Raw genomic sequence first — 57,671 nt, 5'->3', positions numbered from 1 at the left:
GTCGGCCTGGGCGCCGCGGTGTAGTGCGCCTGAAGGTATTTCTGCGCGTTGGAACTCGGCAGCACCGCCTTGAGATCGATCGCGTTACCGGTGATCCGTTTGATCGGTTTGATCATGTCGTTTTCGTAGTAATTGACCAGGGTCTGTTCTTCGGCCGGCGTGATGTTCGCGTTGGCCAGTTGGGCGAAGGCGGTGCTGAGGTTCGCCGTCGCTTCGTTGATGCCGAAACCGCCACTTTGCACGATCAGCGAACTCGTCAGCTCCCTGAACAACGCCTGCACTGCCCGCTTCTGGGACTCGCGCATCTCGATGAGCCGTTCGGATTCGACTTCCCGCAATGCGGTGCGGCCGGACACGGCTCCGATGAGACCGATCACCGCGACGCCCAAAATGCTCGAGAGCAGCATGGTGATCAGGATTTTGGATTGGATGCCGAACCGGAAACGGCTGCGCGGCTGGCGCGTACGCGTGACGGGCTGGTGAGCCGGGCCGGGTTCGATGCGGGGTGCGGCATCGGTTAGCTCGCTGGTCGTCAATTGCCTGCCCCTTTTCTCGGGATCCAGCTCCTCACGCAGCAGACTAGCGCGCGCACGCGGAGATATTGATGCGTTTGCCGTGATGCGATTGGGCGTCCAAAGCGCCGGTGCCCCACGTGTGCATCGCCATCGCGACGCGACTAACGTCGGGCCCCATGGCAGGGGTATGCGTAGTGGGCAGCGTGAACATCGATCTGTCGCTGGGCGTAGGCGCCCTCCCGCGGCCCGGCGAAACGGTGTTGGCGTCGTCGATGACACAAGCCCCCGGCGGCAAGGGCGGCAACCAGGCGGTGGCAGCCGCGCGTGCGGGCGCGCGCGTGCAGTTCGTCGGGGCCGTCGGCGACGACCCGGCCGCCGAGCAGTTGCGCGCCCACCTGCGGGCCAACGGTGTCGGGCTCGACGGGGCCGTGGAAATCCCCGGGCCCAGCGGCACCGCCGTCGTCGTCGTCGATGCCAACGCCGAGAACACAATCGTCGTGGCGCCGGGAGCCAACGGGCGGTTCACGCTGACCGATGACCGCGCGCGCGGCGTGGTCGCAGACTGCGATGTGATGTTGACCCAGCTGGAGATTCCGGTCGACACGGCGATCGCGGCGGCGCAACACGCCCGGTCGGCCGGAGCGGTCGTCGTCGTGAACGCCTCACCGGCCGGCCAGGATCCCGCTTCGCTGGGCGAGCTGGCGGCCGCCGCCGACGTGGTCATCACCAACGAAGAGGAGGCCAACGAATGGCCTTGGCGCCCAGCACACCTGGTGGTCACCCTGGGTTCGCGCGGCGCGCGCTACGCCGGCGCCGACGGCGAGTACTCGGTGCCCTCCCCCGCGGTGGACGCGGTGGACACCACCGGCGCCGGCGACGTGTTCGCCGGTGTGCTGGCCGCGAACTGGCCGCCCAATCCCGGCTCGGCGGATGAGCGGCGACTCGCGCTACGCCGCGCCTGCGCCGCCGGCGCGCTGGCGACGCTGGTTCCCGGCGCCGGTGATTGCGCACCGGACGCCGAGGCGATCGACAAGGCGCTTCAGAACGCGTCCTAGCCGCTTTGCCCGCGGCGGCCGCGCCCTAGTCCTCGGGGATTTCGCGTTCGATCTCGTCGAGCCAGATGCGTGCGGACATGTCCGAGGGGGCGCGCCAGTCACCCCGCGGCGACAGCGCGCCGCCGTGCGACACCTTGGGCCCGTTGGGCAATGCCGAACGCTTGAACTGGCTGAACGAGTAGAACCGCTGCACGAATACCTGCAGCCAGTGCCGAATTTCCTTGAGCGAGTACGACGGACGCTTGTCTTCGGGAAATCCCGGCGGCCAGTTGCCCTGCTCGGGATCGCTCCACGCATGCCAGGCCAGAAACGCGATCTTCGATGGCCGGAAGCCATACCGCAGCACGTGGAACAGTGAAAAGTCTTGCAGCGCAAACGGGCCGACTTTCGCCTCGCTGCTTTGCAGCTCTTCCTCTTCGCCGCTGGGAACCAGCTCAGGCGTGATCTCGGTGTCGAGCACGGACTGCAGCACCTCGCTGACCTTCGACTCGAACTGCTGCGAGGAAATCACCCAGCGGATCAGGTGCTGGATCAGCGTCTTGGGCACGCCGCCGTTCACGTTGTAATGCGACATCTGGTCGCCGACACCGTAAGTCGACCAGCCCAGGCCCAGCTCGGACAGGTCGCCGGTGCCCAGCACGATGCCACCGCGCTGGTTGGCCAGCCGGAACAGGTAGTCGGTGCGCAAGCCGGCCTGGACGTTCTCGAAGGTGACGTCGTAGACCTTCTCACCGCGCGAGAAGGGGTGATCGATCTCCTTGAGCATCAGCTGCGCGGTCTCGCGAATGTCGATCTCGGCGAACGTCACACCCAGGGCGCGGCACAGCTCGATCGCGTTGCGCTTGGTGCGGTCCCCGGTGGCGAAGCCCGGCAGGGTGAACGCCAGAATGTCGCTGCGCGGGCGTTGTTCGCGGTCCATCGCCCGCGCGGCGACGATCAACGCGTGCGTCGAGTCCAGCCCACCGGATATCCCGATGACGACCTTCGGGAAATTCAGGGCGCGCAAACGCTGTTCGAGGCCGGCGACCTGGATGTTGTAGCCCTCGAAGCAATCCTGTTCCAGCCGTTGCGGGTCGGCGGGCACGAAGGGGAACCGCTCGATCTCACGCCACAGCCCGATGTCGCCGCCAGGCGGGTCAAGCCGGAACTCGATGCGCCGGAACGACTCCGCCGTCGTCCGGTGGTGGCGCCGGTTGTCGTCGAACGTGCCCATCCGGAGCCGTTCCGAGCGAAGCAATTCGAGGTCGACGTCGGCGACGCTGCGCCGCTCCCCCATCGGAAAGCGCTCGGACATGGCCAGCAGGACACCGTTTTCGAACACCATGGTCTGCCCGTCCCAGGCCAGATCGGTCGTCGATTCGCCCGCGCCCGCAGCCGAATACACGTAGGCGGCCAGGCAACGAGAGGAGGCCGAACGGGCCAGCAGGCAGCGGTCCTCGGCGCGGCCGATGGTGATCGGGCTACCGGAAAGGTTGGCCAGCACCGTCGCACCCGCGAGCGCGGCCTCGGCGCTGGGCGGAATCGGCACGAACATGTCCTCGCAGATCTCCACGTGCAGCACGAGGCCGGGCAGGTCGGAGGCGGCGAACAGCAGATCGGGACCGAACGGCGCCTCGACCCCCGCGAGCCGGATGGTGCCGCGCTCGTCGTCGCCGGGCGCGATCTGGCGGCGCTCGTAGAACTCCCGATAGGTGGGCAGGTACGACTTCGGCGCCACGCCGAGCACCTCGCCGCGGTGGATGACCACGGCGGCGTTGTAGATGCGGTGCCGGTGGCGGACGGGCGCGCCGACCACCAGGACCGGCAACAACTCGGCGGAGGCCGCGACGATGTCCGCGACGGCCCTGTCGACGTCGTCGAGCAACAGGTCCTGCAGGACGATGTCTTCAATGGAGTAACCGGACAGCGTCAGCTCCGGGAAAACGGCCAGCGCTACGCCGTCGTCGTGGCACTCCCGGGCCATCCGCAGGACCGCCTCGGCGTTCGCCGCGGGGTCACCGATGACGGTGTGATGCGTGCACGCGGCGACGCGGGCAAAGCCCTGGCTGTAAGCGTTGTAAAAGTCCATCGCCCTTCCATTGTCGCCTCGGGGGTGTCAACTCCTCGCCGCCGGGTATCCCCAACGCCATGAGCGACACTGCGGTCCTGGTCGTCGACATGATGAATACCTATCAACATCCCGACGCTGACGATCTAATACCCAATGTCGAGAAGATCATCGAGCCTTTGACCGATTTGGTCCGGCGGGCACGCACGTCCGACGAGGTCGACCTGATCTATGTCAACGACAACTACGGCGACTTCACCGCCGAGTTCTCCGGGATCGTCCGCTCGGCGCTCGACGGCGCGCGGCCCGATCTGGTGAAGCCGATCGCGCCCGCCGAAGGCAGCCGGCTGATGACCAAGGTCCGCCACAGCGCCTTTTATTCGACCGCGCTGGCGTACCTGCTGAGCCGGCTGGACACCAAGCGGTTGATCATCACCGGCCAGGTCACCGAGCAATGCATCCTGTACACGGCCCTGGACGCGTACGTGCGGCACTTCCCCGTCGTGATCCCGACCGATGCGGTCGCCCACATCGACGCCGACCTGGGCGCGGCGGCCTGCAAGATGATGGAGCAGAACATGTCCGCCGAGCTCACGACCGCGGCGGACTGCCTGGACCCGGCCTGATCCGTACCCTGGGCAGGTGACCGTCTCCCGCGCAGAATCCCCCGAGTTGGTCACGCTGCTGGCCGGGCGCCGGATCGCGGTGCTGACGGGCGCGGGCGTATCGACCGATTCCGGCATCCCCGACTACCGCGGGCCCGATTCACCGCCCAGCAACCCCATGACCATCCAGCAGTTCACCGGCGACGCGGCGTTTCGGCAGCGGTACTGGGCGCGCAACCACGTCGGTTGGCGGCACATGGCCGACACGCTGCCCAACGCGGGCCATCGGGCGCTGGCGGCGCTCGAGGACGCGTCGGTGGTCACCGGCGTCATCACCCAGAACGTCGACCTGCTGCACACCAAGGCCGGCAGCCGCAACGTCATCGACCTGCACGGCACCTACGCGCGGGTGATCTGCCTGAGCTGCGGCCACACCGTGAGCCGCGCGGCGCTGGCCGAACAGCTGGAGGCGCTCAACCCCGGATTCATCGAGCGCGCCGAGGCGATCGGCGGGCTGGCGGTGGCTCCCGACGCCGACGCCGTCGTCGCCGATACCGCGTCGTTCCGCTACCTCGACTGCGTGCGCTGCGCCGGCATGCTCAAACCCGACATCGTCTATTTCGGCGACAGCGTTCCCAAAGACGTTGTGGCAGCAGCCTATAGGATGGTCGACGAGGCCGACGCGCTGCTGGTCGCGGGGTCGTCGCTGACGGTGTTCTCCGGTTATCGATTCGTGCGGCACGCGGCCGCCCTGGGCATCCCGGTCGCCATCATCAACCGCGGCAGCACCCGCGGCGACGACCTGGCCACGGTGAAGGTCGACGGCGGCTGCTCCGAACTGCTCGCGCTGCTCGCCGACGAGTTATCGCCGCTGACAACGCATTAGAAGGTGCACGGCATGCTGCGCACGGCGTGCACGAAGTTGCCCGCCAGGTACGTCGGCTCGCCCGCCTGGATGCCGGGCAGCTGACGAAACAGCTCGTGAAAGATGGCGCGCAGCTGCGCGCGGGCGACGTGCGCGCCGAGGCAGAAGTGCAGCCCGCCACCGCCGAAACCGACGTGCGGATTGGGGTCGCGCGCCAGGTTCAGGCGTTCGGGATGGTCGAACGCGTCGGTGTCCCAGTTGCCGGACGGGTAGAACATCACCACCTTCTCCCCCGCCAGAATGGTCTGACCGCCCAGCTCGATATCCGTTGCCGCCGTGCGGCGGAAGGTCATGACCGGGGTCGCCCACCGGATGAACTCCTCGACGGCGGTACCGATCCGGTTGTCGAAATCATGGAGAAGCCAAGCCTTTTCGTCGGGAAAATCGGTGAGCGCCTTCAGGGTGTGGCTGATGGTCTGGCGGGTGGTGTCGTTGCCCGCCACCGAGAGCAGCACGAAGAACGCGGCCACCTCCGCGTCTTCCAGGCGGTCCCCATCGACTTCGGCGGTGACCAGGCTGCTGATGAGGTCGTCGCCCGGGCGCTCGCGGCGTTCCGTGGCCAGGGTGCCGACGACCTGGTGAAGGTACAGCTGGTTCTCGACCAGGACTTCCATCGCCGGACGTCCGTTGAGGAATTCCGGGTCGGCCCAGGAGACCAGGGCGTCGGTGGCGTGCGCCATGCGCTCGCGCTCGGATTCCGGGATTCCCATCATGTCCGAGAGGGTCCGGATGGGCAGCTCCTTGGCGCAGTGGTCGACGAAATCCGCACCGCTGCCGGCGGTCCGCAGTTCTTCGACGATGGTCTTGGCGTTGGCCTTGATCGAGTCTTCGATGCGGCGCACCTGCCGCGGGCTCAGCGCGGCGTGGGCGAGCTTGCGCAACTTGGTGTGCCGCGGCGGATCCATCGCCAAGAACGACTGCGACGCCTCGAGCAGCTCGACGGGAATGCTCTCGAACATCACCCCCTGGCCGGACAGGAAGGCGTCGTTGTTGCGGCTGACCGCGACGATGTCGGCGCGCCGGGTGACCGCCCAAAAGCCGGGATCGGTGGGATCGGGCATCAGCGAGTCTTCGACCGGAGGATGCCAACTGACCGGGCGCTCGGCGCGCAGCACGGCGAAGGAGCGTTCGCGATCCGCCGCGGTCGTGGACCAAAACGCCCGCGAGGACAGGTCGATCTCGTCGTAGGCGCGGCCGGACTTCTCGGCCCCGGGTGTACCCGTCATCACGGCCATGACGCTGTCCTCTCCTGTATGACGCCGGTCACAAACTCCACGCGACGATATGCCTAGACAGTGTGTCTAGTCAAGATGTCGAAAGCTCGGCTATGCTCGGCGCATGTCGTCGCTCACCCGCAAGCCGCAAGGCCATCGAAGCGTGGGGCGCGAGCAGCGGCGCGAGCAAATGGAGCGCCGGCTGCTCGACGCCACCGAACGGCTGATGCGCGACGGCGCGAGCTTCACCGAGCTCAGCGTGGATCGGCTCTCCGGCGAGGCGGGCATCTCCCGCGCCAGCTTCTACATCTACTTCGAGGACAAGGGCCATCTGCTTCGCCGGCTCGCGGGCCAGGTGTTCGGCGACCTGGCCGACGGCGCGCGGCGCTGGTGGACGGTGGCCGGGCGGCACGACCCCGACGACGTGCGCGCGGCGATGAGCAGCATCATCGCCATCTATCGGCGGCACCAAGCGGTGCTGGTCGCGCTCAACGAGATGGCCGCCTATGACCCACTGACCGGGGAGGCGTATCGCGAACTGCTGACCGGCATCTCCGAACAGCTCACCCGGGTCATCGGAGAGGGCCAGGCCGACGGCTCGATCCGCCCCGAGCTGGCGCCGCTGACCACGGCCAGCGCGCTGACCTGGATGGTCGAGCGCGCCTGCCAGCAGAACCTGCCGGCGCAGCCGCCCGACTACGACGCCGAGCTGGCCACCACCCTGGCCGAGATCGTCTGGGGCGCACTGTATCTCAAGCCCACCTCGGAGCATTGATCGCGTCGGTCCGGACCGCGCCGGGCTCTGCTACACCGCCACCAAATCGTCGGCGTGCACCGCGGGCCGGCGCAGCTCGCCGGGCAGCTCGCTGGTAGAGCGGCCCATCATGGTGAGCAGTTCCGTCGCGTCGTAGGCGACCACGCCACGGGCCACCATCGCCGCGTCCGGCCCGCGCAATTCGACGACGTCGCCGCCGAAGAACCGGCCGGACACCGCGGTGATCCCCGCGGGCAGCAGCGAGCGGCGCTGCCCGACGACCGCGCGCACCGCCCCCTCGTCGAGGGTCAGCGCGCCGGCGGCCTCGGCGGCGTAACGCACCCAGAACCGCCGCGCCGACATCCGGGCCGGCCGCGCGGCGAACACAGTGCCGACCGACGCGTCGGTGAGCGCGGTCGAGGCATCGGACGCCGCAGCCAGCAGCACCGGCACGCCGGCGTCGGCGGCCAGCAGCGCCGACGACAGCTTCGAGGTCATGCCGCCGGTGCCCAAATCACTGCCGGGTCCGGCGATCACACCGACCAGATCCGCCGAACCCGATACCTCCGGGATGAACCGGGCGCCTTCGGTTTTGCGTGGATCGGAGTCGTACAGCCCGTCGATGTCGGACAACAACACCAGCGCCTCGGCGCCGACCAGGTGCGCCACCAGCGCCGAAAGCCGGTCGTTGTCGCCGAACCGGATCTCGTTGGTGGCCACCGTGTCGTTTTCGTTGACGATGGCCACCGCATGCAGGGCCCGCAGCCGATCCAGGGTGCGCTGAGCGTTGGTGTGCTGGGCGCGCATCGAGATGTCGTGCGCGCTCAGCAGCACCTGCCCGACCGTGCGGCCGTAGCGGGCAAACGCGGCGCTCCACGAATTCACCAGCGCGACCTGACCGACGCTGGCCGCGGCCTGCTTCGTCGCCAAATCCCGTGGGCGACGGGACAATCCGAGAGGTTCGATGCCGGCGGCGATGGCACCCGAGGACACGATGACGACGTCGGTGCCCGCCTTCATCCGCGTCTCGATCGCGTCGGCGAGACCGGCGAGCCGGCCGGCGTCGAATACGCCGGCTTCGGTGGTCAACGCGTTGGTGCCCACCTTGACCACCAGGCTGCGCGCGTTCCGGATGGCGTCGCGCTGCGGGGTCATGACTCCTCACCGCCGCCTCTGGTCCTGCGCCGCTCCTCCGCATCGCTGCGCTCTGCATCGTCGCCGGTGCGGCGCTGCCGCCGGGCGGCCTTGCGCTCCGCGGCCCCGACCCGCTCGCTGCGCTCGAGCCGCGCGTCGGTTCCCCTGCCCGACAACGTAACCTGCTGTCCCGCAGGCGTTTGCGGCTCCCAATCGAACGTCATGTCGCCGATGGTCACTTCGCACCCCGCGCGCGCACCCAGCCGCAGCAGTTCCTCCTCGACTCCGAGGCGCGCCAGGCGGTCGCCGAGATACCCCACGGCCTCGTCGTTGTCGAAGTTGGTCTGACGCACCCAGCGTTCGGGCCGCGCGCCGCTGACCACGAAGGCGCCCGGCTGCTGCGGATCCGGCTCGACGCGAAAGCCGCTGTCGTCGACGGGGATCGGACGGATCACCGGGCGGCGCGGCACGATCTCGGGTTGGGCGGCCTTGTATTCCGAGATCATCGTCCACAGCCCAAAGATCAATGGCTGCAGACCTTCTCGCGCGACGGTCGACACCAAGAACACCGGCCATCCGCGCTCGGCGATCTCGTCGTAAACGAATTCGGCGAGCTCGCGCGCCTCGGGGACGTCGATCTTGTTGAGCACCACCGCGCGGGGCCGGTCGGCGAGATCGCCCAGCGTCGCGTCCCCCCGCAGGGTGGGCGTATACGCGGCGAGTTCGGCCTCGAGCGCGTCGATATCGGAGATCGGGTCGCGGCCGGGCTCGGCGGTGGCGCAGTCGACGACGTGCACCAGCACGGCGCATCGCTCGATGTGCCGGAGGAAGTCCAGGCCCAGGCCGCGGCCCTGCGAGGCGCCGGGGATCAGGCCGGGAACGTCGGCGACGGTGAAGGTGTGCTCGCCGGCCGACACGACGCCGAGGTTGGGGACCAGCGTGGTGAAGGGGTAGTCGGCGATCTTGGGTTTGGCCGCCGAGATGGTGGACACCAGCGACGACTTGCCGGCCGACGGGAAGCCGATCAGGCCGGCGTCGGCGACGGTCTTGAGTTCCAGCGTCAGGTCGCGGGTCTCGCCCTGCTCACCCAGCAGCGCAAAACCGGGAGCCTTGCGCGCGCGGGAGGCGAGCGCGGCGTTGCCCAGGCCGCCGCGACCACCGGCGGCGGCTTCGAAGCGGGTGCCCGCGCCCACCAGGTCGGCCAGCAGCCGGCCGTTGTCGTCGAGGACGATGGTTCCGTCGGGGACTTTGACTTCCAGGTCGGCGCCGGCGGCGCCGTCGCGGTTGCTGCCCATCCCCTGCTTGCCCGACGGCGCGGTGACGTGGGGATGGAAATGGAAGTCGAGCAGGGTGTGGACCTGGGGATCGACGACGAAGACGATGCTGCCGCCGCGGCCGCCGTTGCCGCCGTCGGGGCCGCCGAGTGGCTTGAACTTCTCGCGATGGACCGAGGCGCAGCCGTTGCCCCCGGAACCGGCGCGCGCATGGATGACGACGCGGTCGACGAACCGAGGCATCGTGGGTCCTCTCACCCGTCTCGCTCGCCGAACGTGCGGCTACTGCGAGAATTGCCTCGAATTATCGCAGTGGGTGCACGCTCGCGGCGCTCAGTCGGTGGCTTGTCCGGCCGCGACGATGTTGACGGTCTTGCGGCCGCGCTTGATTCCGAATTCGACGGCGCCGGCTTCCTTGGCGAACAACGTGTCGTCGCCGCCGCGCCCGACACCAACGCCCGGGTGGAACTTGGTGCCGCGCTGACGAACGATGATCTCGCCGGCCTTGACGACCTGGCCGCCGAATCGCTTCACGCCCAGCCGCTGTGCGGCGGAATCGCGACCGTTGCGCGAGCTGGAAGCGCCCTTCTTGTGTGCCATGTCTTCGCCTTTACTACTTGATGCCGGTGACCTTCAGGACCGTCAGCTGCTGACGGTGGCCCTGACGCTTGTGGTAGCCGGTCTTGTTCCGGAACTTGTGGATGCGGATCTTGGGGCCCTTGGTGTGCTCGAGCACTTCGCCGGTGACCGCGACCTTGGCCAGCGCCGCCGCGTCGGTGGTCACCTTGGCGCCGTCCACCACCAGTGCGACCGGCAGCGACACATTCGAACCCGGCTCAGAGTCGAGCTTCTCGACCTTGACCACGTCCCCGACGGCGACCTTGTACTGCTTGCCGCCCGTCTTGACGATTGCGTAGGTCGCCATCGTTGCTCTGCTCCTTCTTCTAGCCGCTGCTCGGCGCGTCGCGCGCGAACCAGCCGCGGTGCACGTGGTGGGTCTGGGTTGCGGGCCTGCTCCGATTCCCCGGGAGTCCCGCTGCCGCCGGCCAAAGCTTAGTCGCCCGGCCTGACGACAACTGTCCAAGGGTACGTGACCAGCGGCTACAGGGTCAAACCGGACACGACCTGGCTGTCGGGGCTCAGTCCGCGTGGATCGGCGGCCCGGCGGGCCTGCCCGCCGCGCGTCGGCGCCGGGGGCGGCCCTGGGTTGGGCCGCCCTGGTCCGCCGTGGCCGAACCGCCGTCGGCATCGTCGGAGTCGTCGGAATCGTCGGAGTCCTCGGTGTCCAGGTCGTCGTCGTCGAGTTCGAGGTCCTCGTCGTCGTCGCCCAGGTCTTCCTCGTCATCGAGGTCGTCGTCATCCGAGTCGTCGTCCGAGTCGTCGTCGGAATCGTCGTCCGAGTCGTCGTCGGTGTCGTCGTCCGAGTCGTCGTCGGTGTCGTCGAAGTCCTCTTGGTCGGCGTCGGAGACGTCCTCGTCGCGCCGCGCCTTCTCGTCGAACTCGTCGCTGGTTTCCTCGGTGGCCTCGTCGGATTCGTCGTCCTCGGATGCCGCCTGCGTGGACGAGCCGGCCGCCATCGCTTTGAACATCGGGTGCTCGCCGGGCGAATGGACGGGCACCTTGGCCACGACCGGCTCCTCGGCCTTGTTCTTCTTGCGCCGGCCGCGCCGGCCCCCGGACTCGGACTTGCGGCCGTTCGACGGGGCCGAATCCACCGGGTCGGTGTGCAGCAGGATGCCGCGGCCGCCACAGTTCGGGCACGACGTCGAGAAGGCCTCGACCAGTCCGGTGCCCAACCGCTTGCGGGTCAGCTGCACCAAACCGAGCGACGTCACCTCGGACACCTGATGGCGGGTGCGGTCACGGGCCAGCGCCTCGGTGAGCCGGCGCAGCACCAGATCGCGGTTGGATTCCAGCACCATGTCGATGAAGTCGATGACGACGATGCCGCCGATGTCGCGCAGCCGCAGTTGGCGCACGATCTCCTCGGCCGCCTCGAGGTTGTTCTTGGTGACCGTCTGCTCGAGGTTCCCCCCGGAGCCAGTGAACTTGCCGGTGTTGACGTCGACCACCGTCATCGCCTCGGTCCGGTCGATCACCAGGGTGCCGCCCGAGGGCAGCCAGACCTTGCGGTCCATCGCCTTGGCCAGCTGCTCGTCGATGCGGTGCACGGCGAACACGTCCGGCCCGCTCGACCCGTCCGGCCCGGCGGGCGGCTCGTATTTGCTCAGCTTCGAAACAAGGTCGGGCGCAACGGAATTCACGTATTCGTTGATGGTGTTCCAGGCCTCGTCCCCGGAGACGACCAAGCCCGCGAAGTCTTCGTTGAACAGGTCGCGGATGACCTTGACCAGCACGTCGGGCTCTTCGTAGAGCGCCACGGCGGCCCCGGCGGCCTTCTCCTTGATCTCGATGGCCTTGGCCTCGATTTGCTTCCAGCGCTCCTGCAGGCGGGTGACGTCGTTGCGGATGTCGTCTTCCTTGACGCCCTCGGACGCGGTCCGGATGATCACCCCCGCGTCGGACGGCACCACCTCGCGCAGGATCTCCTTGAGGCGCTGGCGTTCGGTGTCGGGCAACTTGCGGCTGATCCCGGTCGACGACGCCCCCGGCACGTAGACCAGGTAGCGGCCCGCGAGCGACACCTGCGTGGTGAGCCGCGCCCCCTTGTGCCCGACCGGGTCCTTGCTGACCTGGACGACGACATAGTCGCCGGGCTTGAGCGCCTGTTCGATCTTGCGGTCGGACCCGCCGAGTCCGGCGGCCTCCCAGTTGACCTCGCCGGCGTAGAGCACGCCGTTGCGGCCGCGGCCGATGTCGACGAAGGCCGCCTCCATCGAGGGCAGCACGTTCTGCACGATGCCGAGGTAGATGTTGCCGACCAGGGACGCCGACGCGGCCGAGGTCACGAAGTGCTCAACGACGATGCCGTCCTCGAGGACGGCGATCTGGGTATACCGCGAACCCTGGTGTGGCGGCTCGCTGCGGACCCGGTCCCGGACGACCATGACGCGTTCGACGGCCTCGCGGCGGGCCAGGAATTCGGCCTCGGTCAGCACCGGGGGGCGGCGCCGCCCGGCGTCGCGGCCGTCGCGGCGTCGTTGGCGCTTGGCCTCCAGCCGAGTCGAGCCGTCGATGCCCTTGATCTCGTTGCTCGCGCTGCCGCCGTCGCCGCCGTTCTTGCCATTGCGGGGCGGCCGCTCGTGCACGACCGTGTTGGGCGGGTCGTCGGGTGAAGGCCCTTCGTCGTTGTCGTCGCCCGATCCGGATTTGCGGCGCCGGCGCCGGCGGCGGCGACGGCTGCCACCATCCGCCGAACCGTCGTCACCGCCCTCGGAGTCGTCGCCGTCGTCGGAGTCCTCGTCGTCGGCGTCGTCGGAATCGCCGGAGTCGGACTGGGCGCCCTTCTTGCCCCGGCCCTGCGGCTCGTCGTCGTCGCCGTCGTTCTGGCCCTCGGGTCCGCCCTGCTCGCCGCGCCCGCGGCCGCGGCCCCGGCGGCCGCGACGGCGCCGCCGGTTCGACGGGCGGTCGGCCTGCTCGTCGTCGTCGCCGTCGGAATCGTCGGAGTCGGCGCTCTCGTCGGTGTCGGTGTCGGTGTCGCTGTCATCGTCGCTGTCCAGTGGCTGCGGCGCGACGAAGAGCGGCATGTAATGCGGCCGCTCGGCGGCGTTGTCGGGGGTTTCCAGCATCAGCCGGGATTCGGGTTCGCCGGCATCCACGACGGGTTCGGTGGCGGCGTCCGGGGATTCCTGGGGCTGGGCGGCCAGCAGGTCACGCACCCGCACCGCGTCGGCGCGGTCCACGGTGGAGTGTGCGCTGCGAATCCGCCCGTCCAGCTCGCTGAGCGCGTCCAGGACCCGTTTGCTGGTGGTTCCCAGCGTCCGGGCCAACGAATGGACCCTCAACCGGTCGGGCAGCTCCCCGGACCGGGCCGATTCTTCTGATGGGTCTGCAGTTGGTGCACCGTCTACCACGTATTCTCCTCAAGCCCCCGGGCGCGTCGTTGCGACGCGGCCACGCGAGGGCTTCGCTATGGGCCCGGGTCACTTCTCCCGGGCTTGTGATGGTCTCGCCCCGAGCGGCTCAGGTTAGAACCCACTCGGCGCCGTGCTGAATGACGGCCTGACATGCAGCGAACCAAGGCGACGGGGCTATGGTCGCGCTTGTCTAAGTCTTCATTCGGGTGTCTGACGCCGGTCCGGCGACGTTCACCCGACATCAGTATCCCACATCACGTCGGCGCCCAAGCCACACCTGATGCAGCCCGGTCGGACGAACCCCGGTCCGCAACGCGCCGCGGGGACGATCGTCGCAGCTCTAGGCGTCGGGAAACCAGAGCCCGATTTCTCGCTTGGCCGACTCGATCGAATCCGAGCCGTGCACCAGATTGAACTGCGTCTCGAGCCCGAAATCGCCCCGGATCGTGCCGGGGATCGCCTTCTCGACCGGGTCGGTACCGCCCGCGAGCTGCCGAAACGCCGCGATCGCGCGCGGTCCCTCCACGATGGCCGCGACCACCGGCCCCGAGGTGATGAATGCCAGCAACGACTCGAAGAAAGGCTTGCCCTCGTGTTCCGCGTAGTGCTGGGCGGCGAGGTCTTGGCTGACGTGCCGGAGTTTCAGCGCGGCGAGGGTGAGGCCTTTTCGCTCGATCCGGCCGATGATCTCCCCCACCAGCTGTCGCTGGACGCCGTCCGGCTTGATCAGTACCAATGTCCGTTCGGTCACGGCGGACAGCGTACCGCCGGGCTACCCCTGCCTGCGCCGGACCTCGGCCCGGAAGTAGGCGATCAAGCCCCACAACCCGGTGAACAACACGCCGATGAACCCCACGCCGGGATACACGGCGAAGCCGGCGAGCAGGATCACCTGCACTCCGAGGTTGGCCCAGATGGCCCAGGGTTTGCGCTGCACCCCGCCCATCAGGATCAGCAGTACGGCCAGGCCGATCAGGTAGGCCAGCGACGCCGTCGTGAGGCCTCCGCCGACCGCGCCCACCACCGGGATCGCGAGCAGCACCACGATCGCTTCCAGAAACAGCGTGAGGGCCATCACCGCGCCGAAGCTGCGCCAGGGGTCGGGCCGGTTCTGGTCGGTCACTGCGGATCACGCCCGAACAGGGTGCGCGCCGCGCCGGCGGTGACGACCGAGCCGGTGATGACGATCCCGGTCCCGGAGAAGTCCTCGGCGTGGCCGTCGAGCGCGGCCCCCTCCACCTCGGAGTCGACCAGCGCGGTCGCGACGTCGATGGCGTCGCGCAGGTTCTCGGCGGTGCTCACCCGGTCGGGCCCGAACGTCTCGCGCGCCGCCAGGGCCAGCGATTCGACATCGACCGCCCGCGGGGACCCGTTGTGGGTGACCACGACGGCGTCGAACACCGGTTGCAGGGCGGCGAGGATGCCGTCGACGTCCTTGTCGGCCAGCACGCTGAGCACCCCTACCAGATAGCGGAAGTCGAATTCGCCCGCCAGCGTCTGCGCCAGCGCGGCGGCACCGGCGGGGTTGTGCGCGGCGTCGATGAACACAGTGGGCGCGCTGCGCATCCGCTCCAGCCGGCCCGGGCTGACGACGGCGGCGAAACCCGCGCGAACCGCCTCGACGTCGAGCTGACGCTGCGCGCCGGCGCCGAAGAAGGCCTCGACGGCGGCCAGCGCCAGGGCCGCATTGTGCGCCTGGTGTTCTCCGTGCAGCGGCAGGTAGACGTCGGAATACACCCCGCCCAGCCCCTGCAGCTGCAGCACCTGCCCGCCGATGGCGACCTGGCGGCCCAGCACGGCGAACTCCGAATCCTCGCGGGCCACCGCGGCGTCGGCTTGAACGGTTTGGGCCAACAACACTTCCATCGCCTCGGGCGCCTGACGCGCGATGACCGCCACGGTGTCGGGTGCGCCCTCGGGCGCCCGGGTGATGATGCCGGCCTTCTCCCCCGCGATGCCGGCGAGGTCGTCGCCCAGGTAGTCGACGTGGTCGAGGGCGATCGGGGTGATGGCCGCCACCGGGGCGTTGATCACGTTGGTGGCGTCCCAGCGCCCACCCATCCCCACCTCGACCACGGCGACGTCGACGGGGGCGTCGGCGAACGCGGCGAACGCCATCGCGGTCAGCACCTCGAACTTGCTCATCGCGGGCCCGCCGGCGGCCTGCGATTGCGCGTCGACCATCTGCACGAACGGCTCGATCTCGCGGTAGGTCGCCACGTACTGCGCGGGGCTGATCGGCTTGGCATCGATCGAGATGCGTTCCACCGCCGATTGCAGGTGCGGGCTGGTGGTGCGCCCGGTGCGCCGGTGCAGCGCGGTGATCAGCGCGTCGATCATCCGGGCCACCGAGGTCTTGCCGTTGGTGCCCGCGACGTGGATCGACGGGTAGGCCAATTGCGGTGAACCCAGCAGGTCCATCAGCGCGCTGATCCGGGTCAGGCTCGGCTCGATCTTGGTTTCGGGCCAGCGCTGGTCCAGCAGGTGCTCGACCTGCAACAGGGCAGCGATCTCGTCCGGGGTGGGGTCCGGGGTGGGAACCGCGCCGGGAACTTCGGGGTCCTCAGCCCACTCGGGCGGCTCGGTCATTGCAGCCCGGCTAGCCGCGCGTTGATCCGCTCGGTTTCCTCCTGGGCCAGGCGTTGACGGTCCCGGATCTTGTCGACGACGTTTTGGGGGGCCTTGCCCAGGAAGTCCTCGTTGGCCAATTTGGCGGTGGTCGACGCCAGTTCCTTGTGCGCCGCGGCCAGATCCTTTTCCAGCCGGCGACGCTCGGCGGCGACGTCGATGGTGCCCGAGGTGTCCAGTTCGACGACGACGGTGCCGCCGCTCAGCCTGACTTCCACCGACGCCGACGGGCGGAATCCCGGCCCGGCGGCCGTCAGCCACGCCAGCGACGTCACCGCGCTCACCTGGGTGCCCAGATCGGCTCCCTCGACGCCCGTCATCCGGGCCGGCACCTTCTGGCGGTCCGCCAGCCCCTGATCGCTGCGGAACCGGCGCACCTCGGTCACCAGCTTCTGCATGTCGGTAACCCGTTGCGCGGCAACCTGATCCAGGGCTATCCCGGACGGCTGCGGCCAGTCGGCGATCACCAGAGTCTCGTTGTGGGTCAGCGCCTGCCAGAGGGCCTCGGTGATGAACGGGATCACCGGGTGCAGCAGCCGCAGCAGGGTGTCCAGCGTCGCCGCCAGCACCGCCGTCGTGTGCGCGACCCCCTCGGCCAGTTGCGTCTTGGCCAATTCCACGTACCAGTCGCAGAATTCGTCCCAGGCGAAGTGGTAGAGCGCTTCGCAGGCGCGGCTGAACTCGTAGTTGTCGAACGCCGAATCGACTTCCGCGCGAACCTCTTCCAGTCGCCCGAGGATCCATCGGTCGGCGTCGGTGAGTTCGGCCGGCGGGGGCAGGGACGCCAGCTGCGCGCCGTTGAGCAGCGCGTAGCGGGTGGCGTTGAACAGCTTGGTGCAGAAATTGCGCGACGCCCGGACGTGGTCCTCGCCGATCGCCAGGTCACCGCCCGGGCTGGCGCCGCGGGCCAGCGTGAACCGCAGGGCGTCGGCGCCGAAGAGTTCCACCCAGTCCAGCGGGTCGATGACGTTGCCCTTGGACTTGCTCATCTTGCGCCCGGATTCGTCGCGGATCAGCCCGTGCAGGAAGACATCGGTGAACGGCACCTGCGGGCCGCGGCGACCGTCCAGGGTGATGGCGTCGTCGTCGCCGACGAACGTGCCGAACATCATCATCCGGGCCACCCAGAAGAACAAGATGTCGTAGCCGGTAACCAGAACGCTTGTCGGGTAGAACTTTTCGAGCTCGGGGGTCTTGTCCGGCCAGCCCAGGGTGGAAAACGGCCACAGCGCCGAGGAGAACCAGGTGTCCAGCACGTCGGGGTCCTGTTCCCAGCCTTCCGGCGGCGTCTCGTCGGGACCCACGCACACCTGCTCCCCGTTGGGCCCGTACCAGATCGGGATGCGGTGGCCCCACCACAGCTGCCGCGAGATCGTCCAATCGCGCATGTCGTCGACCCAGGCGAACCAACGCGGCTCCAGGCTTGCGGGGTGAATCACGGTGTCGCCGTTGCGCACCGCGTCGCCGGCCGCCTTGGCCAGCGACTCGACGCGGACAAACCACTGCAGCGACAGCCGCGGCTCGATCGGTTCACCGCTACGCTCGGAGTGCCCGACGCTGTGCAGGTATGGTCGCTTCTCCTCGACGACGCGGCCCTCGGCGGCCAGCGCCTCGCGGACCGCGACGCGGGCCTCGAAGCGGTCCATCCCGTCGAATTGCGTTCCGGTATCGACGATTCGGCCCTTGGTGTCCAGGATCGAGATCATCGGCAACCCGTGCCGCAGCCCGATCTCGAAGTCGTTCGGGTCGTGTGCGGGCGTGACTTTGACTGCGCCGGTACCGAATTCGGGGTCCACGTGCTCGTCGGCGACGACGACCAGCTCACGGTCGACGAAGGGATGCGCCAGTGTGGTGCCGACCAGGTGGCGGTATCGCGCGTCGTCCGGATGCACGGCGATCGCGGTGTCGCCGAGCATCGTCTCGACCCGGGTGGTCGCGACCACGATGTGCGGCTGCGAGTCGTCGAGCGAGCCGTAGCGGAACGACACCAGCTCGCCCTCGACGTCGAGGTAGTCGACCTCGATGTCGGAAATCGCGGTCTGAAGCACCGGCGACCAGTTGACCAGCCGCTCCGCCCGATAGATCAGCCCGGCGTCGTAGAGCCGCTTGAAGATGGTGCGGACCGCCCGCGACAGGCCCTCGTCCATGGTGAACCGGTCGCGGCTCCAGTCGACCCCGTCGCCGAGCCGGCGCATCTGGCCGCCGATGGCGCCGCCGGACTCGCGCTTCCAGTCCCAGACCTTCTCGACGAACAGCTCCCGGCCGAAGTCCTCTTTGGTCTTGCCGTCGACCGCGAGCTGCTTTTCCACCACGCTCTGGGTGGCGATGCCGGCGTGGTCCATGCCCGGCTGCCACAACACCTCATATCCCTGCATCCGCTTGCGGCGGGTCAGGGCGTCCATCATGGTGTGTTCGAGCGCGTGACCCATGTGCAGGCTGCCGGTCACGTTCGGCGGCGGCAACACGATCGAGTAGCCGGGCTTGGCGCTGGCCGGGTCCGCCGCGAAGTATCCGGCGTCGACCCACTTCTGGTAGATCGCGCCCTCGGCCGCAGCGGGATCCCACGACTTGGGCAGGTCGGTGGCGGGGCTGGGGCTGGCGGTCACCCGTCAATTCTAGGGAGCGCCGTTTACCCTCGTGTAAGTGCCCGAACCGTGAGCCGGGTCACCCCGCGAGCCGCTCAACCTGCAAGGACACACCCGCGGCGGGGAACCGGTCCAGCAGCGCGTCGCCCATCGCGGCCGCGGGCGTGAGGACGCCGTGCAGGTCCGGGAGCTTGTCACGGTCGAATGCCAGCGCCATGCCGCACTCCCCCAGCAGCACCGACGTCGCCTTGTAGCCCGGGTCGCCGCGCTGTTCCATGCGCGCCACGTAGCGGGCCCCGGTGCTGGTGGTGGTGTAGGTCTCGATGCGGTAGTAGCCGCGCTCGCGGGCGGACTCGCTCGGGCCGGTGCCCGGTTTGGGCACGATTCGCTCCACCAGCCGGCGCGGCAGCAGCCGGAAATAGCGGCTGCCCAGCCCGAAGGTCGCGGCGCCCACCCCGCCGACCACGGCGGAGGCCACCGGCGCGATCGGCGACGAGCCCAGGCTCAGGCTTTCGCTGTAGCGCAGCTGGCGGCCGTAGGCCCAGTCCAGCAATGCGTTGCTGCGCCGCACGATCCGGGTGTTGTAGGGCGCCATGACGAAGCCCGCGGTCCACAGCCCGCTCAGTTCCGGCGCGATCCGACGACCGCGACGCCAGGGCAGGTCGGGCTGCGGACCGATGTCGGGTTCGGCGCCGCGGTCGCTGCTGAGCGTGTACGGGTCGGCGAGTTGGCGGCGGGCCTCGGGATCGCGCGAGGCGGTGTCGAGCACCTCCAGCATCGACGCGACGGTGCCGCCGGACACCCCGCCCGAGAAGGAACGGACCACCAGGTCGGTGTCGGCGAGCTCGCCGGCGCCGTCGTCGCGCGCCGCGCGGTACAGCGCATACACACTGAGGTCCGAAGGCACGGAATCGAATCCGCACGCGTGCACGATGCGGGCGCCGGTATCCGCGGCCTGCTTGTGGAATTGGTCGATGCTGTCGCGGACGAACATCGCCTCCCCGGTCAGGTCGGCGTAGTCGGTGCCCGCCGCGGCGCAGGCGGCCACCAGCGGCAGCCCGTAGCGCGTGTAGGGCCCGACCGTGGTGATGACGACCTGGGTGCGCGCCGCCATCTCGTTCAGCGTCGAGGGCGATGAGGCGTCCGCGTTCAGGACGGGCCACGACCGCGCGGTTTCGCTCAGCGTGTCGCGGACGGCGCGCAGCCGGTCGGGCGACCGGCCGGCCAGGGCGATCCGTTTGTCCGGTGCCGAGCGGGCCAGGTAGTCGGCGGTGAGCTTCCCGACGAAGCCGGTCGCCCCGTACAGCACAATGTCGAATTCACGCGGCGTTGCGGTCACGGGCCCGACGCTACCCGACTACGGGGGTGGCGACCGCTGGAGACAAGGAGTGCCGGGCACGGGGCCCGGCACTCCTTATATGTGCGGCTTATATGTATGCCAGAAGCCGTCGGTCAGCCGCGGCGTCCGCACACCGGCCAGGCGCCGATGCCCTGAGAATGCAGCACGTTCTCGGCGACGCGGATCTGCTCCTCGCGGCTCGCGCCGGACGGGGAACCGCTACCGCCGTTCGCGCGCCAGGTGCTGGGCGTGAACTGCAGGCCGCCCGCGTAGCCGTTGCCGGTGCTGATGCTCCAGTTACCGCCCGACTCGCACTGCGCGATGGCGTCCCAGTTGACGCTGTACGCCCTGACGGGCGGGGGCGGCGGGACGTCCGGGCCAGGAGGCGGCGGAACGTTCGGGTCGAAGCCCACGGGCGCCGGCGGGGCATCCGGAGCCGGAGGGGCGTCCGGGGCCGGGGGCGGAGGCGCGTCCGGGGCCGGGGGCAGGGCTTCCGGGGCCGGAGGCGCGTCCGGCGCCGGGGCGTCCGGCGCGGGGGCGTCCGGGGCGGCAGCAGGAATGTTCGGGTCGAAGCTCACCGCTTCGTCTGCGTGGGCGGTGGCCGACGGGATGGTCACGAGCGTGCCCGTGACCGCGGCAAGCATGAGCGTCTTACGGACGTTCTGCAATATCTTTCCTTTCGCTGCGCGCGCGCCAAAGCAAGCCCACGCAGGTGGGCTGAAGGTGTTGGCTTGAATGCCTGCTTTGGAACGTGCCGTCTGGGTCAGGCACGACAGCGGCGGGCCAGGTATGCCCGGCGGGTTGTCACCCACCGACCACGGTTGGGCTCTCGCCGTCCGTGGCGCCGCTCACACGCGGGTCCGTGGATTCAGTTTTGTTGATTACTTTTCCGTAACCCGTTGCGGGCTAACAGGGACCGTAGAGAACGCCGGCGCGTTCGTCATCTTCGGAAATCGCAGATCTCGTTTCGGTAACGACGCGATCACGCGGTGATAGCAGGCCCATTCACGCAGGTCACGGTCGAATTTTCCGCGCGGGCGCGTCGGCCGGATCCGCAAACAAATGGTGAGCCTAATCACGCGTATTTTGTGAGCTGGCGCACGATTATTCGGGTCGATATTGCCGATTCGCCGCAGTGACAACGCATCTGCCTTCTCCGTCGGAAGGGGGCGCAGCGTACCGCATGCCGGCACCGCTTCTCACGTCGCCACGCGGGAAAGGCAAGGAAAAGTCGAGAGCCGCCGAATTGCGGTGTCTTACAGAGATATTCGTCCGTCACAGTCCCACCCAGCCGAGTCGGTCGATGAGACCTCGTGGATTGCGCCTTCTGGCAATAACTTTCGCTAAACGTGTTCAGCGACAAAATTTTTCAGGAATGGAGGCGACGTTGCCGCAGGCCGGGATCGCCTGGGGCGGATCCACCGGACGGCGCCAAGACGGCCGCGGGCATTTCCGCGAGGAATCCTTAAATCGACACTGCCCCAACGGATCACGACGGCTTACAGACCGGCGCAGCGGACGGCGTCAGGCCTGCAGCTGCGCCAGAGCGCGCAGGTCACTCTCCGAGTTGACGTTGGCCAGGAAACGCGATTCCGGCAGCACGATCTGCTGGGCGTCGGAGGCGTCGATCAAGGCACGCATCGAGCGGGCACCGGCGGCGACCAGGCCGTCGATCCGCTCGGCCAGATCGGTGCGATACACCGCGGCGAGGTAGTGACTGCGGCCGTCCCACGGCAGCACGATTTCGGCGTTGGTCTCGGTGGCCAGCCCGATCAGGTCGTCGATCAAACTCGCTGACAGCAGCGGCATGTCGACGGCGCAGACGAAGGCGAAGCGTGCGCCCGTTTCCGCCGCGGCGCGCAGGCCGCCCCCGGTCGCCGGCAGTGGCCCCTGGCCGCGCACCTCGTCGCGAAGCACGCGCGCCGGCACCTCGGGCAGCGGTTGCCCCGGCGCGGCCATCACGAAGATCGGCTCGCAGCGCTGAGAGACCACCCCGACCACGTGCTCGAGCAGCGTGGCGGCCCCGCCGGGACCCGGCAGGGTCGCCTTGTCGCGGCCCATTCGCCGCGATTCGCCGCCGGCCAGCACTATTCCAGCCAGGGACACTGTGGTGTCCGGCACCCGCTCGGCCACGTCAGTCGACGGTCCAGGTGTCGCGGCCCCGCAGCAGCGACTGCAGTGCCGCGGAGTCGAACGGCTTCGCCGACTGGGCCGCCTGAATCTGCGAGCGGGCCGCGTCGTCGTAGGTGGGCCGGTTGATGTTGCGGAAGATGCCCAGCACCGTGTGCTCGAGGTTCTGATCCGACAGCCGCGACAGGGCGAACGCGTAGGCCGAGTTGTCGCTGTGCGCGTCGTGCACCACGATCTCGTCGACGGAGACGTCGGCGGTCTTGGCCACCTCCAGGCCGAAGCCGGACTTCACCACGCAGTATTCGCCGTTGGCGCCGAACACAATTGGCTCGCCGTGACGGACGTTGATGACCCGCTCCTCGGCGCCTTCCTTGCGCAGCGCGTCGAACGAGCCGTCGTTGAAGATCGGGCAGTCCTGCAGGATCTCGACGACGGCGGCGCCCCGGTGCCCGGCGGCGGCGCGCAGCACCTCGGTCAGGCCGTTGCGGTCGGAGTCCAGCGCGCGGCCGACGAAGGTCGCCTCGGCGCCCAGGGCCAGCGACACCGGGTTGAACGGGTGGTCCAGCGACCCCATCGGGGTCGACTTCGTGACCTTGCCGACCTCCGAGGTGGGCGAGTACTGCCCCTTGGTCAGCCCGTAGATCCGGTTGTTGAACAGCAGGATGGTGATGTTGACGTTGCGGCGCAGCGCGTGGATCAGGTGGTTACCGCCGATCGACAGGGCGTCGCCGTCGCCCGTGACCACCCACACCGACAGGTCCTCGCGGGCCAGCGCCAGGCCGGTGGCGATGGCGGGCGCACGGCCGTGGATCGAGTGGAATCCGTAGGTCTCGAGGTAGTAGGGGAAGCGGCTCGAGCAGCCGATGCCGCTGATGAACACGATGTTCTCGCGGCGCAACCCGAGGTCCGGCAGGAAGTTGCGGATGGTGTTGAGGATGACGTAGTCCCCGCAGCCCGGGCACCAACGCACCTCCTGGTCGCTGGTGAAGTCCTTGGACTTCTGGGGCTGGTCCTCGGCGGACAAGGTGGGGACCCCGTCGTTCTTGGTCAACTTCGGGGTCACACCGAGGTCTTTGCCCGCCAGATTGCCGATCAGGTCAGTCACGAGCGCCGCTCCTCCTCATCGCTTCGCTCTGCGTCGGCGCCGGCACGAATCATGCGCCCGCCCCAACCGTTGCCGCCGCCATTCTGGCGACCATCGTCTTGTCGTTCTCGACTTCGGCCAACGTCCCGCCGAGCGCGGCGCGGATGACGCGGCCGATCTCGTCGGCCAGGAACGCGACACCCTGCACCTTGCTGACCGACTGCACGTCGACCAGGTACTTGCCGCGCAGCACCAACGCCAGTTGGCCCAGGTTCATTTCGGGCGCCACCACCTGCGGGTAGCGCCGCAGCACCTCGCCCAGGTTGGCCGGGAAGGGGTTGAGGTAGCGCAGGTGCGCGTGCGCCACCTTGATGCCCTTGCGCCGGGCGCGCCGGCAGGCCTCGCCGATCGGGCCGTAGGAGCTGCCCCATCCGATCAGCAGCAGCTCGGCGTCGCCGGTCGGATCGTCGACCTCGAGATCGGGAACGGAGATGCCGTCGATCTTGGCCTGCCGCAACCGGACCATGAGGTCGTGGTTGACCGGCTCGTAGGAGATGTTGCCCGAGCCGTTCGCCGCTTCCAGACCGCCGATGCGGTGCTCGAGCCCCGGCGTGCCGGGAACGGCGAACTGCCGGGCCAGCGTCTCCGGGTCACGGGCGTAGGGCTGGAACGGTTCGTCGGGCTTGGCGAAGGCGTGCGTAATGCGCGGCAGCGTGCTGACGTCCGGAATGCGCCAGGGCTCCGAGCCGTTGGCGATCGCGCCGTCGGACAACACGATCACCGGGGTGTGGTACGAGACCGCGATGCGCGCGGCCTCGAGCGCGGTTTCAAAGCAGTCCGACGGCGACCGGGGCGCGAGGATCGCCACCGGCGACTCGCCGTTGCGGCCGTACAGCGCCTGCAGCAGGTCGGCCTGTTCGGTCTTGGTGGGCAGCCCGGTCGAGGGCCCGCCGCGCTGCACGTCGACGACGAGCAACGGGAGTTCGGTCATCACGGCCAGCCCGAGCGCCTCGGACTTGAGCGAAATGCCCGGCCCCGACGTGGTGGTTACGCCCAGCGCGCCGCCGTAGGAGGCGCCGATCGCCGCGCAGATGCCGCCGATTTCGTCCTCCGCCTGGAAGGTCAGCACGTTGAAGTTCTTGTGCTTGGACAGCTCGTGCAGGATGTCGGAGGCCGGCGTGATCGGGTAGCTGCCGAGCAGGACCGGGATGTCCGCGAGCTGGCCGGCCGCGACGATGCCGTACGCCAGTGCGGTGTTTCCCGAGATCTGGCGGTATTCGCCCGACGGGAGGGTCGCCCGGGACACCTCGTAGGTGGTGCCGAACGCCTCGGTCGTCTCGCCGTAGTTCCAGCCGGCCTTCAGCGCCAGCACGTTGGTCTCCGCGACCTCGGGCTTGCGGGCGAACTTCTCCCGGATGAACTTCTCGCTGGTTTCGATCGGCCGCCCGTACATCCACGACAGCAGGCCCAGCGCGAACATGTTCTTGGCGCGCTGGCCATCCTTCTTCGTCGCGCCGATGGCCTCGACCGCGCCGAGCGTCAGCGTCGTCATCGCGACGGAATGCACGACGTAGTCGGACAACTCGTCGGTCTCGAGCGGGTTGGTGACGTAACCCACCTTGGTCAGGTTGCGCTTGGTGAACTCGTCGGAGTTCGCGATCACCATGCCGCCGCGGGGCAGGTCGCCGATATTGGCCTTGAGCGCAGCCGGATTCATCGCGACGAGCACGTCCGGCCGGTCGCCGGCGGTCAAGATGTCGTAGTCGGCGATCTGAATCTGGAAGGACGAGACACCGGGCAGGGTGCCTGCGGGGGCGCGGATCTCGGCGGGATAGTTCGGCTGGGTCGCCAGGTCGTTGCCGAAAAGCGCTGCCTCCGAAGTGAACCGGTCGCCGGTGAGCTGCATGCCGTCTCCGGAGTCACCGGCGAAGCGAATGACGACCTGTTCGAGGCGCTGACGGGCAGATCCGTTCGGGGAAGCCCCGTTCTGTGAGTCTGATCCGGCTCCGCTGCCGTTCGGATCCACGTCTTTGCCCTCCATTTGTTCACCGGACAGACAGTTCGCGCAGCTTCAGGTTACGCGTCGGCGAAGGGAGTCTCCGGCCATCACGGTTTTATGTCACTGGCGGTACCAATTATGGCACTGATTTTCGATCGCCATGGCCGACTCCGCCGCGTCATCTCGGCCGCGTTCTCGGGCAAAAGGCGACGTCAGCGCCGTCTACTGACGAGTAGCCCAGCAAACTGTGGTGTTGGTCACGTCTTGCGCGTTACCCAACCGTCGTTCATACCGTGTCTGCTTCCGGATGCCGCGCCTCCGCCGCCGCTTTTGGCCGCCGCCGTTTCCGGCATCGCAACCAGATACAACACGAACCCGGCGCCGCCAGAGCACCCAAGAACGCGAAGGCGACGTTGTAGCCGGCCGCGACCACGATCGAGCCCGCGACGAGGTTCGACACCGCGGCGCCGACGCCCGTCGCGGCGGTCACCGCCCCCAGGCTGACGTTGAAGCGACCGGTCCCGTGCGTCACGTCCTGCACGACGAGGGGAAACAGCGCGCCGAACACGCCGGCCCCGACGCCGTCCAGCAGCTGCACGCTCACCAGCCAATAGGGGTTGTCCGAGAGCGTGTAGAGAAAGCCACGGGCGGCCAGGACGGCGAACCCGGCCAAAAAGATCGGCTTGCGGCCCCAGGAATCGGCCTTGGCGGGGCGTGCTGGGGAGGTCCAGGAGCTAGTTAGGCGCTCTTGTCGCGACGCTCGGTGCGCGACGGCTTGCGCGGCACGATCGTCGGCAACACGTTGTCCTGCACGGTCTCCTTGGTCACCACGACCTTGGCGACGTCGTCGCGGCTCGGGATGTCGTACATCACCGGCAGCAGGACTTCTTCCATGATGGCGCGCAGGCCGCGCGCGCCGGTGCCGCGGTGGATCGCCTGATCCGCGATCGCCTCCAGGGCGTCGTCGGTGAACTCGAGCTCCACGCCGTCCATCTCGAAGAGCCGCAGGTACTGCTTGACCAACGCGTTCTTCGGCTCGGACAGGATCTTGACCAGCGATTCGCGGTCCAGGTTGGTGACTGAGGCGACCACCGGCAGCCGGCCGATGAACTCCGGGATCAGGCCGAACTTGATCAAGTCCTCGGGCATGACCTCGGCGAAGTGGTCGGTGGTGTCGATCTCGGCCTTCGAGCGGACCTCGGCGCCGAAGCCCAGGCCCCGCTTGCCGACGCGCTCGTAGATGATCTTCTCCAGGCCGGCGAACGCCCCCGCGACGATGAACAGCACGTTGGTGGTGTCGATCTGGATGAACTCTTGGTGCGGGTGCTTGCGGCCGCCCTGCGGGGGAACCGACGCCTGGGTGCCCTCCAAAATCTTCAGCAGGGCCTGCTGCACGCCCTCCCCGGAGACGTCGCGGGTGATCGACGGGTTCTCGCTCTTGCGGGCGATCTTGTCGACCTCGTCGATGTAGATGATGCCCGTCTCGGCGCGCTTCACGTCGTAGTCGGCGGCCTGGATGAGCTTGAGCAGGATGTTCTCGACGTCCTCACCGACGTAGCCGGCCTCGGTCAGGGCGGTCGCGTCGGCGATGGCGAACGGGACGTTGAGCATCTTGGCGAGCGTCTGGGCCAGGTACGTCTTGCCGCAGCCGGTGGGACCGAGCATCAAGATGTTGGACTTGGTCAACTCGACCGGCTCGTGGCGCGAGTCCCGGCCCTTTTCCCCGGCCTGGATCCGCTTGTAGTGGTTGTAGACCGCGACCGCCAGCGTCCGCTTGGCGGTGTCCTGCCCGATGACGTAGCCCTCGAGGAACTCCCGGATCTCGATCGGTTTGGGGAGCTCATCGAGCTTCACGTCGTCGGCGTCGGCAAGCTCCTCTTCGATGATCTCGTTGCAGAGATCGATGCACTCATCGCAGATGTACACACCGGGGCCAGCAATGAGTTTCTTGACCTGCTTCTGGCTCTTCCCGCAGAACGAGCACTTCAGCAGGTCCCCGCCGTCTCCGATGCGTGCCATGGTGCGTCAGTGCCTACTTCCTCTTCGCCGTTGGACTTCCCTGTCCCGCATGTATTCACCGACGCTACCCGCTTGATCGGGCCCGCCGCGACCATAAACGCCGAATCGCGCCCATGGTATTTGCGGGAGTTCATGCCGCTTCCGTATGGAGGAAAGATATAGCCAGACGGTGCCCGTCGCTCGCGAAAGACGCGCTTTGCGTGTCTTTGGCGTGTCGCGGTTGTAATGCGACCGAGTCCGGCGGCCGCCCGATCCCGCCTCCGACGGAGGTGCCGACCCGACCCCGAGACGATCACACGAGGCGTGGGTGAACCCCCAAGAAATCACCCTACAGTGGCCACGTGGGTTTGGCCGTGGGCTTGCGGTGGCCCAGCGGAACCGTGGTGCTCGATGGCGGCTTGGCCACCGAGCTGGAAGCGCGCGGCCATGACCTGTCCGACCGGTTGTGGTCGGCCAGGCTGCTCGCGGACGCCCCACGCGAGATCGTCGCCGTCCACGCCGCCTACTTTCGCGCGGGGGCCACGATCGCGACGACGGCCAGCTACCAGGCGTCGTTCGAGGGTTTCGCGGCGCGCGGACTGGATCGTCGGGAAACCGACCTGCTGTTGCGCCGCAGCGTCGAGCTCGCGAAGGCCGCGCGGGACGAGGCCGGCGCGGCGGGCCTGCTCGTCGCGGCCTCGGTCGGACCGTACGGCGCGGCGCTGGCCGACGGCTCGGAATACCGCGGACGCTACGGCCTGTCGGTCGGGGCCTTGGCGCGCTGGCATCGGCCCCGGCTGGAGACCCTGGCGGACGCCGGGGCCGACGTCCTCGCCTGCGAGACCGTTCCCGACGTCGACGAGGCGGAAGCGTTGGTCGACGTGGTGCGCTCGGTCGGGATGCCGGCGTGGCTGAGCTACACCATCGACGGGGCCCGTACCCGCGCCGGGCAACCGCTGACCGAGGCCTTCGCGGTGGCCGCGGGCGTCGACGAGATCGTGGCCGTCGGGGTCAACTGCTGCGCGCCCGACGACGTGTTGCCCGCGATCGCGAGCGCATCGGAGATCGGCAAGCCCGTCATCGTCTATCCGAACAGCGGCGAACGCTGGGACGGTCGCGCGTGGGTCGGCCCGCGCACGTTCGCGACGGGGCTTGCGGCGCAGTGGGTTTCGGCGGGCGCCCGCATTGTCGGCGGCTGCTGCCGGGTCGGCCCGGTGGACATCGCCGAGCTGGCCCCCTTGCGCCGAGCGTGCAACCAGGGCGAAAAATCAGCCTTGGGCTCAAGGGGTGATTGCAACACTTCGTAGTTAGGGGTGTTGATGACGGGTGAGCCTCAGCTGTTGGCGGTGCAGCGTCGGTATTGGGAATTGATCGCGGCGGGGTTGTCGTCGGAGGATGCCGGGGGTGCGGTCGGCGTGTCGGCGACGTGCGGGAGCAAGTGGTTTCGCAGATTTGGTGGCGTGAATCCACGATGGGTTGTCCCTGAGGGGCAGAAACGGCCGCGGCTGTCTGCGGATGAGCGCGAACAGATCATGATCGGCGCGGCTCAAGGCGAGTCGATCCGCTCGATGGCACGTCGGTTGGGCCGGGCCCCTTCGACGATCATGCGCGAGATCGCCCACAACGGCGTGATGCGAGGGTATGTGGGCCGGTATCGCGCCCGGTATCGCTTCGGAGCCCGCCGGGCCGGCTGGGACGCGAAATCAGGCTATTCGGCGCGGATTGCTCAGCTGCGCAGTGAGCAGCGAGCGCGCCGGCCTAAGACCGGCAAGCTGGGTCGCTGCCCGGTCTTGCGCACCGAGGTGCAAGCGTGGTTAGCCAAGAAGTACAGCCCCGAGCAGATCGCTTCGGTGTTGGCCAAGACTTATCCCGATCGCCCGGAGATGCAGGTGTCCCACGAAACCATCTACAAGGCGCTCTACGTGCAAGGACGCGGGGAACTGCGCCGCGAGTTGACCAAGTGTTTGCGGACCGGGCGGGCCTTACGCAAGCCACGTGCCAGGGTCGGCGCCCGCACTGGCTGTGGCCGCATCCCGGGCATGGTCAACATCAGCGAGCGGCCCGCCGAGGCTGCTGACCGCGCGGTGCCCGGGCACTGGGAGGGCGATCTGATCCTGGGCAAAAACCAGCATTCCCAGATCGGCACCCTGGTGGAACGCTCCACCGGATTCGTGCAACTGCTGCACCTGCCCGCCCGGCGCGATCCCGACACGGTGGCTGAGGCGATGATCACCACCATCAAAACCCTGCCTGAAGCGCTGCGCCGCTCGCTGACCTGGGATCAAGGCCACGAGATGCTGCGCCATGCCCGCATCAGTATCGACGCCGGCATCGACATCTACTTCTGCGATCCGCACTCACCCTGGCAGCGTGGCAGCAACGAGAACACCAATGGCCTTCTGCGCCAATACTTCCCGAAAGGCACCGACTTATCCGTGCACTCGGTGGACTACCTCGCCGAGGTTGCCGCCGAACTCAACGAACGCCCACGTAAACGCTTCGGTTGGGACAGCCCCGCCCAGGTCCTCAACCGGCTACTGTCAACTCCGACAGGAACCACTGTTGCAACCAAACCTTGAAACCGCCGCCGAAAACTCGCCGTGAGTGCACGCTCGGCGAAAAGAGGCTACGCGCTCTGGGCGGAAAGCTTCCGGTACTCCAGCACGGTGTCGATGATCCCGTAGTCCTTGGCCTCTTCGGCGGTCAGGATCTTGTCCCGGTCGGTGTCCTTGCGGACCGTCGCGGCGTCCTTGCCGGTGTGGCGGGCCAGCGTGGTCTCCATCAGGGTGCGCATCCGCTCGATCTCGGCGGCCTGAATTTCCAGGTCGGAGAACTGCCCCTGGATGACGCCCTGCAGCGAAGGCTGGTGGATCAGCACCCGGGCGTTGGGCAGCGCCATCCGCTTGCCCGGGGTCCCGGCGGCCAGCAGCACCGCGGCCGCCGAGGCGGCCTGCCCCAGGCACACCGTCTGGATGTCGGCGCGCACGTACTGCATGGTGTCGTAAATCGCCATCAGCGAGGTGAATCCGCCGCCGGGCGAGTTGATGTACATGGTGATGTCGCGGTCGGGGTCCAGCGACTCGAGCACCAGCAACTGCGCCATGATGTCGTTCGCCGACGCGTCGTCCACCTGGACGCCGAGAAAGATGATGCGTTCCTCGAACAGCTTGTTGTAGGGATTCGACTCCTTGACGCCGAAGCTGGAGTGCTCGATGAACGACGGCAGGATGTAGCGCGCCTGGGGCTGGGTTTCGGGGTTCACTGGGCTTCTCCATTGGTGATGTGGGCGGCGCGGGTGATGATGTGGTCGACGAAGCCGTATTCCAGGGCTTCCTGCGCGGTGAACCAGCGGTCGCGGTCGGAATCCGCCTCGATGCGTTCGATCGACTGGCCGGTGAATTCGGCGTTCAGCCGGAACATTTCCTTCTTGATGACGTGGAACTGCTCGGCCTGAATGGCGATGTCCGCCGCGCTCCCGGTCACCCCGCCCAGCGGCTGGTGCATCAGGATGCGGGCGTGCGGCAGCGCGTACCGCTTGCCCTTGGTGCCCGCGGCCAACAGGAACTCGCCCATCGAGGCGGCCATGCCCATCGCGTAGGTGGCGATGTCGCACGGCGCCAGCACCATGGTGTCGTAGATCGCCATGCCGGCACTGATCGAGCCGCCGGGCGAGTTGATGTAGAGCGAGATGTCTTTGGTGGAGTCCTCGGCGGCGAGCAGCAGAATCTGCGCGCACAGCCGATTGGCGATTTCGTCGCTCACCTCCGAACCCAGGAAGATGATGCGCTCGGACAGCAAGCGCTCATAGACGGAGTCCGTGAGGTTGAGACCCTGCGAGTTTGAACGCATGTCAGTCACGACCGGGGTACCTGCTTTCTGTCAAATCTGTCTACACCGACACTAACCAACCGGGCCCGCCGTTTCGCGGCCACGCGCCCCTGAAACGGGCGCGTTCGCTCACAGCGTCATCGCGCGGTCACTCCTCGGCGTCGGCCTTCGTGGATTCTTCGGCGTCACCGGAGATGTCATCGGCGGCCTCGTCCGCCCCCGCGCGCTTGCCGAAGAACTCGTCGGTGTCGACGGTGTTTCCGGCGGTGTCGGTGACCGTCGCCGCGCGGATCACCTCGGCGATGGCCAGCGCCCGGCGCACATCGGCGAACATGGCCGGCAGCTGGTTGTTCTCCTGAAGGTAGGCGACGAGCTGCTGGGGCTCGATGCCGTACTGGCGCGACGTGGCCACCAGCCGCTCGGTCAGGTCGTCCTGGCCGACCTGGACCTCGAGCTCGTCGGCGAGCGCGTCGAGCAGCAGCTGCCGTTTGACGTCGGTCTCGGCGGCGGTGCGCGTCTCGGTCTCGAACTCCTCGCGCGACTTCCCTTGCTGGGCGAGCACCTCGTCGAGCTTGGATTCGTCGTGGTCGAGGCTGTGCAGGGCGTTGTGCAGCGCGCTGTCGACCTGCGCCTTCACGATCGCTTCGGGCAGCGGGATGTCGACCTGCTCGAGCAGCGTGTCGATCGCGGCGTCGCGGATGGCTTCGGCCTGCTGCGCCCGCTTGGTCCGGCCGACCTGCTCGCGCAGGTTGGACCGCAGCTCCTCGATGGTGTCGAATTCGCTGGCCAATTGGGCGAACTCGTCGTCGGGCTCGGGCAGCTCGCGCTGTTTGACCGACTTGACCGTGACGGTCACCTGCGCGTCCTTGCCGGCGTGCTCGCCGGTGGCCAACTGCGCGGTGAACTCCTTGGATTCGTCGACGGACAACCCGACCAGCGCCTCGTCGAGGCCCGCGATGAGCCGGCCGGAGCCGACCTCGTGGGACAGCCCCTGCGCGGTGGCGCCCGGCACCTCTTCGCCGTCGATGGTGGCCGACAGGTCGATGGAGACGAAGTCGCCGTCGGCGACCGGCCGGTCCACCCCGGTCAGGGTGCCGAATCGGGCCCGCAGGGACTGCAGTTCGGCGTCGACGTCGTCGTCACTGATCTCGATCGGGTCCACCGAGATGGTCAGCGAACCCGGGTCCGGCAGGGTGAGCTTGGGCCGGATGTCGACCTCGGCGGTGAACGCCAGCTCCTCGCCGTACTCCTTCTTGGTGACCTCGATCTCGGGCTGGCCCAGCGGGTGCACCTCCGACTCGGCGACCGCCTGTCCGTACCGCGCGGGCAGCGCGTCGGTGACGACCTGGTCGAGCATCGCCTCGCGGCCGAAGCGGGCCTCCAGCAACTTCGCCGGCGCCTTGCCGGGCCGGAAGCCGGGCAAGCGCACCTGCCTGGCCAACTCCTTGTAGGCCCGCTGGAAGTCCGGCTCGAGTTCGGAGAACGGGACCTCCACATTGATGCGCACCCGGGTGGGGCTCAACTGCTCGACGGTGCTCTTCACGGGTGTGCTCCTCGGTGCTCGTTCCTGGTCGTCGGTGGGCCGCGCAGCGTGCGGCCGGTCGTGCTGGTCGGGGTGACAGGATTTGAACCTGCGGCCTTCCGCTCCCAAAGCGGATGCGCTACCAAGCTGCGCTACACCCCGCGCTGACCTCGATGATCCTAAGGCCCCGCAAAGCCAGGTCCGTCACAGGCTTGGGCGGCGACCTCGCGGACCTCACGGAGTGATCACAAAGCCGCGTCGATTAGATTTGATCTTCGTCGCCAGCTACAGTCACGCTCGACTAAATACATGCGGGCGTAGCTCAATGGTAGAGCCCTAGTCTTCCAAACTAGCTACGCGGGTTCGATTCCCGTCGCCCGCTCGGGGCTAACTATCTGCTCGATAGAGAGGCGCCATGAGCGACCTGACGACGGACCCGTCGATCCATGGCTCATGCGCGTCGGATTTCGTCGGGGTTCGCGACGCGTTCGAGCGCAATTTCACCCTGCGCGACGAGGTCGGTGCGGCCGTCGCGGTGTGGGTGGACGGGTCTCTCGTCGTCAACCTGTGGGGCGGCTGGGCCGACGCGGCCCGCACCCGGCCCTGGCAGCAGAACACCCTGACCACGGTGTTGTCCGGCACGAAGGGCCTGTCGGCCACCTGCGTGCACCAACTGGCCGACCGCGGCGAGCTGGACCTGCAGGCGCCGGTGGCCCACTACTGGCCCGAGTTCGCTCAGGCGGGCAAACAGGACATCACGCTGGCGATGGTGATGAGCCACCGCTCCGGCGTGATCGGGCCGCGCACCCGGATGCGCTGGGAGCAGGTCGCGGATTGGGACTACGTCTGCGAACAGCTGGCCGCCGCCGAGCCCTGGTGGGAGCCGGGCACCGCGCAGGGCTACCACATGACCACCTTCGGCTTCATCATGGGCGAGGTGTTCCGCCGGGTCACGGGCCGCACGATCGGTCAGTACCTGCGGACCGAGATCGCCGAACCGTTCGGCGCCGACGTCCACATCGGGCTGCCGCTGGCCGAACAGCACCGCTGCGCCGAGCGGATCAACAAGCCGCACGCCCGGGACCTGCTGGCCGACGCGAAGGCGCCGGGCTGGCCGACCAGCCTGGCCGAGCACCCCAAGGCGGGCCTGTCCGTCTCGATGGGATTCGCCCCCGACGACGAGCTCGGCTCACACGATCTGGGCCTGTGGCGCGAACTCGAGTTCCCCGGCACCAACGGTCAGGTGTCGGCGCTGGGGTTGGCGACCTTCTACAACGCGCTCGCCCAGGAGAAGGTGCTCAGCCGCGAGCACATGGACCTGGTGCGGGTCTGTCAGGGCGGGCTGGAAACCGACCTGGTGCTGGGGCCGCGGGTCGCCGACCACGGCTGGGGTCTCGGATACATGCTCAACCAACGCTGCGTCAACGGACCCAACCCGCGGATCTTCGGCCACGGCGGGCTGGGCGGCTCGTTCGGGTTCGTCGATCTCGAGCACCGCATCGGCTACGCCTATGTGGCGAATCACTTCGACCCCACCAAGGCCAACGCCGACCCCCGCAGCCTGGTCCTGTCGAACGCGGTCTACTCCGTGCTGGGTGTCATCTAGCGGCGCCGTTAATGGCCGCCGCCACCGCCGCCACCGCCGCCGTGTCCACCACCGCCGGGGCCACCCCCGCCGGGGCCACCGGGACCGCCGGGCCCACCCGGTCCGCCGGGCCCACCGGGACCGCCCAACCCACCGGGACCGCCGGGTCCGCCGGGGTTGAGGTACGGATTAGGCCCGGGTCCGCGCCAATTGTCGTGGCAATTCCCGGTGTCCCAGTTGTCGCCCCAGCCGGGGTCCCAGAAATCGCCGGGGCACCACTGCGGGAACGGAGCGGGATGCGCCTGCGCGTCGGTCGCGACGCCCAGCCCCGCCAAGCCCAGACCCGCGATGGCGGAAATCGTTGCTGCTGATCGAGCGAGAGTCTTCATGGAGACAACACATGCCCACCTCGATTGAATTCAAACCGGAGGCGGCGATGTTTCGCCATTATTTTTGGCAGGTCGGACACCAGAACACGTTGCGGCCCTCCAGCACGGTCGTGCGGATCGGGGCTTTGCACACGCGGCACGGTTCGCCGGAGCGCCGGTAGACGTAGGTGCGGGGGCGGTCGGGGCGATACGAGGGCGCGCCGTGGTCGTGTTCGGGCCGCACCACGATGATCTTGCCCCGGCGCAACCCGACCTTCATCAGTGCCACCAGATCAATCCAGGCCGCATCGAATTCGTCCTCGCCGACGTCGCGGCCGGGGCGGAAGGGGTCGATGCCGTGGCGGTACAGCAACTCGCTGCGGTACACGTTGCCCACGCCGGCCATGACGGTCTGATCCATCAACAGTGCCCCAATGGGCCTGCGCGACTTGGCAATTCGCTTCCACGCCCACGACGGATCGGCGTCGCCGCGCAGCGGATCGGGACCCAGCCGGGCCAACACGTCGCTGACCTGCCCTTCGTCGATCACCTCGCACACCGTCGGGCCGCGCAGGTCCGTGCCGTAGTCGGCGCCGATCATGCGCATCCGCACCTGCCCGACCGCCTCGGGAAACGACCCGTCGTCGGGACGTTCCCATTCGGTGAAGGCGCCGTACAGGCCGAGATGCACGTGCACGATGGGGCCACCGGCGTAGTGGTGAAACAGGTGTTTGCCCCACGCGCTGGTGCGTTGCAACACCCGGCCGTCGACCGCCGCGGCCGCGTCGGCGAAGCGGCCCTGCGGGCTGGACACTGACACCGGCGCGCCGGCGTAGCGGCGTTGGTGCAGCCGGGCCAGCCGGTGCAGGGTATGCCCTTCGGGCACGCGCGGACCTTTCCAGCGTCAGCCCGCCGCGCCGGGTAGCGGCGGGGCTTGGTGGGTGCGTTCGTATTCGGCGAGGATGTCGATACGCCGTTGGTGGCGTTCGGCTTTCGACCATGGCGTGGTCACGAAGGCGTCGACGATGGCGAGCGCCTCGGCCACCGTGTGCATGCGACCGCCGATGCCGATCAGTTGCGCGTTGTTGTGTTCGCGGGCCAGGCTTGCGGTTTCGACGCTCCAGGCCAGCGCGCACCGGGCGCCGGGCACCTTGTTGGCCGCGATCTGCTCGCCGTTGCCCGACCCGCCCAGCACGATGCCCAGGCTGTCCGGGTCGGCCACCGTGCGCGTCGCGGTCGCGATGCAGAAGGCCGGGTAATCGTCGTCGGCGTCGTAGGTGAAGGCGCCGCAATCGATCGGCTCGTGGCCGGACTTTGCGAGGTGCTCGATGATCTGCTGCTTGAGCTCGAATCCGGCGTGGTCAGAGCCGAGGTAGACGCGCATGCCCGCAATCCTTACACAGCCGCGCGACGGCCCGAGCGCGCTAGGCGAAGTCGGGCTTCTCGGTGCGGCTGCGCTTGAGCTCGAAGAAGTGCGGGTAGGACGCGAAGGCCACCGAGGCGTCCCACAGCTTGCCCGCTTCCTCACCGCGCGGAATCTTCGAGAGCACCGGACCGAAGAACGCCACATCGTTGACGTGGATGGTGGGCGTGCCGACATCATCGCCGACCGCGTCCATCCCGGCGTGGTGGCTCTTGCGCAGCGCCTCGTCGTAGGCGTCGCTGTCGGCGGCGTCGGCCAACTCGGCCGGCAGGCCCACCTCGGCCAGCGACTGCTTGATCACGTCGTCCAGTTCTTTGTTGTCCTCGTTGTGAATCCGGGTTCCCATCGCGGTGTACAGCGGCGCCAGCACCTCGGCGCCGTGGGCCTGTTCGGCCGCGATCGCCACCCGCACCGGGCCGAAGGCCTTCGCCAAGCGTTCGCGGTATTCGTCGGGCAGGCCCTCGCGGTTTTCGTTGAGCACCGCCAGGCTCATCACGTGGAAGTTCACCTCGATGTCGCGAACCTTTTCCACCTCGAGGATCCAGCGCGAGGTGATCCACGCCCACGGGCACAGCGGATCGAACCAGAAATCGGCCTTGTTCTTCGCGGGCGCGTTGTCGGGCATGTCCTGTCCTCTCGTCGGTTGAAAGTCTGATCTGCACAACCGTAGGCCTCTCGCTCCTGTTCCCGGTTCGCCCGACCCGTAAGTTGGACACGTGGCACTCCCCAACCTCACCCGCGAACAAGCCGTCGAGCGCGCTTCGCTGATCACCGTCGCCAGCTACCAGATCGACCTCGACCTCACCGACTCCCACGGCGGTCCCGGCGAACGGACCTTCCGCTCGGTGACCACGGTGGTGTTCGACGCCCTCGCCGGCGCCGACACGGTCATCGACATCGCCGCCGACACGGTGCGCGGCGCCACGCTCAACGGTCGCGACCTCGACGTCTCCGGATACGACGAATCCACCGGCATCGAGTTGCGTGGCCTGGCCGACCGCAACGTCGTCGTGGTCGACGCGGACTGCCGCTACTCCAACACCGGTGAGGGTCTGCACCGGTTCGTCGACCCGGTCGACAACGAGACCTACCTGTACTCCCAATTCGAAACCGCCGACGCCAAGCGCATGTTCGCCTGCTTCGACCAGCCCGACCTCAAGGCGACCTTCGACGTGCGGGTGACCGCGCCCCGGCACTGGAAGGTGATCTCCAACGGCGCGACGGTGTCGGTGACCGACGGCCTGCACACCTTCGCCACCACCCCGCGGATGAGCACCTACCTGGTCGCCCTGATCGCCGGCCCGTACGCCGAGTGGAAGGACGCCTACACCGACGAACACGGCGAAATTCCGCTGGGCATCTACTGCCGGGCGTCGCTGGCGCCCTACATGGATGCCGAGCGGCTCTTCACCCAGACCAAGCAGGGATTCGGCTTCTACCACAAGAACTTCGGCTTGCCCTACGCCTTCGGGAAATACGATCAGCTGTTCGTCCCCGAGTTCAACGCCGGCGCAATGGAAAACGCCGGCGCGGTGACCTTCCTGGAGGACTACGTCTTCCGCAGCAAGGTCACCAGGGCGTCCTACGAACGTCGCGCCGAGACCGTGCTGCATGAGATGGCCCACATGTGGTTCGGGGATCTGGTCACCATGGCGTGGTGGGACGACCTGTGGCTGAACGAGTCCTTCGCGACGTTCGCGTCGGTGCTATGCCAAAGCGAGGCAACCGAATTCACCGAAGCATGGACCACGTTCGCGACGGTCGAAAAGTCGTGGGCCTACCGTCAGGACCAGTTGCCCTCGACCCATCCGATCGCCGCCGACATTCCGGACCTGGCCGCGGTCGAGGTGAACTTCGACGGCATCACCTACGCCAAGGGCGCGTCGGTGCTCAAACAGCTCGTCGCCTACGTCGGGCTCGAGCACTTCCTGGCCGGGCTGCGCGACTACTTCCGCACCCACGCGTTCGGCAACGCCACGTTCGACGATCTGGTCGCCGCGCTGGAGAAGGCGTCGGGGCGCGACCTGTCCGACTGGGGGCAGCAGTGGCTGAAGACGACCGGGCTCAACACGCTGCGGCCCGATTTCGACGTCGACGGTGACGGCAGGTTCACGCGGTTCGCGGTGACCCAGAGCGGAGCCGCCCCGGGCGCCGGCGAGACCCGGGTGCACCGGCTGGCCATCGGCGTCTACGACGATGACGGGTCGGGAAAGCTGGTGCGGGTGCGCCGCGAGGAGCTCGACGTCGAGGGCCCGGTGACGGAAGTGCCTGCGTTGGTTGGGGTTTCGCGGGGCCAATTGGTTCTGGTCAATGACGATGACCTGACGTACTGCTCGTTGCGGCTGGACGCCGAGTCCCTGCGCACCGCCCTGGGTCGCATCGCCGACATCGCCGAGCCGCTGCCCCGCTCGCTGGTTTGGTCGGCGGCCTGGGAGATGACGCGCGAGGCCGAGCTGCGGGCCCGCGATTTCGTGGCCCTGGTGGCGGGCGGCGTGCACGCCGAAACCGAGGTCGGGGTGGCGCAGCGGCTGCTGCTTCAGGCGCAGACGGCGCTGACGTCCTACGCCGAGCCCGGCTGGGCGCGCGAGGAGGGCTGGCCGCAGTTCGCCGACCGGCTGCTGGAATTGGCGCGCGCCGCGCAGCCCGGATCGGATCACCAGCTCGCCTTCGTCAACACGCTGTGCTCGTCGGTGCTGTCGACGCGCCATGTGGTGACGCTGGCCGACCTGCTCGACCGCTCCCCCGAAGACCTGGGATTGCCGGGCCTCGAGATCGACACCGACCTGCGGTGGCGGATTGTCACCGCGCTGGCCACCGCCGGCGACATCGACGCCGACGGGCCCGCCACGCCGTTCATCGACGCCGAGGTTCAGCGGGATCCGACCGCCGCCGGCAAGCGGCACGGCGCCCAGGCCGCGACGGCGCGGCCCCAACTGCAGGTCAAGGAGGAGGCGTGGACGAGGGTGGTCGAGGACGACACCCTGGCCAACATCACCGCCCGCGCGATCATCGCGGGCATCGCCCCGCCGGCGCAGCATGAGCTGCTCAAACCGTTCACCGCGCGGTATTTCGAGGCGATCTCGGGGGTGTGGGCGCGCCGGTCCAGCGAAGTGGCGCAGACGGTGGTGATCGGCCTGTACCCGCACTGGGACATCAGCGAGGACGGCATCGCCGCAGCCGACGAGTTCCTGTCCGACCCCGAGGTGCCGGCGGCGCTGCGCCGCCTGGTGCTCGAGGGCCAGGCCGGGGTGAAGCGATCGTTGCGGGCGCGCCGTTTCGACGCCGAGTAGCTAAGCCGGCGAAATGCCGGCGCTCAGCACGCGGATCGCGCTGACCAGCCCGTCCACCAGGTCGCCGCGCTCGAATGCCGAGGAAGCGGCGGCCACACCCAGCGGTGCGGCCGATTCGGCGCCGCGGCCGCGGACAGCGGAACCGTAGACCACCTCGATGACCTTCTGGTCGGGCGAGACGGCCAGCAGCACCGCATTGTCCGGCGTCGGCACGTCGGCCAGGATCTCGCGGGCCCGCGCGGCGGTGTCGTTGCCCAGGTCGCCGAGGTAGATCGCGAAACGCGTCTTGGAGGACCGCGACCCGAATTTCAGCGCGTCGTCCACCGCGACGAGATCTTTGGTCGAGAACGGGAACTGCACCGAGAGTTCGCCGGGCTCGGTGACCCCGGAGATCCGTCCGCTGGCGGTGATCACCGAGCCGTAGGGCAGCTCGGCGGGTTCCCTCGTCGCTACCTCACCACGTGCCACTGGCGCCACCTCCGACTGAGAATTCCGACGTGCCGTGCCCCCCATGGCTGTGGCCGACCTCTTCGCCGATGGCGGCCCACAGGATCGGCGGATGCGTCCACTTCTCGCCCAGCTTGTAGGACGCCGGGTGCGGCCCCTTGCGGGACCAGATCAGCACCGACAGCGCGACCACCAGCAACACGGGTATACCGACGATGATCAGGTGGAGATGCATAGGACTCACGACGCAAACCGTATCCCACCAAGCGATCCACCGGCGCGACCGGACACCAGATTGTGGCTCAGGCCGCGCCTTCGCCGAGGTATCGGGCCCAGGCCGGGTCCAGCTCCTTGACCGTCGACAACAGCCGCCAGTGCTGGCCGGTCGGCGGCATCGGCGGCCGCCGCAGCGCCCAGCCGAGCTCGCTGAGCAGCTTGTCGCCCTTGCGATGGTTGCAGGTCGAGCAGCAGGCGACGCAGTTCTCCCAGGAATGGTCGCCGCCGCGGCTGCGGGGCACCACGTGGTCGACGGTGTCCGCCTTCGCCCCGCAGTAGGCGCAGCAGAACCGGTCGCGGTGCATCAGCGCGGCGCGGGTCATCGGAACGCGCGCCCGGTAGGGAACGCGGACATACGAGCGCAGCTGGATCACCGAGGGCACGACGATCGAGCGGGTCGCCGAGTGGATGACGGGCCCGGCCGGGTCGTGATGCACCACGTCGGCCTTGCCGCAGATCACCATGACGATCGCGCGCCGCATCGGCAGCGCGGTCAGCGGCTCGTAGGTGGAATTCAGCAGCAACACCCGCCGGCGACTCCAGATGGAAGCGCTCTCCGGGCGGGCCGGCGGATGGATCTCGACACTGTGCAGCGATGACACGGTTGTGGGCCCGGTTGACCCTGCCGCGGCCACCTGACTACTGCGGTGGCTGCGGCGTCTCTTGCCCTGCGCCATAGATCCTCCGCGAACAGTCCACCATGATTCGCCGCCAATCGCACCCCTATTGCAGGTGAAACGCCGTGTCCAACCGGTGAACAGCGAGAGCGGCGTCGGGCCGCCGCGGCTTGCCGTCGCGACGATGCCCCACAATGGACGGCGATGGATGAGGTAGGACAGTCCTTCTACGACGCCGTCGGCGGTGCCGAGACCTTCCACGCGATCGTGTCGCGGTTTTACGCTCAGGTGCCCGAGGACGAGATTTTGAGCGAGCTGTATCCCCTGGATGACCTCGAGGGCGCCGAGGAGCGCTTGCGGATGTTCCTCGAGCAGTATTGGGGCGGCCCGCGCACCTACTCGGACCGGCGCGGACACCCCCGGCTGCGGATGCGGCACGTCCCGTTCCGGATCACTCCCCTGGCGCGCGACGCGTGGCTGCGCTGCATGCACACGGCCGTGGCCTCCATCGATTCGGCGACACTCGACGACGAGCACCGCCGCGAGTTGCTCAGCTATCTGGAGATGGCCGCCGACTCGCTGGTGAACTCGTCGTTCTGATGCCCAGTTCTGATGCCCAGCGAACCGAACGGAGCAGCATGAGCCCGGCAGCGTGGTGGTCGAGCGCGGTGTTCTATCAGGTGTATCCGCGGTCGTTCGCCGACAGCGACGGCGACGGCGTCGGCGACCTGGACGGAGTGACGGCCCGCCTGGATCACCTCGAGCAGCTCGGCGTGGACGCGATCTGGCTCAACCCGGTCACGGTCTCCCCGATGGCCGACCACGGGTATGACGTCGCCGATCCGCGCGACATCGACCCGTTGTTCGGCGGGATGGCCGCCATCGAACGGCTGATCGCCGCGGCGCACCGGCGGGGCATGAAGATCACCATGGACGTGGTGCCCAACCACACCAGTTCGGCCCATCCGTGGTTCGCCGCGGCGCTGGCCGCCGGGCCGGGCACCGACGCGCGGGAGCGGTATTTCTTCCGCGACGGCCGCGGCGCCGACGGGGAGCTGCCGCCCAACAACTGGACCTCCGTCTTCGGCGGCCCCGCCTGGACCCGGGTGGTCGAACCCGACGGTCAACCCGGCCAGTGGTACCTGCACCTGTTCGACACCGAGCAGCCGGACCTGAATTGGGAGCACCCGGACGTCTTCGACGATTTCGAGAAGACGCTGCGCTTCTGGCTGGAACGCGGCGTGGACGGCTTCCGCATCGACGTGGCGCACGGCATGGCCAAGCCGGCCGGCCTGCCGGATGCGCCCGACGTCGAGTCCAAGGTGTTGCACCACACCGACGACGACCCGCGGTTCAACAACCCGAGCGTGCACGACATCCACCGCGACATCCGCAGGGTGATCGACGACTACCCGGGGGCGGTGACCGTCGGCGAGGTGTGGGTGACCGACAACGCCCGCTGGGCGGAGTACCTGCGGCCCGATGAGCTGCACCTCGGGTTCAACTTCCGGCTGGCGAGGATCGAGTTCGACGGCGCCGAGATCCGTGACGCGATCCAGAACTCGCTGGCCGCCACCGCCCTGCAGGACGCCGTCCCGACCTGGACGCTGTCCAACCACGACGTCGGCCGGGAGGTCACCCGCTACGGCGGCGGCGACCTCGGCCTGCGCCGGGCCCGCGCGATGGCGATGGTGATGCTCGCCCTGCCGGGCGCGGTGTTCATCTACAACGGCGAGGAACTGGGGCTGCCCGACGTCGAGCTGCCCGACGAGGTGCTGCAGGACCCGACGTGGGAACGCTCGGGACACACCGAGCGCGGCCGCGACAAATGCCGGGTGCCCATCCCCTGGTCGGGCGACGAGCCCCCGTTCGGGTTCTCGTCCTGCGCCGAGACCTGGTTGCCGATGCCGAAGGAGTGGGCGGCGCTGACCGTTAACAAGCAGAGCGCCGATCCCGACTCGACGCTGTCGTTTTTCCGGCGCGCGCTCGAATTGCGCAGGCGTCGCGTCGAGTTCGACGGCGACGATGTCGAATGGCTGGACGCCTCCGGCGACGCGGTGATCTTCCGGCGTCCCGGCGGCCTGGTGTGCGCGCTCAACTGCGGCGCACAGCCGGTGCCCGTGCCGCCGGGGGAACTCGTCCTGGCCAGCGCGCCGCTGCTCGACGCGAAACTCCCCCCGGACTCCGCGGCCTGGCTGGCGTAGCCGGTTCGGGCCTGACGGCCCGAGTCCCGGTGGGCGTTTCGCCGCGCACTGCTCTATATGTGGTGCATGACTTCCTACGCGTGGGCAGTGATCGGGGCCGGGCCGGCGGGCGTCGCCGCGGTGGGGAGGCTGCTGGATCACGGCGTCGCGGCCGAAAGGATCGCGTGGATCGATCCCGCCTTCGCCGGCGGCGACATCGGGCAAAAGTGGCGGTCGGTGTCGAGCAACACGCACGTGGGTCTGTTCCTCGAATACTTCAACGGCTCCAAGTCATTTCGGTTCGACGAAGCGCCGCCCCTGCCGCTGCGCGAGATCGACCCCCAGGAGACGTGCGCGCTGGGCCTGGTCGCCGAGCCGCTGGTGTGGATCACGGGGCAGCTTCGTGAGCAGGTCGCCACCTTCACGACGACCGCGACCGCGCTGTACCTGGAAAACCGGCGATGGCGCATCGAGACCGAACGGGACGACATCGTGGCCAGCAACGTGATCCTGGCCGTCGGGGCGGTCGCCAAGAAGCTTCATTACCCGGAGCTCGACGCGATTCCGGTGGAGGTCGCCCTCGATCCCGAGAAGCTCGCGCGTGAGCCGCTGCGGGGTGCGACGGTCGGCGTGTTCGGCTCGTCGCACTCGTCCATGATCGTGCTGCCGAATCTGCTGCGCCATCCCGTCGAGCGGGTGATCAACTTTTACCGAAGCCCACTGAAATATGCTGTGTACTTTGAGGATTGGATCCTGTTCGATGACACCGGGCTGAAGGGCCAGGCGGCGGTGTGGGCGCGGGAAAACATCGACGGGGTGCTGCCGGACCGATTGGAGCGATGCCTGGTATCGGCGCCGGAGTTCTCCGGGCAGCTGGCCCGGTGTGACCGGGTGGTCTACACCGTCGGCTTCGAACGCCGGCGATTGCCCGAGACACCGCAGTTTGGGCAACTGGACTACAACCGCACCAACGGAATCCTTGCTCCCGGCCTGTTCGGGGTGGGGATCGCGTTTCCGCAGTACGCGCAGGACCGCTACGGGTACGGGCAATTCCGGGTGGGGCTCAAGAAATTCATGGACTACCTGGATGCCGTGCTGCCGCTGTGGCTGAGTTACGGCCCCTGATCTCCGCGCCGCTGGACCGCCGACGCCGCGTTTAAACTCAGCCTGATTTCGTTCGCCAAACCGGGGCGTCAGCCCAGCAGCAGCGCCGGGTCGCCGCGGCGGCGATACACCGAACCGAACCGGGCGTCCAGGCGCAGCCACGTCGGCGTGATGCGGACCCGGATCAATTCCTGGGCGTCGACGGCATCGGGTGACTGCGGCAGGAAACCCATCGCGGTCAGCGCGAACACGCAGCGCATCGGCAGCCCCACGTGGACGTCGGCGGCACTCACCTGGATGACCTCCTGGTCGAGCAGCGACACCGGCGGGCCGTGAGAGCTGCTGTGCTCCTTGGCAAGTCGCGCGCCGCTTTGGGCCAGACCGAGCACCACCCTGGCCGGGATATCCTCGATGTGGGTGAATCCGGATTCCGGGGGCAGGGCGCCCCGCCACGCCGAGTCCATCGCGAATCCGGGATCGACGTAGCCCGAGTCGTCCATCGCGGCCAGGCCGCGCGCCAGCGCGTCCGCACCCACCGACAGGTCCGAGGGCCGGACCTCGCCCGGCACCACCCTGCTGGCCAGCACGTCGAAACCCGTTGCGACCCACGCGGTCAGGAGCCCTTCGGATCGGGTCCGCAAGCGAATGATCGCCGCATCGTCGAGTCGCAGCGCGCGCTCGAGGAACGCGGCGAGATCCCGGCGGTGCTCGGCCCGAAATTGCGCGCCCAACCACAGGCCGCGGTCGGCTACCTGATCCACCGCTGCAGATACTCCCGATGCTGCGGCGAGAGCCGCACCAGCCGCTCCTCCTCGATGTGGACGGCGGCCAGTTGCGACTCGGCGATGACGGCGGGCTTCGAGTCCGGATCCGCGTTGACCGAACGCACTTCGTAGCCCAGCGTGAAGTCGACCGCCCGCAACCGCTTGGTCCACATCGTCACCTGCAGCGGAGAATCGGCCAGCCGAAGCTGACCCTTGTAGGTGACCTTGACCTCGGCGATGAGCAACCCGATCGTCAAGATGTCGACCTCGAACGCCTCGCGCAGGAACTGCACCCGCGCCTCTTCGAGGATGGTGACCATGGTGGCGTGGTTGATGTGCTGGTACATGTCGATGTCCGACCAGCGCACCAGCACGGGCGCGACGAAGCCGATGCTCAACTCGATGAACCTCTTCCGCTCGTGCGGGTCATGCGACGGATTTGTCGCGCGGCGACGGACAGCGTCGCGAGATCCTTGTCCCCGTTTTCCTGGATCTCAAGGAGCGTCCGTCGGGCCCGCTCGACCCTGGACGCGGACAGGTGCTCCCACTCGGCGATCTTCTCTTCACCGCTTTCGTCGGGCTCCCCCACGGCGAGCACATCGAAGCACAGCGACCGCAGCGAGGCGTAGATGTCGTCACGGATTGCCAAGCGCGCCAACGAGTGCCAGCGGTCCCTGCGGGGCAGCTCGGAGACCGCCGTCAGCAGGCCGTCGGTGCCGAGCCGGTCCATCAGGGCGAAATAGGTGTCGGCCACCTCGGCGGCGTCGATGTCGTTGATGTCGCCGATGTCGATGATGTCGAGCAGGCTGAAGTGGTAGAGCCCGGCGGCCACCGTGTAGGCCAGGTCTTTGGGCGCGCCCTGGGAGGCGAATTCCGCGGCTTCCTTTTCCACGATCGCCTTGTCGTCACCGCGCAGCCATTCCGACATCCGCGGCGTCAGCGCCTTCACTTTGGCGGCGAACCGGTTGATCTCGGCGCCGACCGCCAATGGCTGTGGGCGGTAGTTGAGCAGCCAGCGTCCGGCGCGGTCGATCAGGCGTCGGGTGTCCAGGGTGAGCCGATCCGACAGGGCGACCGGCAGATTCTCCGCGCGGATGCGGCGCCAGATCTCGCTCACGCCGAAGATGGCGTCGGTGGCGACGTAGGTGCGCACCGCGTCGACCGACCCGACCCCGACGTCTTCGGTGATCCGGAAGGCGTAGCTGATGCCGGCGGCGTCCACGAGGTCGTTGATCAGCATGGTGGTGACGATCTCGCGGCGCAGCTGGTGGGTGCGGATCTCGCCGGTGAACCGTTCCCGCAACGGTTTCGGAAAGTACAGGGGCAACCGGGACGCGAACACGTCCTGTTCGGTCAGTTCGGTTTCGAGCATCTCCTCTTTGAGCCCCAGCTTCACGTGCGCCATCAGGGTGCACATCTCCGGTGAGGTGAGCCCGATGCCGGCCTCGGACCGCCGCTGAATCTCCTTTTCCGACGGCAGCGCTTCGAGTTCCCGGTTGATGCCGCGCTCGTCGACCAGGTACTGGATCAGCCTGGCGTGCACCGGAAGCAGGCTGGCCGCGTTCGCGCGGCTGGTGCCGATCAGGTCGTTCTGGTCCTCGTTGTCGGTGAGCACCAGTTGGGCGACCTCGTCGGTCATCGACTCCAGCAGCGGCTTGCGTTCCTCCGGCTTGACCTTGCCGGCGGTGACCAGGGAGTCGATCAGAATCTTGATGTTGACCTCGTGGTCGGAGCAGTCCACGCCGGCCGAGTTGTCCATCGCGTCGGTGTTGATCCGGCCGCCGGCCAGGTCGAACTCGACGCGGCCCAAGGCGGTCACCCCGAGGTTGCCGCCCTCGCCGACCACCTTGGCGCGAACCTGAGAACCGTTGACCCGCACCGGATCGTTGGCGCGGTCACCGACGTCGGAGTCGGATTCGGACTCGGCCTTGATGTAGGTGCCGATCCCCCCGTTGAACAACAGGTCCACCGGCGCCTGCAGGATGGCCTTGATCAGGTTGGGCGGGGTCATCTCGGTGACGTCACCGCCGATGCCCAACACGTCGCGGACCTGGGGGCTGACCGGAATGGACTTGTGCTCCCGGCTGTACACCCCGCCGCCCTCGCTGATCAGCGACGTGTCGTAGTCGTCCCAGCTGGAGCGCGGCAGCTCGAACATCCGCCGGCGTTCCTCCCACGAGGCCGCGGCGTCGGGGTCGGGGTCGAGGAAGATGTGCCGGTGGTCGAAGGCGGCGAGTAGGCGGATGTGCTTGCTCAGCAGCATGCCGTTGCCGAAGACGTCACCGCTCATGTCGCCGATGCCGACCACGGTGAAGTCCTCGGTCTGGGTGTCGACGTCCATCTCCCGGAAGTGTCGCTTGACGGCCTCCCACGCGCCCTTGGCGGTGATGCCCATGGCCTTGTGGTCGTAGCCGACCGAGCCGCCGGACGCGAACGCGTCGCCCAGCCAGAAGCCGTAGGACTTGGCGACGTCGTTGGCGATGTCGGAGAACGTGGCGGTGCCTTTGTCCGCCGCCACCACCAGGTAGGCGTCGTCACCGTCGCGACGGATGACTTCCGTTAACGGGTTGACCTTTCCGGTCGCGTGGTCGACGTTGTCGGTGACGTCGAGCAGGCCGGAGATGAACAGCTGATAGCAGGCGACGCCCTCGGCGCGGGTGGCGTCCCGGTCGGCCGCGGCGTCGCCGGTGGGCAACGGTGGCCGCTTGACGACGAATCCGCCCTTGGCCCCGACGGGCACGATGACCGCGTTCTTGACCGCTTGCGCTTTGACCAGACCCAGGATTTCGGTGCGGAAGTCATCGCGACGGTCCGACCAGCGCAGGCCGCCGCGGGCCACCGGGCCGAACCGCAGGTGCACGCCTTCGACCCGCGGCGAATAGACGAAGATCTCGTACTTGGGGCGCGGCAACGGCAGCTCGTCGACCAGCTGAGCGTCCAGTTTGATCGCCAGCACGTTGCGGGCCCGGGCCGAACCCTTGCGTGTCACAAAGTAATTGGTGCGCAGCGTCGCCTGCACCAGCGACGCGAAGGCGCGCAGGATGCGGTCGGTGTCCAGACCCACCAGGGCGTCGATGTCGGCGGCGACCGCGGCGGCGGCCGCCTGCGCGTCACGGCCGGTCGAGGAACTCGGGTTCGGGTCGAACAGCGCCTCGAACAGCGCGACCAGGGACCGCGCGGTCGACGGGTGCTCGTTGAGCACCGATTCGATGTAGGACTGGCTGTAGGGAAAGCTAGCCTGCCGCAAGTACTTTGCGTAGGCGCGCAAGAGCACGACCTGTTGCCAGCGCAGCCCCGCGCGCATCACCAGCTCGTTGAAGCGGTCGATCTCGAGGCGTCCCTGCCAGATCGCGGTGACGGCGTCGGCGAATCGCTCGGCCATCTCGTCGCGCTCGGCTTGCGTCGACGCCGACTCGATGGTCGGGTGCGGGGATATCTTGAACTGATAGATCCACACCGGCAGCCCGTCGGAGCGGGTGACCGTGAACGGCCGCTCCTCGAGCACCACCACGCCCATGCTCTGTAGCATCGGCAGCAGCTGGCTCAGCGAGGCGGTGCGCCCGCCCAGGAACCAGGTCAGCTGGGCGGATCCGTCCTCGCCTTCGAGGAACACCAGCTTGACCGAATTGTCGTGCAGCTCTTTGATGATCGCGATGTGATCGATGGCATCGGCCGGTGTGACGGCCTGCTTGTAGACCTCGGGAAAGGCGTCCGCGTAGTACTCCGCGTCGGCGTGCCCGACGGAGCCTTCGGCGGCGGCGGCGATCAGCCGGTCGGTCCAGGTGCGCGCCGCTTCGCTCAGCATGCCCTGGATGCGGATCCGGTTGTCCTCGGAGACGTCGACCGGCGTGGCGCCGGGGTCATCGGAAGGCAGGCGCACCATGAAATGCATGAGCGCCCACGGTGATTCGCTGACCCGCGCGGTGAATTCCAGGCGGGTGCCGCCGAATTCGTGTACCAGGATGTCTTCGATCTGCAGCCGCACCGCCGTGGTGTAGCGGTCGCGGGGCAGATACACCAGGCAGGAAACGAAGTACTGGAGGCTGTCGGCGCGCAGGAACAACAACGCATTTCGCTGCGGACCCAGATCCACCACCGCTTTGGCCATCGCCAACAACCGTTCGGCGCTGAGCGTGAACAGTTCCGAGCGCGGAACGGTTTGGATGACGTCGAGCAAAAGCTGGCCGGGGTGGATCGGGTCGCTGTCGGCCATCGCCAGCGCCTCGCGGACCCGGCGCGAGATCGTGGGGATCTCCAGGACGTCGGCGTTCATGGCGGCAACCGTGAACAGCCCGACGAAGCGGTGCTCGAGCACGCCGCCGTCGGCGTATTCGCGAACGGCGATGGCGTACGGGTAGGCGCCGTAGCGCAGGTAGCTGCCCACCACGGATTGCGCCAGGACCAGCAGCCGGTCGTCGTCGGTCAGCCGGGGGCGCGAGCCGGTGCGGGTGCGCAGCACGCCGAGCCCGGGCGTCCCGTCACCCGAGACGCGGCCGTCGTGCACGTGGCAGCGTTGATAGCCGAGCAGCAGGAAATTCCCGTTGCCCAGCCAGCGCAGCAGGGCCGCGACGTCGTCGCGGTCCGGCGCCGAGAAGCGGTCCTGCGCGTTGGCTTCGACCTGGGCGGCGAGGTCATTCAGCGCGGCGATCAGGCCCGACGCGTCGCTGGCGACCTGTTGCACGTCGGCGAGAACCCGGGGCAGCAGCCGCTCGACCTCGGTGAGCCCCTTGCTGTCGACGGAAGGCAGGAGCTGCACGTGGATCCACGCCTCGCCGGCGTATTGCGATGCCCCCTCGGGCTTCGCTTCGACGCTGAGCAGATCGCCGGCGGGATTGCGGTGCACGTCGAACACCGGCGTCATGATCGCCGTATAGGGAACGCCGAGCCGATGCAGCAGCACGGTGACCGAATCCATCAGCATGCCGCCGTGGTCGGTGACGACCTGCAGCGCCGGCCCGAACCCGGCGGGGTCCTCCGCGGGGTAGACGGCGACGCGGCTTTCGCCGTCGGGGCGGTGCTGGCCGAGCCGGTAGTGCGCGCTCAGCATGGCCGGGGTGACGATCGCCGCCGGGACCGTCAGGTCGATGGGCCTGGTCTCCGCGCCGCCGGACTGGTCGCTATGCGGACCGCGATAGCTCTCCACATAGGCTTTGGAGATCCACTGGGGAATGTCCTGCTGCTGGGTGAACGTCGTCCATGGCTCGAGGTCCTGTTTGGCTCCGGGATCGATCGTCATGCCGACTGCTCCCAACTGGCGACGGTTGTCACTGCGCTCAAACGCCCCGTTCCCGCGCGGCGGGGGGCAGAGCCGACACTAGTCGCGCGTCAGCTTGCGGTGGGTCACTCTGTGCGGCCGCGCCGCCTCGGCGCCCAGCCGTTCGATCTTGTTTTCCTCGTATGCCCCGAAGTTGCCCTCGAACCAGAACCACTTGGCCTCGTTGTCGTCGTCACCCTCCCACGCCAGGATGTGGGTGCAGGTGCGGTCCAGGAACCACCGGTCGTGCGAAATCACCACCGCGCAGCCGGGGAACTGCTCGAGGGCGTTCTCCAGCGAGCTCAGGGTTTCGACGTCGAGGTCGTTGGTGGGCTCGTCGAGCAGGATGAGGTTTCCGCCCTGCTTGAGCGTCAGCGCGAGGTTGAGCCGGTTGCGCTCGCCGCCCGAGAGAACGCCGGCCGGCTTCTGCTGGTCTGGGCCCTTGAACCCGAACGCCGACACGTAGGCCCGCGACGGCACCTCGGTCTGGCCGACGACGATGTGGTCCAGCCCGTCGGAGACGACCTCCCAGACGTTCTTCTTCGGATCGATGCCCGCGCGGGTCTGGTCGACGTAGCTCAGCTTGACCGTCTCGCCGACCTTGACCGTGCCGCTGTCCGGCTCCTCGAGACCGACGATGGTTTTGAACAGCGTGGTCTTTCCGACGCCGTTGGGGCCGATGACCCCGACGATGCCGTTGCGCGGCAGGGTGAACGACAGGTCCTTGATGAGGGTGCGCCCGCCGTAGCCCTTGTCGAGGTGCTCGACCTCGACCACCACGTTGCCCAGCCGCGGACCGACCGGGATCTGGATCTCCTCGAAGTCGAGCTTGCGCGTCTTCTCGGCCTCGGCGGCCATCTCCTCGTAGCGCTGCAGCCGTGCCTTGCTCTTGGCCTGGCGCGCCTTGGCCCCGGAGCGCACCCACGCCAGCTCCTCGGTCAACCGCTTCTGCAGCTTGGCGTCCTTGCGCCCCTGCACCGCGAGCCGTTCGGCCTTCTTCTCCAGGTACGTGGAGTAGTTGCCCTCGTACGGGTAGGCGCGGCCGCGGTCGAGTTCCAGGATCCATTCGGCGACGTTGTCCAGGAAGTACCGGTCGTGGGTGACCGCCAGGATCGCGCCCGCATATGAGGCGAGGTGCTGTTCGAGCCACTGCACGCTCTCGGCGTCGAGGTGGTTGGTGGGCTCGTCGAGGAGCAGCAGGTCGGGCTTGGACAGCAGCAGCTTGCACAGCGCGACGCGGCGGCGCTCACCACCGGACAGGTTGGTCACCGGCTCGTCGGGCGGCGGGCAGCGCAGCGCGTCCATGGCCTGCTCGAGCTGCGAGTCGAGGTCCCACGCGTCGGCATGGTCGAGCTCCTCCTGCAGCCGGCCCATCTCCTCCATCAGCTCGTCGGAGTAGTCGGTGGCCATCAGCTCGGCGACCTCGTTGAAGCGGTCGAGCTTGACCTTGATCTCGCCCAGGCCCTCTTCGACGTTGCCGCGAACGGTCTTCTCCTCGTTCAGCGGCGGCTCCTGCAGCAGGATGCCGACGGTCGCGTCGTTGGCCAGGAAGGCGTCACCGTTGTTCGGCTTGTCCAGGCCCGCCATGATCCGCAAGACGCTCGACTTGCCGGCGCCGTTGGGCCCAACGACGCCGATCTTGGCGCCTGGATAGAAGCTCAACGTGACGTCGTCCAGGATCACCTTGTCGCCGTGCGCCTTGCGGACCTTCTTCATCGTGTAGATGAACTCAGCCATGCCGCAGTTGTGCCTTTCTGGTCTTGCGGGTATCGGGGGGATCCCCGCGGACCATCCTAGGCACCGCCGGGCGACGGCTAAGCCGAGAGAGGCAGTCCGTCACCGCCCGCGCCGTCGTCGGCCTCGGTGGTGTCGCCGTCGGCGTCCGCCGGTCCGCTCGCCGCGGTGGCATCCGCGGTGGTCGGACCGGTGTATCCGGGCTTCTCGATCCGGACGATCGCGCGCGACACGTCCGGCCCGACGGAGGTCGCCCGCATCTCCAGTGACGAGCGGCGGTTGCCGTCGCGGTCCTCGTACTCGCTGGTGTAGACGTGGCCCACCACGATCACCGGTGCGCCCTTGCCCAGCGCGGCCCCCACCCCGGTGACCAACCTGCCCCAGCAATTGACGTTGATGAACAGCGAGTTGCCGGGCTCCCAGCCGCCCTCGGCGGTGCGCCGGCGCGAATTGCTGGCCACGCGGAACTTCATGACCTCCTGGGTGCCGACCTGCCGTCGCTCCGGGTTGTTGACGATGTGGCCGACGACGGTGAGCGGTGTTTCAAACATGGGTTGATCCCTTTCGATTGCTTTTGTGGCTATGGCTGCCAGTAAGCGCGGCGGCACCGACGGCTCGACGGGACAACGGGCGCCGGCCACCCGCCCTGTGGACGAAACCGTGACTGTGGATCGATGCTGATATCCGCCGATGATTGGAAGGCGTGGGACGACTACCTGCACTGGCAGACGGCCGACCGGGCCGTGCCCAAGCGGATCAACAGGCTCATCGCGGAGGCTTGCCGGTCGCCGCAGGCGGGCATCGGCAAGCCTGAGCCGCTGAAATACGGGCTCGTCGGCGCCTGGTCTCGGCGAATTACCCACGAACACCGGCTCGTCTATCGGGTCGTCGGCGATGACCTGCAGACCCTCCAGGTCCGGTATCACCACACCTAGTCGGTGGCGGACTCCTCGCGCGCCGGTCCCGACCCCTCGCGCTGCGCCAGCCGGCTCAGCATCGCGTTGTAGGCCGCCAGCTCGGCGTCATCGTCGCGGTCGGCGGCCCGGTCCAATCGTTTGGCGGTGCGACGGTCGCTGCGCGCCCACTGCACCAGCAGCGCCAGCATCACGATCACCAGCGGAAATTCCCCCGCCGACCAGGCGATGCCGCCGCCCAGCCGCTGGTCACCCAGCAGGTCGGTGTGCCAGCTCAGACCCAGCGAGCGGTAGTAGTCGGCGCCGAGCACCTTCTTGGTGCCCATCAACACCACCCCGAAGAACGCGTGCAGCGGTAGCGACGCGAACACCACCGCCACCTTGGCCAGCGGCGGGATCGGTCGCGGTGTCGGGTCCACCCCGATCACCACCCAATAGAACAGGTAGCCGCTCAGCAGGAAGTGCAGGTTCATCGCCAGGTGCCCGGCGTGACTGCTCGCGGTGATGTCGAAGAGGTTGGACAGGTACAGCCCGTAGAACCCGGCGACGAACAGCACCGTGGCCACCACGGGGTTGGTGAGGAATCGCGAGAAGCGACTGTGCAGCCCGGCCAGCAGCCACTCCCGCATGCCCGGCGGATCGTCGCGCCCCGCCGCGGGCAGCGCCCGCAACGCCAGGGTGACCGGAGCGCCCAGCGCCAACAGGATCGGCACCAGCATCGACAGGCACATGTGGACCACCATGTGCATGCTGAACATCGCCGGCATGTAGCGCCCGATTCCCGAGGACGTCACGAACAGCAACGCCAGGCAGCCGAGCAGCCAGGACACGGTCCGGCCCGGCGGCCACCTGTCGCCGCGCCGGCGCAGCCGCACCAGGCCTGCCACATAGAGCGCGGCGAGGACGATGGCCGCGGTGCCGAAGATCAGATCGAAGCGCCAGTCGAAGAGAATGCGTGCCACGGTCGGTGGCCCGTCGAAGTCGTAACCGATCTCGGCTTCGGGGACCGACGGCAGCGGGGGCGGCGGCGCGGTGCGGCTCAGCCCGACGGCGATGCCGAACGTGAGGCCGAAGAGCGCGGCCTCGATCAGCGCCAGCCTGGCCAGCGCGGCGCGCGCCCGCGACGGGCTCGGATCCGCCTGCAGCGCAGCCACACTCACGCGCCGCTGGCGCCAGCCGACGCCACCCAACAGGCATAGCGCGACGAACTTGGCGACCACCAGGCGCCCATAACCGGTGGTGAGCAAATCGCCGGGCTGGACCCGCACCAGGGCGTTGACCAGTCCGCTCAACGCCATCGCCACCCAACACCACAGCGCGATCGACGAGAAGCGCCGCGCCGCCAGGCCGGTGTGGGCGCCGCCACGCAGGGCGTGGGCGAGCAAGGCGAGCAGGCCACCGGCCCACAGGCTGGCGGCGACCAGGTGGATCAGCAGGCCGTTGGTGGCCAGGTCGTGCGAGCCGCCGGCCGACGAATGACCGGTCAGGCCGAGCGGGATCAGCGTCAGCACCGACGCGGCGAGCAACACCGGCGTCCACGACCAGCGCAGCACCGACAGGCTCGCCACCGTGATCACGGCGGCCAGGATCGCGGTCCAGCGCCAGGCCGAGGCGGTGGCGATCAGACCCGCCAACGACCAGATGCGCGCCGGGCCGATGTCGACGACCGCGCGACCGGACACGTCGGAGATGGTCAGTGGGACCAGTAGGGCCGCACACACCGCCCACACCCCCGACGCCACCGTCCCCAACCGCAGCGCGCGGTAGCCGTCGGCGTCGAGGACGCCGCTGCGTTGCGGCGGCACCAGGAAGGCGGCGAACAGGAACGACCCGACCGCGAGGACCGCGGCGATCTCCCCCGCCGCACGAACGAACGGCAACCCCAGCGTGGTCACCGGGCCCGGGTCGGGCAGGCCCGTCGCGGTCAGCGCGCTTGCCAGCGAGAGCGTCCCGATCCCGGCGGCCGTGCAGCCCGCCAGGGCCGCGACGCCGGCCAGCGCCGGCCACACCAGCGCGCGGCGCTGGGACGAGGCCGCGGTCGTGGCCGTGCCGGCCGGCGGAGCGACGGTCATACACCCAGGGTATGGGCGCGGCTGCCGGCTACCCGGGTCGGCTGCCCAGCCGGTCCTGACGCGCCTTGAGCTCGCGGGCCACGAACTGATCCCGGGCAATGCGTCCGACGTAGTTGGAGTCCCGGAGAATGTCGCGCAATTCGCGCAGGAAGGCGGCTCGCCGTTCGGCCAGGTCCGGGGCGGGGCCGATCAGGTCCTGATCCTCGACAACCTGGCGCGCGGTGGCGAACAACAGCGTCGAAACCGATTCGCTGCTGCGGACCCGGGTCTGGGCCACATATTGCCGGCCGACGCCCAGCGCCAAGTCGGTCAGTTCCTGGTGGCCGATGTCGGCCGAGGCGTCGCGGAGCACGTCGGCGACGATCTCGTAGGCCTCGAAGAACACCCGCAGCATCGCGTCGGCCATCAGCGGACGCTTGGCGAACAGCAGGGCGTCGATCTCCTCGCCGCCGGCGGCGACGTGGGCTTGCCAGTTGTCGTGCCACGCCATCTCTTCGGCGATGTGGTCCCGGAAGGTCGCCGAGTCCGCGAAATAGAAGTCGAACTTCAGCAGATCGCGCAGCCGCGTCGCCTGGGCCCAGAACGCCGCCATGCGGTCGCCCTCGGCGTGCCTGGCGTGGGCCAGCGCGAGCTCCACGATCGAGGTCTCCAGGAAGGCGTGGATCACCGAGTTGCGGTAGAACGCGGCGGCGTGCTGGTGTTCGGGCGCGATGTGCCACACCGGCTCCCGGCCGCCGTCGACCCGGGTGATTGGGTGCCCGTTGGACAGGGCGTCGACCGCCGCCCGGACACCGTCGTGCGAGCGCAGGCGCAATGCGCTGGTGGACATCGGATTCTGTTTGCGTTCCAGATAGTCCAGCGAGTCCTGCAGCGTGTGGTGCAGCTGGCCCAGCGTCAGCGCCGCGCCGCGCGTGGTCAACAGCAGGGCGCACACCAGACCCGTCGCCGTCACCGGCGTCGCCTGCAGGATCCGCCAGGCGACCTCGAACGACATCTTCTGCAGGGCAAGCCGTTTGGCGTCCGGGTCCTGCGTGAGCGGGCCATGCGGGGCGCCGAGGTACTGGCGCATCGACACCGCTTCGGGGAACCGGACGTAAATCTTGCCGTAGTTGCGTTCGCCCTGCGCCCTGATGAAGTTGTACAACCAGCCGACACCCTCGGGGGTCTTCTCCCCGCCTCGGGCGTAGGCGGCGTATTCGGCGGTCTCGTGCAGCTGGTCGAAGCTGATCGAAACCGGTTGCAGCAGAATGTCTTCGCTGCGCCCATCCAGGTACGCGTCGGCGACGTAGGCCAGCAGACCGAGCTTGGGCGGCAGCATCTTTCCGGTCCGCGAGCGGGTGCCCTCGATGGACCAGCTCAGGTTGAACCGCTTTTCGACGATGTAGCCGACGTATTCGCGCAGCACGTACTTGTACAACTGGTCGTTGCCGATGTTGCGGCGGATGAAGATGACACCGGAACGCCGCAGCAGTGGCCCCATCGCCCCGAACGACAGGTTGATCCCGGCGAAGACATGCACCGGCGGTAACCGGTTCTCCTGCATGGCCACCGGCACCACGGCGCCGTCGATATAGGACCGATGGGAAAACAACAGCACCGCCGGGTGGGCTTCCAGGCCGGTGCGCATCGCGGCGACCTGGTACTCGTCGTAGTCGATCTCGGGATCGAACCCGCGGCTGATCATCCTGCCGAGCACCGAGACCAGGTCGACCGACGCCCTGCTCCACCCGGTGGCGAGTTCGTCGAGCATCTTCCCGGCCTCGTCGACGGTAGCGCCCGGGATCTTTGCCAGGCCGGCGCGAAACCGGTTGGACGCCAAGATCTCCGGCTTCACCAGGCGTGGCGACTTGTACTGCGGCCCGAGGATCCGGTACTCGACGCGTTCCATCGCCAAGATCGCGCGGCGGATCACGAATTGGGCGAAGTCGCTCTTGTCGTCCCCGACGGTGGTGTCACGCCACTGCCGGCGGAGTTCGGAGACCGTGGCCGATTCCCCGGCCACCACCCGCGCCCGCTGGGGTGCGTCGCGCAGGATCTGGGCCTGCATGCGTTGGTTGGGGTGGTAGGGATCCCGGCCGGGCAGCAGGCCGGTCAGCCTCGCGAGACGCCCGCGATCCGGCGGGGGTAGCCAAAACACCCGCACCGGCACGATCGAACGGTCCTCCCCCGACTCGAGCTGCTCGGCCAAAGATGTCATCGCTTCGGGCGGCGCGTCGAGCGCGGGCAGCGTGACCAGGTCGAAGTTCGCGCCCGGGTGGGCGGCACGCCGTTGATCCAGCCACGTCGTGACCAGTTCCATTTCGATCGGCGAGGCCATCGACGCCAATACCAGCGAGTCGGTTTCGGCGAGGATGGCGCTGGTATCTGCCGCCGGTTCGGTCATGGATGCCCTCGGGGCGGCGATTCCGGTGATTCGGCGCCGACGGTTCCGTCCGCGGCGGGCTGTTGCACCTCACCGTCCTTGAGAGCAACCTCGGATGCGTTCGGATTCGCCTTGGGCGCAGCCTTTTTCGCGGGGGACTTGCTCGCCGCTTTGGCCGGGGCCTTTTTCGCGGCGCCCTTTTTCGCGGCGCCCTTTTTCGCGGCGGCCTTCTTGGCGCCGGCCTTCTTGGCGGTGGTCTTGGCGGCCCGGCTGCGGGCTTGGGCGGCCGCCTTCTTTTCGGCGTACAGGTCGACCTCGGGCAGTTCGCCGACGGGCCAGTTGGCGAGCGTGTCCAGATACAGCTGACGCACCTCTTCGATGCGCTCGGGGAGTGTGTCAACTGTCCAGTCCTGCACCGAGATCGGAGGAAAGACCGCGACGTCGACCGTGCCGGGGTTGATGATGGCCGAGTTCCTGGCGGCAACGAGCTCGGCATTGCGGATCACGATCGGGACGATCGGAATGCCCGCGGCCATCGCGAGGCGGAACGGCCCCTTCTTGAACGGACCGACCTCGGTGGTGTCGAGCCGGGTGCCCTCCGGGGCCATCAAAATGGAAAGCCCGTTCTTGGCCCTCTCCTCGACCGTGCGCATCGTCTCGAGCGC

General features: G+C 68.3%; 48 protein-coding genes, 2 tRNA genes and 1 pseudogene (2 of these 51 only partly in view). 13 read left to right on the top strand and 38 right to left on the bottom strand.

The genetic code is table 11. From position 1 onward, the window contains the following. Nucleotides 1-536, bottom strand: the start of a protein-coding gene (locus tag OCU_RS33910) for an adenylate/guanylate cyclase domain-containing protein (protein WP_008255227.1). It extends 1,654 nt beyond the left edge of the window; 536 of the gene's 2,190 nt are visible here — the first part of the coding sequence; it begins with the start codon at nucleotides 534-536; the stop codon falls past the left edge of the window. Nucleotides 537-691: 155 nt separating this feature from the next. Between OCU_RS33910 and OCU_RS33905 the strand changes: the two genes are divergently transcribed. Continuing rightward, nucleotides 692-1,570, top strand: coding sequence for a ribokinase (locus OCU_RS33905; protein ID WP_080587925.1), 879 nt, complete (start codon nucleotides 692-694; stop codon nucleotides 1,568-1,570). A gap of 25 nt (nucleotides 1,571-1,595) precedes the next feature. Here OCU_RS33905 and OCU_RS33900 read toward each other — a convergent pair whose 3' ends face one another. After that, nucleotides 1,596-3,638 carry an NAD(+) synthase gene (locus tag OCU_RS33900; protein ID WP_014379683.1) on the bottom strand — a complete coding sequence of 681 codons (2,043 nt, stop codon included), beginning with the start codon at nucleotides 3,636-3,638 and terminating at the stop codon, nucleotides 1,596-1,598. A gap of 59 nt (nucleotides 3,639-3,697) precedes the next feature. Here OCU_RS33900 and OCU_RS33895 point away from each other — a divergent pair, with 59 nt between their 5' ends. Next, nucleotides 3,698-4,243 carry a cysteine hydrolase family protein gene (locus OCU_RS33895; protein WP_008255223.1) on the top strand — a complete coding sequence of 182 codons (546 nt, stop codon included), beginning with the start codon at nucleotides 3,698-3,700 and terminating at the stop codon, nucleotides 4,241-4,243. 16 nt (nucleotides 4,244-4,259) lie between these two features. Beyond that, on the top strand, nucleotides 4,260-5,108 hold the full coding sequence (locus tag OCU_RS33890; RefSeq protein WP_014379682.1) for an NAD-dependent protein deacetylase: 849 nt from the start codon (nucleotides 4,260-4,262) through the stop codon (nucleotides 5,106-5,108). Here the strand turns inward: OCU_RS33890 and OCU_RS33885 are convergent. Further along, the gene (locus OCU_RS33885) at nucleotides 5,105-6,382 is read right to left on the bottom strand and encodes a cytochrome P450 (protein ID WP_014379681.1); all 1,278 of its coding nucleotides are present in this window, start codon (nucleotides 6,380-6,382) and stop codon (nucleotides 5,105-5,107) included. The genes OCU_RS33890 and OCU_RS33885 overlap by 4 nt on opposite strands. A 103-nt stretch (nucleotides 6,383-6,485) precedes the next feature. Here OCU_RS33885 and OCU_RS33880 point away from each other — a divergent pair, with 103 nt between their 5' ends. Next, the gene (locus tag OCU_RS33880; protein ID WP_014379680.1) at nucleotides 6,486-7,136 is read left to right on the top strand and encodes a TetR/AcrR family transcriptional regulator; all 651 of its coding nucleotides are present in this window, start codon (nucleotides 6,486-6,488) and stop codon (nucleotides 7,134-7,136) included. Between the two features lie 30 nt (nucleotides 7,137-7,166). Here OCU_RS33880 and proB read toward each other — a convergent pair whose 3' ends face one another. The 16 genes and pseudogenes from proB to clpX all read right to left on the bottom strand — a co-directional run bounded on the left by proB (nucleotide 7,167) and on the right by clpX (nucleotide 27,284). Then, nucleotides 7,167-8,270: a glutamate 5-kinase gene (proB, locus tag OCU_RS33875; protein ID WP_009953574.1), complete on the bottom strand. Its 1,104-nt coding sequence runs from the start codon at nucleotides 8,268-8,270 to the stop codon at nucleotides 7,167-7,169. Beyond that, nucleotides 8,267-9,766 carry a GTPase ObgE gene (gene obgE / locus OCU_RS33870; protein WP_009953573.1) on the bottom strand — a complete coding sequence of 500 codons (1,500 nt, stop codon included), beginning with the start codon at nucleotides 9,764-9,766 and terminating at the stop codon, nucleotides 8,267-8,269. The genes proB and obgE overlap by 4 nt, the downstream gene beginning before the upstream one ends. 90 nt (nucleotides 9,767-9,856) lie before the next feature. Continuing rightward, nucleotides 9,857-10,123, bottom strand: a complete 267-nt coding sequence (gene rpmA / locus OCU_RS33865) for a 50S ribosomal protein L27 (protein WP_008255217.1) — start codon at nucleotides 10,121-10,123, stop codon at nucleotides 9,857-9,859. 13 nt (nucleotides 10,124-10,136) lie between these two features. After that, nucleotides 10,137-10,448 carry a 50S ribosomal protein L21 gene (gene rplU, locus OCU_RS33860; RefSeq protein WP_009953572.1) on the bottom strand — a complete coding sequence of 104 codons (312 nt, stop codon included), beginning with the start codon at nucleotides 10,446-10,448 and terminating at the stop codon, nucleotides 10,137-10,139. Nucleotides 10,449-10,662: 214 nt separating this feature from the next. Further along, complete coding sequence (locus OCU_RS33855) at nucleotides 10,663-13,497, bottom strand: Rne/Rng family ribonuclease (RefSeq protein WP_036458557.1); 2,835 nt, start codon at nucleotides 13,495-13,497, stop codon at nucleotides 10,663-10,665. A gap of 343 nt (nucleotides 13,498-13,840) precedes the next feature. Then, entirely contained in the window at nucleotides 13,841-14,251 is a 411-nt protein-coding gene (gene ndk / locus OCU_RS33850) for a nucleoside-diphosphate kinase (RefSeq protein ID WP_009955946.1), read from the bottom strand. 21 nt (nucleotides 14,252-14,272) lie between these two features. Further along, entirely contained in the window at nucleotides 14,273-14,575 is a 303-nt protein-coding gene (locus tag OCU_RS33845; RefSeq protein WP_263645441.1) for a DUF4233 domain-containing protein, read from the bottom strand. Nucleotides 14,576-14,619: 44 nt separating this feature from the next. Continuing rightward, nucleotides 14,620-16,089 (bottom strand): bifunctional tetrahydrofolate synthase/dihydrofolate synthase, encoded by a 1,470-nt coding sequence (gene folC / locus OCU_RS33840; RefSeq protein WP_009955948.1) that lies wholly within the window; start codon nucleotides 16,087-16,089, stop codon nucleotides 14,620-14,622. Then, a complete protein-coding gene (locus OCU_RS33835; RefSeq protein ID WP_009955949.1) occupies nucleotides 16,086-18,734 on the bottom strand; it encodes a valine--tRNA ligase in 2,649 nt (882 codons plus the stop codon). Before OCU_RS33835 ends, folC begins: the two co-directional genes overlap by 4 nt. Before the next feature lie 58 nt (nucleotides 18,735-18,792). After that, entirely contained in the window at nucleotides 18,793-20,052 is a 1,260-nt protein-coding gene (locus OCU_RS33830; RefSeq protein WP_014379678.1) for a saccharopine dehydrogenase family protein, read from the bottom strand. Nucleotides 20,053-20,165: 113 nt separating this feature from the next. After that, on the bottom strand, nucleotides 20,166-20,720 hold the full coding sequence (locus OCU_RS51390) for a transglycosylase family protein (protein ID WP_026071537.1): 555 nt from the start codon (nucleotides 20,718-20,720) through the stop codon (nucleotides 20,166-20,168). An 856-nt stretch (nucleotides 20,721-21,576) separates the two neighbouring features. Further along, the gene (mobA, locus tag OCU_RS33820) at nucleotides 21,577-22,185 is read right to left on the bottom strand and encodes a molybdenum cofactor guanylyltransferase (RefSeq protein ID WP_009955455.1); all 609 of its coding nucleotides are present in this window, start codon (nucleotides 22,183-22,185) and stop codon (nucleotides 21,577-21,579) included. Nucleotide 22,186: 1 nt separating this feature from the next. After that, nucleotides 22,187-23,287 carry a 2-oxoacid:ferredoxin oxidoreductase subunit beta gene (locus tag OCU_RS33815; protein ID WP_014379675.1) on the bottom strand — a complete coding sequence of 367 codons (1,101 nt, stop codon included), beginning with the start codon at nucleotides 23,285-23,287 and terminating at the stop codon, nucleotides 22,187-22,189. 49 nt (nucleotides 23,288-23,336) lie between these two features. Next, complete coding sequence (locus OCU_RS33810) at nucleotides 23,337-25,292, bottom strand: 2-oxoacid:acceptor oxidoreductase subunit alpha (RefSeq protein WP_085976484.1); 1,956 nt, start codon at nucleotides 25,290-25,292, stop codon at nucleotides 23,337-23,339. A gap of 230 nt (nucleotides 25,293-25,522) precedes the next feature. After that, nucleotides 25,523-25,971, bottom strand: a pseudogene (locus tag OCU_RS33805) (MFS transporter); the annotation flags it as partial. 32 nt (nucleotides 25,972-26,003) lie between these two features. Then, nucleotides 26,004-27,284 (bottom strand): ATP-dependent Clp protease ATP-binding subunit ClpX, encoded by a 1,281-nt coding sequence (clpX, locus tag OCU_RS33800; RefSeq protein ID WP_008255183.1) that lies wholly within the window; start codon nucleotides 27,282-27,284, stop codon nucleotides 26,004-26,006. 359 nt (nucleotides 27,285-27,643) lie between these two features. Between clpX and mmuM the strand changes: the two genes are divergently transcribed. Both mmuM and OCU_RS33790 read left to right on the top strand, forming a co-directional pair. Beyond that, the gene (mmuM, locus tag OCU_RS33795) at nucleotides 27,644-28,570 is read left to right on the top strand and encodes a homocysteine S-methyltransferase (RefSeq protein ID WP_227958455.1); all 927 of its coding nucleotides are present in this window, start codon (nucleotides 27,644-27,646) and stop codon (nucleotides 28,568-28,570) included. Nucleotides 28,571-28,582: 12 nt separating this feature from the next. Then, on the top strand, nucleotides 28,583-29,842 hold the full coding sequence (locus OCU_RS33790) for an IS30 family transposase (RefSeq protein ID WP_168162058.1): 1,260 nt from the start codon (nucleotides 28,583-28,585) through the stop codon (nucleotides 29,840-29,842). A gap of 47 nt (nucleotides 29,843-29,889) precedes the next feature. Here OCU_RS33790 and clpP2 read toward each other — a convergent pair whose 3' ends face one another. The 4 genes from clpP2 to OCU_RS33770 form a co-directional block, all read right to left on the bottom strand. Next, a complete protein-coding gene (gene clpP2 / locus OCU_RS33785; protein ID WP_008255179.1) occupies nucleotides 29,890-30,525 on the bottom strand; it encodes an ATP-dependent CLP protease proteolytic subunit ClpP2 in 636 nt (211 codons plus the stop codon). Continuing rightward, nucleotides 30,522-31,112, bottom strand: coding sequence for an ATP-dependent CLP protease proteolytic subunit ClpP1 (clpP1, locus tag OCU_RS33780; protein ID WP_008255177.1), 591 nt, complete (start codon nucleotides 31,110-31,112; stop codon nucleotides 30,522-30,524). The genes clpP2 and clpP1 overlap by 4 nt, the downstream gene beginning before the upstream one ends. Nucleotides 31,113-31,239: 127 nt before the next feature. Continuing rightward, entirely contained in the window at nucleotides 31,240-32,634 is a 1,395-nt protein-coding gene (gene tig / locus OCU_RS33775) for a trigger factor (RefSeq protein WP_009955464.1), read from the bottom strand. 64 nt (nucleotides 32,635-32,698) lie between these two features. Next, nucleotides 32,699-32,775: transfer RNA gene (locus OCU_RS33770), tRNA-Pro, on the bottom strand. Nucleotides 32,776-32,924: 149 nt separating this feature from the next. On the opposite strand from OCU_RS33770, the gene OCU_RS33765 reads away from it, so the two are divergent. Together OCU_RS33765 and OCU_RS33760 are read left to right on the top strand one after the other, a co-directional pair. Continuing rightward, nucleotides 32,925-32,995 (top strand) — tRNA-Gly (locus tag OCU_RS33765). 33 nt (nucleotides 32,996-33,028) lie between these two features. Then, on the top strand, nucleotides 33,029-34,219 hold the full coding sequence (locus tag OCU_RS33760) for a serine hydrolase domain-containing protein (protein WP_009955465.1): 1,191 nt from the start codon (nucleotides 33,029-33,031) through the stop codon (nucleotides 34,217-34,219). Between the two features lie 8 nt (nucleotides 34,220-34,227). On the opposite strand, the gene OCU_RS50315 is transcribed toward OCU_RS33760, so the two are convergent. The 4 genes from OCU_RS50315 to OCU_RS33745 are packed head-to-tail and all read right to left on the bottom strand — an operon-like array spanning nucleotide 34,228 to nucleotide 36,614. Further along, nucleotides 34,228-34,587: a hypothetical protein gene (locus tag OCU_RS50315; RefSeq protein WP_074020979.1), complete on the bottom strand. Its 360-nt coding sequence runs from the start codon at nucleotides 34,585-34,587 to the stop codon at nucleotides 34,228-34,230. Nucleotides 34,588-34,645: 58 nt separating this feature from the next. Then, nucleotides 34,646-35,452: an Fpg/Nei family DNA glycosylase gene (locus OCU_RS33755; protein ID WP_009955466.1), complete on the bottom strand. Its 807-nt coding sequence runs from the start codon at nucleotides 35,450-35,452 to the stop codon at nucleotides 34,646-34,648. Nucleotides 35,453-35,470: 18 nt separating this feature from the next. Then, nucleotides 35,471-35,950: a ribose-5-phosphate isomerase gene (locus OCU_RS33750; protein ID WP_014379670.1), complete on the bottom strand. Its 480-nt coding sequence runs from the start codon at nucleotides 35,948-35,950 to the stop codon at nucleotides 35,471-35,473. A gap of 40 nt (nucleotides 35,951-35,990) precedes the next feature. After that, nucleotides 35,991-36,614 (bottom strand): mycothiol-dependent nitroreductase Rv2466c family protein, encoded by a 624-nt coding sequence (locus OCU_RS33745; protein WP_008255169.1) that lies wholly within the window; start codon nucleotides 36,612-36,614, stop codon nucleotides 35,991-35,993. A gap of 91 nt (nucleotides 36,615-36,705) precedes the next feature. Here OCU_RS33745 and pepN point away from each other — a divergent pair, with 91 nt between their 5' ends. Beyond that, nucleotides 36,706-39,279: an aminopeptidase N gene (pepN, locus tag OCU_RS33740; protein ID WP_014379669.1), complete on the top strand. Its 2,574-nt coding sequence runs from the start codon at nucleotides 36,706-36,708 to the stop codon at nucleotides 39,277-39,279. Here the strand turns inward: pepN and OCU_RS33735 are convergent, their stop codons facing one another. The 3 genes from OCU_RS33735 to OCU_RS33725 all read right to left on the bottom strand — a co-directional run bounded on the left by OCU_RS33735 (nucleotide 39,280) and on the right by OCU_RS33725 (nucleotide 40,679). Continuing rightward, nucleotides 39,280-39,747 (bottom strand): DUF5130 domain-containing protein, encoded by a 468-nt coding sequence (locus OCU_RS33735; RefSeq protein WP_008255165.1) that lies wholly within the window; start codon nucleotides 39,745-39,747, stop codon nucleotides 39,280-39,282. It lies immediately after the preceding gene. Further along, a complete protein-coding gene (ctaJ, locus tag OCU_RS33730; protein ID WP_008255162.1) occupies nucleotides 39,734-39,961 on the bottom strand; it encodes an aa3-type cytochrome oxidase subunit CtaJ in 228 nt (75 codons plus the stop codon). Before ctaJ ends, OCU_RS33735 begins: the two co-directional genes overlap by 14 nt. A gap of 67 nt (nucleotides 39,962-40,028) precedes the next feature. Further along, complete coding sequence (locus OCU_RS33725; RefSeq protein ID WP_026071535.1) at nucleotides 40,029-40,679, bottom strand: HNH endonuclease; 651 nt, start codon at nucleotides 40,677-40,679, stop codon at nucleotides 40,029-40,031. 144 nt (nucleotides 40,680-40,823) lie between these two features. Here OCU_RS33725 and OCU_RS33720 point away from each other — a divergent pair, with 144 nt between their 5' ends. The 3 genes from OCU_RS33720 (at nucleotide 40,824) to OCU_RS33710 (ending at nucleotide 43,927) form a co-directional block, all read left to right on the top strand. Next, entirely contained in the window at nucleotides 40,824-41,219 is a 396-nt protein-coding gene (locus tag OCU_RS33720) for a globin (RefSeq protein WP_008255158.1), read from the top strand. 38 nt (nucleotides 41,220-41,257) lie between these two features. Then, on the top strand, nucleotides 41,258-42,823 hold the full coding sequence (locus OCU_RS33715) for a glycoside hydrolase family 13 protein (protein ID WP_036458553.1): 1,566 nt from the start codon (nucleotides 41,258-41,260) through the stop codon (nucleotides 42,821-42,823). An 87-nt stretch (nucleotides 42,824-42,910) separates the two neighbouring features. Next, complete coding sequence (locus OCU_RS33710) at nucleotides 42,911-43,927, top strand: pyridine nucleotide-disulfide oxidoreductase (RefSeq protein ID WP_014379666.1); 1,017 nt, start codon at nucleotides 42,911-42,913, stop codon at nucleotides 43,925-43,927. Nucleotides 43,928-43,995: 68 nt separating this feature from the next. On the opposite strand, the gene OCU_RS33705 is transcribed toward OCU_RS33710, so the two are convergent. The 5 genes from OCU_RS33705 to OCU_RS33685 form a co-directional block, all read right to left on the bottom strand. Further along, entirely contained in the window at nucleotides 43,996-44,667 is a 672-nt protein-coding gene (locus OCU_RS33705) for a hypothetical protein (protein WP_009955475.1), read from the bottom strand. Further along, nucleotides 44,655-45,068 carry an acyl-CoA thioesterase gene (locus OCU_RS33700; protein ID WP_008255151.1) on the bottom strand — a complete coding sequence of 138 codons (414 nt, stop codon included), beginning with the start codon at nucleotides 45,066-45,068 and terminating at the stop codon, nucleotides 44,655-44,657. The genes OCU_RS33705 and OCU_RS33700 overlap by 13 nt, the downstream gene beginning before the upstream one ends. Next, the gene (locus OCU_RS33695) at nucleotides 45,065-49,906 is read right to left on the bottom strand and encodes an NAD-glutamate dehydrogenase (protein ID WP_014379665.1); all 4,842 of its coding nucleotides are present in this window, start codon (nucleotides 49,904-49,906) and stop codon (nucleotides 45,065-45,067) included. The genes OCU_RS33700 and OCU_RS33695 overlap by 4 nt, the downstream gene beginning before the upstream one ends. 78 nt (nucleotides 49,907-49,984) lie before the next feature. Further along, nucleotides 49,985-51,661 (bottom strand): energy-dependent translational throttle protein EttA, encoded by a 1,677-nt coding sequence (ettA, locus tag OCU_RS33690; RefSeq protein ID WP_009955480.1) that lies wholly within the window; start codon nucleotides 51,659-51,661, stop codon nucleotides 49,985-49,987. Nucleotides 51,662-51,738: 77 nt separating this feature from the next. Further along, a complete protein-coding gene (locus tag OCU_RS33685) occupies nucleotides 51,739-52,209 on the bottom strand; it encodes a single-stranded DNA-binding protein (protein WP_009955482.1) in 471 nt (156 codons plus the stop codon). Nucleotides 52,210-52,332: 123 nt separating this feature from the next. On the opposite strand from OCU_RS33685, the gene OCU_RS33680 reads away from it, so the two are divergent. Then, on the top strand, nucleotides 52,333-52,593 hold the full coding sequence (locus tag OCU_RS33680) for a Txe/YoeB family addiction module toxin (protein ID WP_009955484.1): 261 nt from the start codon (nucleotides 52,333-52,335) through the stop codon (nucleotides 52,591-52,593). Here the strand turns inward: OCU_RS33680 and OCU_RS33675 are convergent. The 3 genes in view from OCU_RS33675 to OCU_RS33665 are tightly spaced (at most 28 nt apart) and all read right to left on the bottom strand, a layout consistent with a single transcriptional unit that may run on beyond the window. Continuing rightward, nucleotides 52,590-54,644, bottom strand: coding sequence for a cytochrome c oxidase assembly protein (locus tag OCU_RS33675; protein ID WP_014379664.1), 2,055 nt, complete (start codon nucleotides 54,642-54,644; stop codon nucleotides 52,590-52,592). The two genes, OCU_RS33680 and OCU_RS33675, sit on opposite strands and share 4 nt — an antisense overlap. A 28-nt stretch (nucleotides 54,645-54,672) precedes the next feature. Further along, on the bottom strand, nucleotides 54,673-57,027 hold the full coding sequence (locus OCU_RS33670) for a glycerol-3-phosphate 1-O-acyltransferase (RefSeq protein ID WP_014379663.1): 2,355 nt from the start codon (nucleotides 57,025-57,027) through the stop codon (nucleotides 54,673-54,675). After that, nucleotides 57,024-57,671 carry the 3' end of an HAD-IB family hydrolase/lysophospholipid acyltransferase family protein gene (locus tag OCU_RS33665; protein ID WP_014379662.1) on the bottom strand. Its footprint extends 1,143 nt past the window's final position, so only the last 648 of its 1,791 coding nucleotides appear in the window; its start codon lies off the right edge, out of view; the stop codon is at nucleotides 57,024-57,026. Before OCU_RS33665 ends, OCU_RS33670 begins: the two co-directional genes overlap by 4 nt.

Origin of the sequence: Mycobacterium intracellulare ATCC 13950, from assembly GCF_000277125.1 — a bacterium.
Classification (GTDB): domain Bacteria; phylum Actinomycetota; class Actinomycetes; order Mycobacteriales; family Mycobacteriaceae; genus Mycobacterium; species Mycobacterium intracellulare.
This window is presented reverse-complemented; position numbering and strand designations above follow the sequence as displayed.

Bases quoted from the DNA above. Each gene is read 5' to 3' on its own strand.
- OCU_RS33905 (WP_080587925.1), top strand. From the start codon at position 692: ATGGCAGGGGTATGCGTAGTGGGCAGCGTGAACATCGATCTGTCGCTG.
- OCU_RS33900 (WP_014379683.1), bottom strand. From the start codon at position 3,638: ATGGACTTTTACAACGCTTACAGCCAGGGCTTTGCCCGCGTCGCCGCG.
- OCU_RS33895 (WP_008255223.1), top strand. From the start codon at position 3,698: ATGAGCGACACTGCGGTCCTGGTCGTCGACATGATGAATACCTATCAA.
- OCU_RS33885 (WP_014379681.1), bottom strand. From the start codon at position 6,382: ATGGCCGTGATGACGGGTACACCCGGGGCCGAGAAGTCCGGCCGCGCC.
- OCU_RS33880 (WP_014379680.1), top strand. From the start codon at position 6,486: ATGTCGTCGCTCACCCGCAAGCCGCAAGGCCATCGAAGCGTGGGGCGC.
- proB (WP_009953574.1), bottom strand. From the start codon at position 8,270: ATGACCCCGCAGCGCGACGCCATCCGGAACGCGCGCAGCCTGGTGGTC.
- obgE (WP_009953573.1), bottom strand. From the start codon at position 9,766: ATGCCTCGGTTCGTCGACCGCGTCGTCATCCATGCGCGCGCCGGTTCC.
- rpmA (WP_008255217.1), bottom strand. From the start codon at position 10,123: ATGGCACACAAGAAGGGCGCTTCCAGCTCGCGCAACGGTCGCGATTCC.
- rplU (WP_009953572.1), bottom strand. From the start codon at position 10,448: ATGGCGACCTACGCAATCGTCAAGACGGGCGGCAAGCAGTACAAGGTC.
- OCU_RS33845 (WP_263645441.1), bottom strand. From the start codon at position 14,575: ATGGCCCTCACGCTGTTTCTGGAAGCGATCGTGGTGCTGCTCGCGATC.
- folC (WP_009955948.1), bottom strand. From the start codon at position 16,089: ATGACCGAGCCGCCCGAGTGGGCTGAGGACCCCGAAGTTCCCGGCGCG.
- clpX (WP_008255183.1), bottom strand. From the start codon at position 27,284: ATGGCACGCATCGGAGACGGCGGGGACCTGCTGAAGTGCTCGTTCTGC.
- OCU_RS33790 (WP_168162058.1), top strand. From the start codon at position 28,583: ATGACGGGTGAGCCTCAGCTGTTGGCGGTGCAGCGTCGGTATTGGGAA.
- clpP1 (WP_008255177.1), bottom strand. From the start codon at position 31,112: ATGCGTTCAAACTCGCAGGGTCTCAACCTCACGGACTCCGTCTATGAG.
- OCU_RS33760 (WP_009955465.1), top strand. From the start codon at position 33,029: ATGAGCGACCTGACGACGGACCCGTCGATCCATGGCTCATGCGCGTCG.
- OCU_RS50315 (WP_074020979.1), bottom strand. From the start codon at position 34,587: ATGAAGACTCTCGCTCGATCAGCAGCAACGATTTCCGCCATCGCGGGT.
- OCU_RS33750 (WP_014379670.1), bottom strand. From the start codon at position 35,950: ATGCGCGTCTACCTCGGCTCTGACCACGCCGGATTCGAGCTCAAGCAG.
- OCU_RS33745 (WP_008255169.1), bottom strand. From the start codon at position 36,614: ATGCCCGACAACGCGCCCGCGAAGAACAAGGCCGATTTCTGGTTCGAT.
- ctaJ (WP_008255162.1), bottom strand. From the start codon at position 39,961: ATGCATCTCCACCTGATCATCGTCGGTATACCCGTGTTGCTGGTGGTC.
- OCU_RS33725 (WP_026071535.1), bottom strand. From the start codon at position 40,679: ATGGCGCAGGGCAAGAGACGCCGCAGCCACCGCAGTAGTCAGGTGGCC.
- OCU_RS33720 (WP_008255158.1), top strand. From the start codon at position 40,824: ATGGATGAGGTAGGACAGTCCTTCTACGACGCCGTCGGCGGTGCCGAG.
- OCU_RS33715 (WP_036458553.1), top strand. From the start codon at position 41,258: ATGAGCCCGGCAGCGTGGTGGTCGAGCGCGGTGTTCTATCAGGTGTAT.
- OCU_RS33695 (WP_014379665.1), bottom strand. From the start codon at position 49,906: ATGACGATCGATCCCGGAGCCAAACAGGACCTCGAGCCATGGACGACG.
- ettA (WP_009955480.1), bottom strand. From the start codon at position 51,661: ATGGCTGAGTTCATCTACACGATGAAGAAGGTCCGCAAGGCGCACGGC.
- OCU_RS33685 (WP_009955482.1), bottom strand. From the start codon at position 52,209: ATGTTTGAAACACCGCTCACCGTCGTCGGCCACATCGTCAACAACCCG.
- OCU_RS33680 (WP_009955484.1), top strand. From the start codon at position 52,333: ATGCTGATATCCGCCGATGATTGGAAGGCGTGGGACGACTACCTGCAC.
- OCU_RS33675 (WP_014379664.1), bottom strand. From the start codon at position 54,644: ATGACCGTCGCTCCGCCGGCCGGCACGGCCACGACCGCGGCCTCGTCC.
- OCU_RS33670 (WP_014379663.1), bottom strand. From the start codon at position 57,027: ATGACCGAACCGGCGGCAGATACCAGCGCCATCCTCGCCGAAACCGAC.